The 56764-nt window shown below is 70.2% G+C and carries 46 protein-coding genes and 12 pseudogenes (2 of these 58 running past the window's edge); 30 read left to right on the forward strand and 28 right to left on the reverse strand.

The window, feature by feature from the left end:
- From H0I39_RS02055 to H0I39_RS02085, 7 genes and pseudogenes are all read left to right on the forward strand, one after another.
- A protein-coding gene (locus H0I39_RS02055) for a hypothetical protein (protein ID WP_180549407.1) crosses the window boundary here: on the forward strand, positions 1-2343 show its 3' portion. It extends 756 nt beyond the left edge of the window; 2343 of the gene's 3099 nt are visible here — the last part of the coding sequence; its start codon lies off the left edge, out of view; the stop codon is at positions 2341-2343.
- 86 nt (positions 2344-2429) lie between these two features.
- A complete protein-coding gene (locus H0I39_RS02060) occupies positions 2430-3965 on the forward strand; it encodes a carboxypeptidase-like regulatory domain-containing protein (protein ID WP_180549408.1) in 1536 nt (511 codons plus the stop codon).
- A gap of 384 nt (positions 3966-4349) precedes the next feature.
- Entirely contained in the window at positions 4350-4598 is a 249-nt protein-coding gene (locus tag H0I39_RS02065) for a hypothetical protein (protein WP_180549409.1), read from the forward strand.
- Positions 4599-4766: 168 nt separating this feature from the next.
- Positions 4767-5531 carry a DNA adenine methylase gene (locus tag H0I39_RS02070; RefSeq protein ID WP_180549410.1) on the forward strand — a complete coding sequence of 255 codons (765 nt, stop codon included), beginning with the start codon at positions 4767-4769 and terminating at the stop codon, positions 5529-5531.
- A 94-nt stretch (positions 5532-5625) separates the two neighbouring features.
- Positions 5626-5981, forward strand: a pseudogene (locus H0I39_RS02075) (hypothetical protein).
- Positions 5982-6136: 155 nt separating this feature from the next.
- Positions 6137-6778 (forward strand): response regulator transcription factor, encoded by a 642-nt coding sequence (locus tag H0I39_RS02080; protein WP_180549411.1) that lies wholly within the window; start codon positions 6137-6139, stop codon positions 6776-6778.
- A gap of 37 nt (positions 6779-6815) precedes the next feature.
- Entirely contained in the window at positions 6816-8528 is a 1713-nt protein-coding gene (locus H0I39_RS02085) for an ATP-binding response regulator (protein WP_180549412.1), read from the forward strand.
- A gap of 40 nt (positions 8529-8568) precedes the next feature.
- Here H0I39_RS02085 and H0I39_RS02090 read toward each other — a convergent pair whose 3' ends face one another.
- Entirely contained in the window at positions 8569-9294 is a 726-nt protein-coding gene (locus tag H0I39_RS02090; RefSeq protein WP_180551650.1) for an IS1595 family transposase, read from the reverse strand.
- Between the two features lie 74 nt (positions 9295-9368).
- Positions 9369-10010: a leucine-rich repeat domain-containing protein gene (locus H0I39_RS02095; protein WP_180549413.1), complete on the reverse strand. Its 642-nt coding sequence runs from the start codon at positions 10008-10010 to the stop codon at positions 9369-9371.
- A 355-nt stretch (positions 10011-10365) separates the two neighbouring features.
- Between H0I39_RS02095 and H0I39_RS02100 the strand changes: the two genes are divergently transcribed.
- On the forward strand, positions 10366-11304 hold the full coding sequence (locus tag H0I39_RS02100; protein WP_180549414.1) for an alpha/beta hydrolase: 939 nt from the start codon (positions 10366-10368) through the stop codon (positions 11302-11304).
- Between the two features lie 33 nt (positions 11305-11337).
- A complete protein-coding gene (locus tag H0I39_RS02105; RefSeq protein WP_180549415.1) occupies positions 11338-11487 on the forward strand; it encodes a hypothetical protein in 150 nt (49 codons plus the stop codon).
- 10 nt (positions 11488-11497) lie between these two features.
- Here H0I39_RS02105 and H0I39_RS23855 read toward each other — a convergent pair.
- The 9 genes and pseudogenes from H0I39_RS23855 to H0I39_RS02150 all read right to left on the reverse strand — a co-directional run bounded on the left by H0I39_RS23855 (position 11498) and on the right by H0I39_RS02150 (position 22976).
- Positions 11498-13179, reverse strand: a pseudogene (locus tag H0I39_RS23855) (formate--tetrahydrofolate ligase).
- A gap of 91 nt (positions 13180-13270) precedes the next feature.
- Positions 13271-15684, reverse strand: a pseudogene (locus tag H0I39_RS02115) (YgiQ family radical SAM protein).
- A 111-nt stretch (positions 15685-15795) separates the two neighbouring features.
- Positions 15796-16266, reverse strand: coding sequence for a CHRD domain-containing protein (locus tag H0I39_RS02120; RefSeq protein WP_180549416.1), 471 nt, complete (start codon positions 16264-16266; stop codon positions 15796-15798).
- Between the two features lie 144 nt (positions 16267-16410).
- Positions 16411-16917, reverse strand: a complete 507-nt coding sequence (locus H0I39_RS02125) for a CHRD domain-containing protein (RefSeq protein ID WP_180549417.1) — start codon at positions 16915-16917, stop codon at positions 16411-16413.
- Between the two features lie 365 nt (positions 16918-17282).
- Positions 17283-17744, reverse strand: a complete 462-nt coding sequence (locus H0I39_RS02130) for a SixA phosphatase family protein (RefSeq protein WP_180549418.1) — start codon at positions 17742-17744, stop codon at positions 17283-17285.
- A gap of 23 nt (positions 17745-17767) precedes the next feature.
- Positions 17768-19825 carry a polyphosphate kinase 1 gene (gene ppk1, locus H0I39_RS02135; RefSeq protein WP_180549419.1) on the reverse strand — a complete coding sequence of 686 codons (2058 nt, stop codon included), beginning with the start codon at positions 19823-19825 and terminating at the stop codon, positions 17768-17770.
- Positions 19826-19863: 38 nt separating this feature from the next.
- A pseudogene (locus tag H0I39_RS02140) lies at positions 19864-20918 on the reverse strand (glycosyltransferase family 4 protein).
- 197 nt (positions 20919-21115) lie between these two features.
- Entirely contained in the window at positions 21116-22000 is an 885-nt protein-coding gene (locus tag H0I39_RS02145) for a UDP-2,3-diacylglucosamine diphosphatase (RefSeq protein ID WP_180549420.1), read from the reverse strand.
- A 129-nt stretch (positions 22001-22129) separates the two neighbouring features.
- A pseudogene (locus tag H0I39_RS02150) lies at positions 22130-22976 on the reverse strand (GNAT family N-acetyltransferase).
- Between the two features lie 341 nt (positions 22977-23317).
- Here H0I39_RS02150 and H0I39_RS02155 point away from each other — a divergent pair.
- The 5 genes and pseudogenes from H0I39_RS02155 to H0I39_RS02175 all read left to right on the forward strand — a co-directional run bounded on the left by H0I39_RS02155 (position 23318) and on the right by H0I39_RS02175 (position 27623).
- On the forward strand, positions 23318-23941 hold the full coding sequence (locus tag H0I39_RS02155) for a TetR/AcrR family transcriptional regulator (RefSeq protein WP_180549421.1): 624 nt from the start codon (positions 23318-23320) through the stop codon (positions 23939-23941).
- A pseudogene (locus tag H0I39_RS02160) lies at positions 23938-25085 on the forward strand (efflux RND transporter periplasmic adaptor subunit). The gene H0I39_RS02155 and the pseudogene H0I39_RS02160 overlap by 4 nt, the downstream one beginning before the upstream one ends.
- Positions 25082-26284, forward strand: a complete 1203-nt coding sequence (locus tag H0I39_RS02165) for an ABC transporter permease (protein WP_180549422.1) — start codon at positions 25082-25084, stop codon at positions 26282-26284. Before H0I39_RS02160 ends, H0I39_RS02165 begins: the two are co-directional and overlap by 4 nt.
- A 2-nt stretch (positions 26285-26286) precedes the next feature.
- Positions 26287-26994, forward strand: a complete 708-nt coding sequence (locus tag H0I39_RS02170; RefSeq protein WP_180549423.1) for an ABC transporter ATP-binding protein — start codon at positions 26287-26289, stop codon at positions 26992-26994.
- Positions 26991-27623: a DOMON-like domain-containing protein gene (locus tag H0I39_RS02175; RefSeq protein WP_257645565.1), complete on the forward strand. Its 633-nt coding sequence runs from the start codon at positions 26991-26993 to the stop codon at positions 27621-27623. Before H0I39_RS02170 ends, H0I39_RS02175 begins: the two co-directional genes overlap by 4 nt.
- Here the strand turns inward: H0I39_RS02175 and H0I39_RS02180 are convergent.
- Positions 27611-28357: a class I SAM-dependent methyltransferase gene (locus H0I39_RS02180; protein ID WP_257645566.1), complete on the reverse strand. Its 747-nt coding sequence runs from the start codon at positions 28355-28357 to the stop codon at positions 27611-27613. The genes H0I39_RS02175 and H0I39_RS02180 overlap by 13 nt on opposite strands.
- Positions 28358-28570: 213 nt before the next feature.
- Between H0I39_RS02180 and H0I39_RS02185 the strand changes: the two genes are divergently transcribed.
- The 4 genes and pseudogenes from H0I39_RS02185 to H0I39_RS02200 all read left to right on the forward strand — a co-directional run bounded on the left by H0I39_RS02185 (position 28571) and on the right by H0I39_RS02200 (position 31417).
- Positions 28571-29650, forward strand: coding sequence for an exo-beta-N-acetylmuramidase NamZ family protein (locus H0I39_RS02185; protein ID WP_257645940.1), 1080 nt, complete (start codon positions 28571-28573; stop codon positions 29648-29650).
- 77 nt (positions 29651-29727) lie between these two features.
- Positions 29728-30078, forward strand: a complete 351-nt coding sequence (gene arsC, locus H0I39_RS02190) for an arsenate reductase (glutaredoxin) (protein WP_180549424.1) — start codon at positions 29728-29730, stop codon at positions 30076-30078.
- Between the two features lie 114 nt (positions 30079-30192).
- A complete protein-coding gene (locus tag H0I39_RS02195; RefSeq protein WP_180551652.1) occupies positions 30193-30825 on the forward strand; it encodes a chromate transporter in 633 nt (210 codons plus the stop codon).
- A pseudogene (locus H0I39_RS02200) lies at positions 30822-31417 on the forward strand (chromate transporter). The gene H0I39_RS02195 and the pseudogene H0I39_RS02200 overlap by 4 nt, the downstream one beginning before the upstream one ends.
- Positions 31418-31579: 162 nt before the next feature.
- Here the strand turns inward: H0I39_RS02200 and H0I39_RS24685 are convergent.
- The 4 genes and pseudogenes from H0I39_RS24685 to H0I39_RS02215 all read right to left on the reverse strand — a co-directional run bounded on the left by H0I39_RS24685 (position 31580) and on the right by H0I39_RS02215 (position 34267).
- On the reverse strand, positions 31580-31834 hold the full coding sequence (locus H0I39_RS24685; RefSeq protein WP_506329673.1) for a Sir2 family NAD-dependent protein deacetylase: 255 nt from the start codon (positions 31832-31834) through the stop codon (positions 31580-31582).
- The gene (locus tag H0I39_RS02205) at positions 31759-32343 is read right to left on the reverse strand and encodes a Sir2 family NAD-dependent protein deacetylase (RefSeq protein WP_506329696.1); all 585 of its coding nucleotides are present in this window, start codon (positions 32341-32343) and stop codon (positions 31759-31761) included. The genes H0I39_RS24685 and H0I39_RS02205 overlap by 76 nt, the downstream gene beginning before the upstream one ends.
- Positions 32344-32371: 28 nt before the next feature.
- Positions 32372-33508 (reverse strand): DUF1615 family protein, encoded by a 1137-nt coding sequence (locus H0I39_RS02210; RefSeq protein ID WP_180549425.1) that lies wholly within the window; start codon positions 33506-33508, stop codon positions 32372-32374.
- 109 nt (positions 33509-33617) lie between these two features.
- Positions 33618-34267, reverse strand: a pseudogene (locus tag H0I39_RS02215) (TetR/AcrR family transcriptional regulator).
- A gap of 147 nt (positions 34268-34414) precedes the next feature.
- Between H0I39_RS02215 and H0I39_RS02220 the strand changes: the two are divergent.
- From H0I39_RS02220 to H0I39_RS02240, 5 genes and pseudogenes are all read left to right on the forward strand, one after another.
- The gene (locus tag H0I39_RS02220; protein WP_180549426.1) at positions 34415-34768 is read left to right on the forward strand and encodes a DUF1428 domain-containing protein; all 354 of its coding nucleotides are present in this window, start codon (positions 34415-34417) and stop codon (positions 34766-34768) included.
- 28 nt (positions 34769-34796) lie between these two features.
- The gene (locus tag H0I39_RS02225) at positions 34797-35285 is read left to right on the forward strand and encodes a VOC family protein (RefSeq protein WP_180549427.1); all 489 of its coding nucleotides are present in this window, start codon (positions 34797-34799) and stop codon (positions 35283-35285) included.
- Between the two features lie 36 nt (positions 35286-35321).
- Positions 35322-35759 carry a VOC family protein gene (locus H0I39_RS02230; protein WP_180549428.1) on the forward strand — a complete coding sequence of 146 codons (438 nt, stop codon included), beginning with the start codon at positions 35322-35324 and terminating at the stop codon, positions 35757-35759.
- A gap of 13 nt (positions 35760-35772) precedes the next feature.
- The gene (locus H0I39_RS02235) at positions 35773-36138 is read left to right on the forward strand and encodes an SRPBCC domain-containing protein (RefSeq protein WP_180549429.1); all 366 of its coding nucleotides are present in this window, start codon (positions 35773-35775) and stop codon (positions 36136-36138) included.
- 80 nt (positions 36139-36218) lie between these two features.
- Positions 36219-36604 (forward strand): annotated as a pseudogene (locus H0I39_RS02240) (VOC family protein).
- 221 nt (positions 36605-36825) lie between these two features.
- Here H0I39_RS02240 and H0I39_RS02245 read toward each other — a convergent pair.
- Complete coding sequence (locus tag H0I39_RS02245; RefSeq protein WP_180549430.1) at positions 36826-36966, reverse strand: hypothetical protein; 141 nt, start codon at positions 36964-36966, stop codon at positions 36826-36828.
- Between the two features lie 40 nt (positions 36967-37006).
- On the opposite strand from H0I39_RS02245, the gene H0I39_RS02250 reads away from it, so the two are divergent.
- A complete protein-coding gene (locus H0I39_RS02250) occupies positions 37007-38539 on the forward strand; it encodes a GGDEF domain-containing protein (RefSeq protein WP_180549431.1) in 1533 nt (510 codons plus the stop codon).
- Between the two features lie 156 nt (positions 38540-38695).
- Here H0I39_RS02250 and H0I39_RS02255 read toward each other — a convergent pair whose 3' ends face one another.
- Both H0I39_RS02255 and rlmB read right to left on the reverse strand, forming a co-directional pair.
- Positions 38696-38965: a hypothetical protein gene (locus H0I39_RS02255; protein ID WP_180549432.1), complete on the reverse strand. Its 270-nt coding sequence runs from the start codon at positions 38963-38965 to the stop codon at positions 38696-38698.
- A 27-nt stretch (positions 38966-38992) separates the two neighbouring features.
- Complete coding sequence (gene rlmB, locus H0I39_RS02260) at positions 38993-39751, reverse strand: 23S rRNA (guanosine(2251)-2'-O)-methyltransferase RlmB (RefSeq protein ID WP_180549433.1); 759 nt, start codon at positions 39749-39751, stop codon at positions 38993-38995.
- A gap of 232 nt (positions 39752-39983) precedes the next feature.
- Here rlmB and H0I39_RS02265 point away from each other — a divergent pair, with 232 nt between their 5' ends.
- The gene (locus H0I39_RS02265) at positions 39984-41432 is read left to right on the forward strand and encodes a phospholipase D-like domain-containing protein (protein ID WP_257645567.1); all 1449 of its coding nucleotides are present in this window, start codon (positions 39984-39986) and stop codon (positions 41430-41432) included.
- A 406-nt stretch (positions 41433-41838) separates the two neighbouring features.
- Here H0I39_RS02265 and H0I39_RS02270 read toward each other — a convergent pair whose 3' ends face one another.
- Positions 41839-43062: a glycine zipper domain-containing protein gene (locus H0I39_RS02270; protein ID WP_180549434.1), complete on the reverse strand. Its 1224-nt coding sequence runs from the start codon at positions 43060-43062 to the stop codon at positions 41839-41841.
- A 421-nt stretch (positions 43063-43483) separates the two neighbouring features.
- A pseudogene (locus H0I39_RS02275) lies at positions 43484-44211 on the reverse strand (ABC transporter ATP-binding protein).
- 44 nt (positions 44212-44255) lie between these two features.
- Between H0I39_RS02275 and H0I39_RS02280 the strand changes: the two are divergent.
- Both H0I39_RS02280 and mnmH read left to right on the forward strand, forming a co-directional pair.
- Positions 44256-44861: pseudogene (locus tag H0I39_RS02280) on the forward strand (arylesterase).
- A 126-nt stretch (positions 44862-44987) separates the two neighbouring features.
- The gene (gene mnmH, locus H0I39_RS02285; RefSeq protein ID WP_180549435.1) at positions 44988-46076 is read left to right on the forward strand and encodes a tRNA 2-selenouridine(34) synthase MnmH; all 1089 of its coding nucleotides are present in this window, start codon (positions 44988-44990) and stop codon (positions 46074-46076) included.
- A 264-nt stretch (positions 46077-46340) separates the two neighbouring features.
- Here the strand turns inward: mnmH and H0I39_RS02290 are convergent, their stop codons facing one another.
- On the reverse strand, positions 46341-46481 hold the full coding sequence (locus H0I39_RS02290; RefSeq protein ID WP_180549436.1) for a hypothetical protein: 141 nt from the start codon (positions 46479-46481) through the stop codon (positions 46341-46343).
- Here H0I39_RS02290 and H0I39_RS21390 point away from each other — a divergent pair.
- Complete coding sequence (locus H0I39_RS21390) at positions 46480-47268, forward strand: PLP-dependent aminotransferase family protein (protein ID WP_257645568.1); 789 nt, start codon at positions 46480-46482, stop codon at positions 47266-47268. The genes H0I39_RS02290 and H0I39_RS21390 overlap by 2 nt on opposite strands.
- A 145-nt stretch (positions 47269-47413) precedes the next feature.
- Complete coding sequence (locus tag H0I39_RS21395) at positions 47414-47797, forward strand: PLP-dependent aminotransferase family protein (RefSeq protein ID WP_257645569.1); 384 nt, start codon at positions 47414-47416, stop codon at positions 47795-47797.
- Positions 47798-48202: 405 nt separating this feature from the next.
- Here H0I39_RS21395 and H0I39_RS02300 read toward each other — a convergent pair whose 3' ends face one another.
- The 6 genes from H0I39_RS02300 to H0I39_RS21400 form a co-directional block, all read right to left on the reverse strand.
- Positions 48203-48412 (reverse strand): hypothetical protein, encoded by a 210-nt coding sequence (locus H0I39_RS02300; protein WP_180549437.1) that lies wholly within the window; start codon positions 48410-48412, stop codon positions 48203-48205.
- Between the two features lie 20 nt (positions 48413-48432).
- Positions 48433-49140: a DUF2189 domain-containing protein gene (locus H0I39_RS02305; RefSeq protein WP_373368245.1), complete on the reverse strand. Its 708-nt coding sequence runs from the start codon at positions 49138-49140 to the stop codon at positions 48433-48435.
- 248 nt (positions 49141-49388) lie between these two features.
- Positions 49389-50417 (reverse strand): metal-dependent hydrolase, encoded by a 1029-nt coding sequence (locus tag H0I39_RS02310; RefSeq protein ID WP_180549438.1) that lies wholly within the window; start codon positions 50415-50417, stop codon positions 49389-49391.
- Positions 50418-50492: 75 nt separating this feature from the next.
- On the reverse strand, positions 50493-51707 hold the full coding sequence (locus tag H0I39_RS02315; protein WP_180549439.1) for a PLP-dependent transferase: 1215 nt from the start codon (positions 51705-51707) through the stop codon (positions 50493-50495).
- Positions 51708-51906: 199 nt separating this feature from the next.
- On the reverse strand, positions 51907-52875 hold the full coding sequence (locus tag H0I39_RS02320; protein WP_257645570.1) for a tetratricopeptide repeat protein: 969 nt from the start codon (positions 52873-52875) through the stop codon (positions 51907-51909).
- Entirely contained in the window at positions 52824-53228 is a 405-nt protein-coding gene (locus tag H0I39_RS21400; RefSeq protein WP_257645571.1) for a hypothetical protein, read from the reverse strand. Before H0I39_RS21400 ends, H0I39_RS02320 begins: the two co-directional genes overlap by 52 nt.
- A gap of 181 nt (positions 53229-53409) precedes the next feature.
- Between H0I39_RS21400 and H0I39_RS02325 the strand changes: the two are divergent.
- Positions 53410-56764 (forward strand): annotated as a pseudogene (locus tag H0I39_RS02325) (alpha-2-macroglobulin family protein) (it continues 2626 nt past the right edge of the window).

The raw sequence follows: 56764 nt of genomic DNA on the forward strand, positions 1-56764 counted from the left end.
GCCATCGAGAGTTTTCACGACCTGCTGCTGGCGCTGGCCGATTCCGCCCTGGTGGAAGTGGCCGGCGTGGTGGCGGCCGACCGCACGGTGGGCGGGCAGGCCGCCATCGACGTGCCGCTGCGCACCCAGGCCTGGCTGCTGGCGCTGGGCGGCAAGGTGGCGCTGGCCGGCGTGGCCGTGCCGCCCGGCGCGCCCACGCAGGCGGTGACGCTGCGCTGCATCAACGACGACGTGGTGGGCGCCGAGCGCTGGAGCGTGGCCGGTGATGTGTCGGGCACGCTGCCGGTGGCCACCACGGGCGTGCCCTATGCCAGCGCGGCGGCGCTGTTCACCGTGCCGCGCATCGACCCGGCGGCGGCGGGCAGCGGGCGCTGGTCGTTCAAGTTCCGCCCGGCCGCGCGCGAAGCGGGCGAAGGCGTGCCGTCCATCTGCCTGCGGCCGTTCCGGCTGGGGCGCAACGCGGTGCCGCGCACCGTGACGTTCACCTACACCAAGCGGCCGCCGGCCGATTGCAAATGCAGCGACATGCCCACGCCCCGGCTGTCGTTGGCGTGTTTGGGGCTAACAGAGGAGGCTGCATTGATTGACGCCGAATACCAATCCCGGCTGGAGGCGCTGTACAAGTGGCGCAGCGACTTCACCGAGGGCAACAGCGGGCTGCCCAGCGTCGACGACGACATTCATGGCGTTGACGTCACGCTCGCCAACCGCGTGACCGCCGTGCTCGCGCAGGGGTTGACCGACCTGTTTGCGGCCCCGCCGGCCGTGGCCGCCGCGCTGACCGAGTGGGATGCTGCGCTGGTCGCGCTGAAAGCCGACCTGGCCAGCCTGGAGACGGCGACCGGCGTCGATGACGATCTCTACGAGAAGGCGCTGGTTCTCCGGGAAAACGGCAACCTGGCCATCAGGTACGTGGATCAGTACGCGGCCCGCTACGAGGCCCGCATGGACTACGTGCGCACCCTGGCGGGCATCGTCCCAAAATCTGAATCCAGCAGCAGTGATGCGGGCAGCTGCTGGACCGACCACGGCGGCACCCACTGGTGGGTCGACGCCGAGGGTTATTACCTGCCCGCATTCACCAACCAGGCCTACGTCAGCGCGCGGCGCGATACCGATACGGGCCGGGCTTACTCGACGCAGGAGTTCGGTTTCGGCCTGGTGGTGGCCTGCCCCGAGCGCCTGCGCGAGGGCGACGAGATCACGCTGCGGATCGAGGCGGTGGACGGCGAGCGGCCCTACCGTGTGGGTGATGAGGCCATCATCCAGACGATAGGCGCCGGCCCGGCCTGGCTGGCGGGCGGCGTGGACGGCACCGACGTGCAGACCTGGCGCGTGCTGGGCGGCGCCAGCGGCGCGCTGCCCGACTACGTGGTGCCCACCGATGGCGCGCCCGTGCCCGACTATGCGGCCGCCGGCATCACGCTGCGCATGGCGCCGGGCGGCATCCCATTCAGCCTGGGCGACACCTTCACGCTGGCGGTGGAAGCCGGGCAGTATCAGTGGCGGCAGGACGGTGGCGCCTGGTCGGCCGAGGCCGACATTCCAGCCGATGGGCAGGCGCTGCTGGCCGATGGGTTGACGGTGCACTTCGACGCTGGCGCCGCGCCCTCGTTCGTGCCGGGCGACGATTACGTGTTCCGCGTGCACCAGCCCTGGGCGACCAGCCACGTGCGCGATGCGCAGGCCAGCGCCTGGGGTTGGGACGGCAGCAACGCCACGCTGGAGATCGACCTGGGTGCCGTGCAGCCGCTGGGCGCGCTGGCGCTGGCGCGCTACACGCTGCCGGCGGGCGCCGTGCTGGCGTTCGAGCTGTCGGACGACGGCGCTGGCTGGACCGCGCCCGTGGCGCTGGACACCAGCGGCCCGGCCTGCGTGCACCTGCTCGACGCCGCCGCGCGCCACCTGCGGCTGACGGTGGCGGGCGCCGAGGGCGGCCACATCGGCTGGCTGTGGGTGGGCGTGCCGCTGGCCACCGACCACCACGCCAGCAGCTGCCAGCGCCGCCGCCGCTGGGCCGCGCGCCGCGGCGACGGCCCCAACGCGGCCAGCCTGTACAGCGGTGTGGGCGACGGCTGGAGTCTGGCGTGGGAGCCGGGCGATGCGCAGAGCAGCCGCCTGCTGGCGGCCGATGTGGCGCAGTTGGTGGGCCTGTTGGACTGGGCGCAGGCCCATGACGAGCCGCTGCTGTTCGTGCCGCACCACCAGCACCCGCAGGACGCGGCGCTGGTGCGCTTTGCCGCCGATGCGCTGGAGGTGACCGACCTGCACGCCTGGCAGCCCGACAGCGCGGGCGACCGCATCCTGTCGGCCGCGCTGGAGCTGGACCCGGTGTATGCGTGACGCCTGGCTGCAGATCGACGGCGGCGCCGATGGCGTGACGCTGAACCTGCTGCCAGCGGGCCAGGGCGGCGCCGCCGGCCGAGGGTTTGAGCCTGGCCTGTCTGGCGGGCCTGCCGCCCATCGAGCGGCCGCTGTCGGTGCCGGGCATCGAGGCCGCGCCCACCAGCAACATGGAGGTCGAGTTGGACAACGCCGACGGCGCACTGACGCGCCTGTGGGCTGACCGCCCGCCGGTGCGCCGCGCTGCGCGTGTGCGGGCCGGCGGCGGCGTGCTGTTTGCCGGCGTGGTGACCGGCGTGCAGCTGGGCGCCCGCGTGCGACTGAGCCTGGAGGCCGGCATGGACCGCCCGCTGTCGGACAACCTGCCGCTGCGCACCAGCGCGGTGTGGGGCGGCTGGCGCGAGCTGCGCGTGCTGCCCTGGGGCTGGGGCCAGGTGACGGTGGCACCGATCCAGTACAGCAGCGACCAGCGCGTGTTCGCGCTGCTGGACCACCCGATCCAGGGCGTGGACGAGGTGCGCCGCGACGACGTGGCCACGCCGGCCTATGACTGGCGCAACGGTGTGGACAGCACGGGCCGCGCCGTGTCGTTCATCGAGCTGGCGCAGCCGCTGGCCGAGGGCGAGCGCCTGGCCGTGACGCTGCGCGGGCGCATGCACCCGGACACCGGCCGCCTGCTGCAGACGCCGGCCGAAATCCTGCACGACGTGCTGGCCCACCTGGCCGGCGCGCCGGTGCAGTGGGCCGACTTTGACGACTACCGCACCGAGACCGCCGAGTGGGTGCTGGGCGGCCTGCTGGACGACAACACCGTGAGCGTGCGCGCCGCGGTGGACCAGCTGATGCAGTCGGCCGGCGGTGCCTGGTCGGCCGCCATGCCCGGCATTGCCCTGACCTGGCCACCGCTGCCCGACGACGCCGCGCCGGCCTTGCGCGTGGACCGCCTGGCCGCGCCCGAGCTGCAGGCGGCCACCGCCGCCACGGGCATCGTCACGGTGCTGCGCGTGTTGTACGACTACGACCACGCGGCCGGCCGCTACCGCCGCGCGGTGCAGCTGCGCGCGCCCGACGCGGTGCGCGAATACGGCGCGCTGGAGCAGGAGTGGCCCGCGCCCTGGCTGCGCACGCCGCGCCAGGCCGAGGCGCTGGGCCGGCGCATGCTGGCCTGGCTGGCGCGCCCGCGCTGGCGCCTGGGCTGGCGCCAGGACTGGGCCGATGTGGCCACGGGCAGCTGGGTACACATCGAGCACCCGCTGGCGCCCATTGCCGGCCGCCACCGCCTGCTGGCGGCGCGGCTGGACCTGTCAGGGGCCGAGCTGGAGGGCAGCATCGAAGCGCCCGTGGGGCCGGTGCCGGCCATCGAGACCACGCGCCTGTCCACCGCGTTCGAGCCGGTGATTCAGGCCGGCATCACGGTGGAGGTGGCCGGCAGCGAGATCATCTTCACGGCGCGCGACGAGCAGGGCAAGGCGCTGCCGGGCGCGCGCATCACGCTGAACGGCGGCGCCACCCGCATCGCCGACGCGGCCGGGCGCGTGTCCTTCCCCGTCGCGCGCGGGCGGCATGTGCTGCTGATCGAGGCCGACGGCTACCCGGCGAGCGAGGCGGTGGTGGTGGTATGAGCGAGCGGCGTCGCTTCTTCCCGGCCACGCCGGTGCAGCGGGTGCCGGGGCGCACGGTGGAGCTGGAGATGCAGCTGCGGCCGGAGGCGCCGGTGCTGGCGCCGGCCGCGCCGCCGCCCCTGCCACCTGCAGTTGGTGTGCCGGCGGCCACCTGGCTGCCAGGGCGCTTCACGGCCATGTGGCAGAACGAGGACCCGCCCGAAATCAGCGCCGAGGCGGATGGCCGTACCCGCATCCACTTCTGGGGGTACCAGACCTGGTGGGTGGGTGAGCCCATGCTGGTAGATGGCGTGCCGGCACCGCTGCCAACCCCGGCGTGGCGCTGCGTGCAGGTGGACATGGAGCCCGGCTGGGGCGAGTCCGCGCTGTACGGCGTGCTGTGGGATGCCCCGCGGGGCGCAGTGGGTGCTGGCGTGGAACTCGCCCGCCGATCCCGCGCCCGACTTGCCGCTGCTGCAAGGCTGGCAGGTCAGCAGCCTGGGCGACCGTGCCCGCGTCGATCAGGCGCTGGTGACGGTGGCGTTCCTGGCGGACGGCGGCAACAGCGGCGAGGCGCAACTGGTGGCCCGCGCCATGCTGGGCGATACCGTGCTGGGGGAACTGGTGTTGAACGTCACCCGGCAAGGATGGTGAGCCCATAGAAAAAGACGGGCGACCGCCGATGGTGCTGAGAACACCGCCGACGGCCCCTTCCTGCAGAGCAAGCTGCAAGTCAGGCGAAGACCCGCCACCTGTGCACAGGCGGAGCGAGCCTATCAGAGATCGGCCGGCCATTGCGGCTGGCGCAAAGGACTTGCACCCATGACAAAACCCATCATCCCCTGGATCGGCGGCAAACGTCGCCTGGCGCGGCACATCCTGCCGTTGTTCCCCGCGCACACCTGCTACGTCGAGCCGTTCTGCGGCGCGGCCGCCCTTTTCTTCAGCAAGCCGCCGGCCAAGGCCGAGGTGCTGAACGACATCAACGGCGAGCTGGTGAATCTGTACCGCGTGGTGCAGCACCACCTGGAGGAGTTCCTGCGCCAGTTCAAATGGGCGCTGACCAGCCGGCAAATCTTCAAGTGGCTGCAGGCCACCCCACCCGAGCCGCTGACCGACATCCAGCGCGCCGCGCGCTTCTTCTACCTGCAGAAGAACGCCTTCGGCGGCAAGGTGGCTGGCCAGACCTTCGGCGCCAGCGCCACCGCGCCGCCGCGGCTGAACCTGCTGCGGCTGGAGGAAGACCTGTCGGACGCCCACCTGCGGCTGGCTGGCGCCACCATCGAGCACCTCGACTGGGCCGAGTGCATCCGCCGCTACGACCGGCCCGCAACGCTGTTCTACTGCGATCCGCCGTACTGGGGCACGACGGGCTATGGCGTCGGGTTCGAGCTGGCCCAGTACGACCGCCTGGCCGAGCTGGCCAGGAGCATCCAGGGCAAGATGGTCATCAGCGTCAACGACATCCCCGAGATGCGCCAGGCCTTCGGCGGCCTGGCCATGGAGCGCGTCGAGATCACCTACGCCGTAGGCGGCAAGGGCCGGCCGGCCGGGCGATCGGGCGAGCTGGTCATCCGCAGCTGGTGAGTCGCGGAAAGCCGACAGACCGGCCGAAAGGGCTTGCTGGCGGGGCCGTTCAGAGCGTCAATCAGCTCATCCCGCCCCGCACCAAGGACCCCCGATGACCGCCACCCAGACCCCCGCCACCCAGAACGAAGCCTGGGGCTTCTGGGGCACCATGGAGGAGCACGCCCCCGCCGCCTGGCCGCTGGCATTGCAGGCCATCTGCGCCGCCACCGCCCAGCCCCTGGACGACGCCCGCGCCTTCCTCGACAGCCGCCACGGCCGCCACTTCGCCGACAGCGTGCGCGACGCCCTGGCGCGGGGCCAGGCCCTGCCCAAGGCCATCGACACCGCCACCGCCCAATGGATGACCTGGGGCATCGGCCGCACCACCAGCCGCCAACACGGCATCCCCGCGGCCTGCCCTACCTAACCGGCTTCGTGGCCCACTGCGGCATCGCCCAAGCAGCCTGATTCGCCCCCAAAAACAGCCAAGCCACCCCAGCGGTGGCTTTTTTGTCGTCCTATCATTGCTGCCTGTGCAATTCCTTTGCCGCAGGCACAACGCTTTTGAGCAGCCAATATCGCGCTTCTCACCGCTCAAATATCGCGGCGCGCTTCATGCGGTGATGAACACCGAGCCGGCACCATCCCCCATCCTGTCGCCTGTCACACCGCTGCTGATCGCCGATGACCATCACCTGGTACGGGATGGATTGAAGTTGATGGTCATGGCCATGTTTCCCGATGCCTGCGTGCTGGAAGCCGCCAACGCAGAACAGATGATTCGACAGGTGCGGCGTTGCAACGGCGTCGCCCTGGCGATGGTCGACCTGAACATGCCGGGCATGGACAAGGGTGCCGCGCTGGGCTTGCTGGGCCACGAATTCCCGCGGCTGCGCCTCGTCGTGGTGTCGGCGCTGACCTCGCCGGACGTCATCCGCCGCGCGCTGGCATTGCCCGCGGTGCATGCGTTCGTGCCAAAGAGCGCGGGCGCATCGCATATGCGGGAAGCGATCGAAGCCGCGCTGCACAACCGCAAGCTGCCGTTTTCGCCTGCTCCCGATGCGGAGCCGCCACTGGATGCGGCGCTGACGCCGCGCATGCAGGAAATCCGGAGCCTGCTGCGTCAGGGCCTGTCGAACAAGAGCATTGCGCGGCAGCTCAATCTGTCCGAGGGCACGGTGAAGAACTACATGTCGGAGATCTTCCGCGCGCTGTCGGTCTCCAACCGCACCCAGGCCGCGCAATACGACACCGAGACAGCCTGAAAAGACGCTGCCCTGCGGGGCCGCGCCGCCCCACGCCATGAGCGCCATCGGCCTGCCGGAAATCCCCACTGGTCAGACGCAGCCGGTCAAGCTGTACCTGCTGATCCGCGCCTGCGAACTGCTGCTGGCACTGGTCTTCGTGCCAGTGCTGCCGTGGTGGCAACCCGCCTTGTGGTTCGCACTGGTGGCCAGCACCGGGACATGGGGCTTTCTGCGCGTGCGGCGCGCCGACTTCAAGCTGCTGGCGACGCGTGCGCGGCGCAACATCTACCGGCGTTATGTCTGGCAATCGGCGCTCGCGGTGGGCAGCGCCTGCTGGCTGCTCTATGTGCCGCGCAGCCACGGGCTGCAGGCGCTGCTGGGCATGTTTCTGGCACTGACGGCCTGCCTGGTGGCCATGTGGGGCGTGCGGGACATGCCGCGCACGGCCGTGGCGGTGAGCCTGATCCTGGGCCCGACGGTGCTGCGATGGATGGTCGACGGCGCGCTGGAGCGCCGTCCCATGGTCTTTCTGGTCGGGGTCTGCGGCGTGGTGCTGGGCGCCATGATCGTCTACACCGCCACGCTGCATGCCGAACGCATCGCCCGCGAATCGGTATTGCGTGAGCGGGCCGAGCGCGCCAGCGATGCGATGGCCGAGATGGGCCTGGCCAAGTCAAGATTCTTTGCTGCCGTCAGCCACGACCTGCGCCAGCCGGTGCACGCGATCGGCCTCTACCTCGAGCCGCTGTCGCGCGCGCTGGGCCCGGATACCCACTCGGAGATGCGCCGTGCGCTCAACGGCATCCGCCAGTCCTGGCATGCGCTAGACGATCTGCTGGCCCAGGTGCTTGACCTCACGCGCATGGACGCGGGCACGCTGCAAGCCAGCATTCATCCGGTTGGACTGGGGCCGCTGGTGCGCGCCGCGGTGCTGCAGCACAGCGCCATGGCAGAGCGCGCCGGCGTTCGCCTGGTGGCCGCGCTGCCTGACGATAAAGCGCCGTGCGTGTATGCCGACGAGATCATGCTGCGCCGGGTCTTGTCGAACCTGGTCGATAACGCGATCAAGTTCTCGCCCCGCGGCCGCTGCGTGCTGCTGGCTGTACGACCGGCATCCCAGGCGTGGCACCTCCAGGTGCGCGATGCGGGCCCCGGCATCCCGATCGAGCAGCAGGAAAGCGTGTTCCAGGAATTCATGCAACTGGACAATCAGGCGCGCGACCGCCAGCAGGGCCACGGCCTGGGCCTGGCGATCTCGCGCCGCTTCGCGCACCTCATGCTCGGCAGCCTGACGCTGCGTTCGGCGCCGGGGCGTGGCAGTTGCTTCACGCTGACGCTGCCGCTTGCAGCCCCGCCACGGCTGCAAGCGCACGAGCCCGATACAGGACCAAGCAGCGAACTGCCTGCCGACGGCCCATGGGCGCCTGCCCCACGCGACATCCTGCTGGTGGAAGACGACCCGCTGGTGGCCGACGCGATGTCGCAACTGCTGGGCAGCTGGGGACAAACCGTGCGCCACGTCGATACGGTGGCTGCGGCCTGGCGCGCACGCGCCTTCGGCCAGCTCGCGATCTGCGATGTGCGCCTGCCACATGGCGGCAACGGCTTGGAACTGGCGCTGGGTCTGCGCGCGCTGGGCAAGCAGGTGTTTCTCATCACGGGAGAAACCGACGCTGGCCTGCGCGCCGACGCACAGGCGGCCGGGCTGCCCTTGCTGACCAAGCCTGTCTCGGCCGCACAGATGATGGCCGCGCTGCAGGATACCTGACCAGTGGCTATATATTAAGGGTCTTAGGAAGCAAACGCTATCAAAGCGGATTGTTTCTGAGCAAGGATAGCAATGCTTGGTAGAGGTTCTGATTTCGATGATTGAAGCGAAACTCGGTCTCCTTCAAGTGCAGATAGAACGTCTTGCGCGGCACGCCATTGAACTGCGCCAGTCGCCGCTTGGCGAAGCTCCAGAAGCTCTCGATGCCATTGACATGCACCGAGCCACGTGCGAGCTCATTGGCCCCGTGGCTGACCCGAAAGTGCTTGTCAAAGCCCACGTCCACCAGCCCGTCGTAGCCTCTCCAGCCATCAGTGTGAATGATGCTGGCAATGTCGGCCTTGCCCCGGATGATGGCCTGCAAGGTGCGTTTGGAGGCATCGGGCACGATCTCGGTGTAGACACAGTCGCCTCGCTTGAACAAACCAAAGACCACCGTCTTGCGGCCCGCGCCGCGGCCGCGCAAGCCGCGTACGCGACGGGGACCGAAGTAGGACTCATCGGCTTCGAGCTCTCCGACAAAGGGCGAGCGCGCTTCACAGTGCTCGGCCATGCGAGCACGCATGCGCAGATAGATGCTGTTGACCGAACGCAGCGACAGCCCGCACAGTTGGGCGCAGTCGGTGGCCGTCAAATCCATGGCGAAGTAGCGCACGAGCTGGCGAAACTTCGCTTCACTGATCTTGGAACGCCTGAAGTACCTGTTTTCTGAATCACGATAGGAAGTTAGCTCACTTGGTAGAGAGGTTTGCTTCCTAAGACCCATATTAAATAGCGCCAAAACCAGTCTGAATCGGCGGCTGGGTTTCGTAGCTTGTTCCGGTGCCGTCGCCTTCCTTTTCAGATGGCATCCGATGGCGGATGCGTGCGCGCCACTGCGCCTTCCGGGCGGAGCACCCGCGCCTCGTAGACGGCATCGGACGTGGTGCCTTGCCAACGATTGAACGAAGCATCGAACCGCCTGATCTGCGGCAGCCCCACCAGCACCGGCAGCGGCCCGTGCAGCAGGTTGTTGGAGATGTCCACTTCGCGCAGCGCGAGATGGCTTCGAGACGCCGTCATCACACCGCTCAACCGGTTGTTGGCAAGCATCAGGCGCTCCAGCCTCGGGGTGGCGTGCAGTGCGGGCACCGGGCCGTCGAGCAGGTTGTTGTTGGCCTTCAGGACGCGCAGTTGCGTCAGCCCGCGCAGCGAAGGGAGGGGACCGTGCAGGTAGTTGAGCGACACCGTCAGTTCGCGCAACTGTGTTAGCGCGCCGAGGTAAGGTAAGCGGCCGCGCAGCTGGTTGTTGGACAGGCGCAGCCCGATGACGTGACGCTGCTGGTCATCGCAGCGCACGCCCGTCCATTGGCATTCGCTTCCAGCCGGTCCGCGCCAGCCGGCGCGCTCGGTCCACTGCGACCCTGCGGTGGCCTCGAACAGCGCAAGCAGCGCCTGCCGCTCGCTGGCCGGCACGGCAGCCTGTGCGCTGCCGGCCGCCATGGCGGCTGCCAACAGCAGGGCATAACGACCAGGCCGGATCGCCGACGTGCGCAGGTCGCGACGCCACGGGCGTGAGATAGGGTGTTCATCGGTATCTTCTCCTCAAACATAGGTGATGGGCAACGGCCCTGCCGCGCTCAGCGACCAGCGGCCGTGCGCCAGCGTAGGCAGCAGGGGGCGCCACGCCCACCTGAAGAAAGTCACCTTTCGCGCCACTCGACTTGTTTCGTCCCCTTTCGGAGGGACGCTAGGCGGCACGCATGACGAAGTTCACCTGTGCCCGGATCGAAGCGGTTCCTACAGTACCTCGCATCCCGCGCGGCATGTTGCTGCGCCGTCACCCCGAGAGCCGCCCATGCCACACTTCGCCTCACCCTTCGTCACCGCAAGCGATGCGCACCCGATCCGGTCGCGGCCCCCACCGCGAGAGATCGGCCGCTTCGCCGAGACCTCCTCCGTCCGCTGGCTGCGCCGCGTGTTCGCCGTGCTCAACCGCACCGCTCCATCCGCTTCGGCGCGCCTGGCCTACGCGCTGCTCACGCGCCCGCCACGCGTGCCGGAGCGCGCATGGGAGGCGGCGATCCGCGCGCAGGCGCACACCAGCGCGCTGCCCTTTGGCACAGGCCGTCTGGCCGTCTACGAATGGGGCACCGGGCCCGCAGTGCTGCTGGTACACGGTTGGGGCGCCCGTGCCACACATTTCGGCAAGCTGGTTCCTGCCCTGGTCGCTTCGGGGCGGCGCGTCGTGGCCTTCGACGCGCCTGCGCATGGCCGCTCCAGCGGGCGCCACACCACGCTGCCCGACTTTGCTGAGGCGGTGGCCGCGGTGGCTGGACATGCGGGAGAAATCCAGAGCTTGATCGCGCATTCCTTCGGCGTCGCCATGGCCCTGTGGGCGCAAGCCGAATGGGGCCTGCGCGTTCAGAGGCAGGTGCTGTTCAGTTCCCTCGACCACTGCCAGTGGGTGACCGAGGAATTCGCCCGTCTGGTAGACCTGCCCTCAGCGGTGATCGAACGCGGCCGGCAGCTGATGGTCGAGCGCACCAACGGACGCATGACCTGGGACGCCCTGTCCGTGGCCGACTGGCTGCGGCAAAGCACGGCGCCGACCCTGCTGCTGCACGACGCCGACGATGCCGAGGTCCCAATTCACCACTTCTTCAACCTCATGAAGGCGTGCGCCCAGCGTCCGCTCGATCTGCACGTGACCGAGGGGCTCGGACATCACCGCCTGCTGGGCGATGCCGGCGTGATTGCCCGCGTCATGGACTTCCTGCACGCGCCAGGGCACTGACCTTTTCTTATCCTTCAACCCACAGGTGACACCATGCATATCGCCTTCTCACACCCGTTGTGGCTGCTTGCGCTGCTGGCCGGGCCAGCCGCGCTGACCGGTCTGGCCTGGCTGGCCGCGCTGATCGCCCGCATCGCCCACGGCATGCCCAAGCGCAACGAGGACATGGTGCTGACGGAGTAGCACGGCGGCGTCAGAACAGCCCCGTCACCTGCCCCGTGTCGTCCAGGTCGATGGTTTCGGCCGCCAGGCGCGCGGGCAGCCCGGGCATGGTCATGATGTCGCCGCACACCAGCACCACGAAGCCGGCGCCGGCCGACAGGCGCACTTCGCGGATGTGCACGGTGTGGCCGGTGGGCGCGCCCAGTCGCTTGGGGTCGGTCGAGAAGCTGTACTGGGTCTTGGCGATGCACACCGCCAGGTGGCCCCAGCCGTCGGCCTGCAGCTGCTTCAGGCGCGCCTCGGCCTCGGGGCTGGCGGTGATCTGCGCGGCGCCGTACACCTTCTGCGCCACCTGCAGCGCCTTGTCCCACAGGCTGTGCGCGTCGTCGTAGGCGAAGCGCGGCGCGCGCGGGGCGTGCTGATCGCACAGCGCCACCACTTCGCGCGCCAGCTCGGTCGCGCCCGCGCCGCCATCGGCCCAGTGGCGCGACAAGGCGTAGGGCACGCCGCGCGCGGCCATGCGGCTTTGCAGCAGCGCGTGCTCGGCCGTGGTGTCGGCCACGAAGTGGTTGGCCGCCACCACGCAGGGCAGGCCGAACACCTCGCGCACGATGTGCAGGTGGCGCTCCAGGTTGGCCAGGCCGGCCTCCAGCGCCGCCAGGTTCTCCTGCGCCAGCGCGTCCTGGGCACGCCGCCCTGCATCTTCAGCGCGCGCACCGTGGTCACCAGCACGGCGGCCGTGGGTTGCAGGCCGGCGATGCGGCACTTGATGTCGAAGAACTTCTCGGCCCCCAGGTCGGCGCCAAAGCCGGCCTCGGTGATGGCGTAGTCGCCCAGCTTCAGCGCCGCGCGCGTGGCGATGACGGAATTGCAGCCGTGCGCGATGTTGCCGAACGGCCCGCCGTGCAGCAGCGCGGGGTTGTTCTCCAGCGTCTGCACCAGGTTGGGCGCCAGCGCGTCCTTCAGCAGCACGGCCATGGCGCCATGCGCTCTCAAATCCGCAGCGGTCACGGGCTTGCGGTCGCGCGTTTCGGCCACCACGATGCGGCCGAGGCGCTCCTTCAGGTCGCTCATCGAGCGCGACAGGCACAGCACCGCCATCACCTCCGACGCGGCGACGATGTCGAAGCCGCCCTCGCGCGGGTAGCCGTTGGCCGGGCCGCCCAGGCCCACGGCGATGTGGCGCAGCGCGCGGTCGTTCATGTCCATCACGCGGCGCCAGAACACGCGCCGCACGTCGATGCCCATCGCGTTGCCCTGATGCACGTGGTTGTCGAGCACGGCGGCCAGCAGGTTGTGCGCCAGCGCGATGGCGTGGAAGTCGCCGGTGAAGTGCAGGTTGATGTCTTCCATCGGCACCACCTGCGCGTGGCCGCCGCCGGCCGCGCCGCCCTTCATGCCGAACACCGGGCCGATGGACGGCTCGCGCAACGCCAGCACGGCCTTGTGGCCCAGCCGGTTCATGCCGTCGGCCAGGCCGACCGAGGTGGTCGTCTTGCCCTCGCCCGCCGGCGTGGGGCTGGTGGCGGTGACCAGGATCAGCTTGCCATCGGGCCGCTCATCCAGCGACTGCAGCCAAGGCAACGCGATCTTGGCCTTGTAGTGGCCATAGGGCACCAGGTGTTCGTCGGCGATGCCGAGGCGCTCGCGCGCGATGTCGGTGATGCGGCGCAGCGTGGCGCGGCGGGCGATGTCGAGGTCGTGAAGGGCCATGGGCAGGGTTCGGCGTTGAGCGTGCGGCGTTGAGCGTATCAGCGCGGCCGGGCGTGGCCCGAGCGGATTTTCACCCTGAGGCGGGCGCCACTCAGCGCTTGCCGCGGCCGACCGGGCTGCCACGCTTGGCGGCCTTGCGCGCTGACGGCGAGCGCGCGGCGGTGGCGCGCGGCGGCAGGCCAGTGTGCTGCGTCAGAACCGCTCCGCGCGCAGGCTGGACGGGCGCGGAGCGCTTCTTTGCACTTCCGGCGTGGGCGCCGGCGCGCTGGCGGTGGAGTTGTTGCGCCGCGCGCTCTGGTAACTGCCATCGATCACCGGCTGCCAGGCGGGTATGAGGTGCTGCTTGCCGCTGCCGATCAGGTCGTGGCGGCCCATGCGCTTCAAGGCTTCGCGCAGCAACGGCCAGTTGTTGGGGTCGTGGTAGCGCAGGAAAGCCTTGTGCAGGCGGCGGCGGCGCTCGCCCTTGACGGTGTCCACTGCTTCGCCGCGCTCGTCGCGGTGCACGCCGACCAGCGGATTGAGGCCGGTGTGGTACATCGCCGTCGCCGTGGCCATGGGCGAGGGTAGAAGGCCTGCACCTGGTCGGCGCGAAAGCCGTTTTGCTTGAGCCACAGCGCCAGGTTGAGCATGTCTTCATCGGTCGTGCCGGGGTGTGCGGCGATGAAGTATGGGATCAAAAACTGCTGCTTGCCCGCCTGGGCACTGAACTTCTCGAACAGCTGCTTGAACTTGTCGTAGCTGCCGATGCCGGGCTTCATCATCTTCGACAGCGGGCCTTCCTCGGTGTGCTCGGGCGCGATCTTCAGGTAGCCGCCGACGTGGTGTTGCACCAGTTCCTTCACGTAGGACGGCGAGCGAATCGCCAGGTCGTAGCGCAGGCCGGAGCCGACCAGCACCTTTTTCACGCCGGGCAGTGCGCGCGTGCGCTGGTAGATGCGCGTGAGCGGGGCGTGGTCGGTGGTCAGGTTCTGGCAGATGCCGGGATACACGCAACTCGGCTTGCGGCAGGCGGCTTCGATCTCGGGCGACTTGCAGCCCAGGCGGTACATGTTGGCGGTGGGGCCGCCCAGGTCGCTGACGACGCCGGTGAAGCCTTGCACCTTGTCGCGCATCTCTTCCACTTCGCGCAGGATGGATTTCTCGCTGCGGCTTTGGATGATGCGGCCTTCGTGCTCGGTGATGGAGCAGAAGGTGCAGCCACCGAAGCAGCCGCGCATGATGTTGACGCTGAAGCGGATCATCTCCCACGCGGGGATCTTGGTGTCGCCATCGTGGCGACCGCGCGCGTCGGCGTAGCGCGGGTGCGGGTTGCGCGCGTAGGGCAGGTCGAAGATGTGGTCCATCTCGGCCGTGGTCAGCGGGATGGGCGGCGGGTTGAGCCACACGTCGCGCGCGGTGGCGCCCTCGCCGTGCGCCTGCACCAGGGCGCGGGCGTTGCCGGGGTTGGTCTCCAGGTGCAGCACGCGGTTGGCGTGGGCGTAGAGCACGGGGTCGCGCTTGACCTGCTCGTAGCTGGGCAGGCGGATGACGGTGCGATCACGCGGCGGGCGCGTGCTGCGCAGCGCCGGGTTGGGCACGAACACCAGCGGTTGCGCCGCAGGCTGAGGTTCTAAATAAAATTCGCCCTGAGTCGCCGTGAAATCTGATGTTTCAGCTATATTTTTGCAGTATTCGATGCTTCCATCGAACACGAAGCCCCTGCGCCGCGGCCTGTTCGCCGGTGGTCTGGTAGGGGTTGATGTGCGCTTCGACGCGGCCAGGCTGATCGACCTCGGTCGAGTCGATCTCGAACCAGCCCGGCTCGCTCACACGGCGCACGAAGGCGGTGCCACGCACGTCGGTGATCTGCCCGATGGGCTCGCGCCGCGCCAGCCGGTGTGCCACCTCGACCAGCGCGCGCTCGGCGTTGCCGTACAGGAGCAGGTCGCACTTGCTGTCGACCACGATGGAGCGGCGCACCTTGTCGCTCCAGTAGTCGTAGTGGGCGATGCGGCGCAGGCTGCCCTCGATGCCGCCCAGCACGATGGGCACGTCCTTGTAGGCCTCGCGGCAGCGCTGGCTGTAGACGATGGCGGCGCGGTCGGGCCGCTTGCCGCCCACGTCGCCGGGGGTGTAGGCATCGTCGCTGCGGATTTTGCGATCGGCCGTGTAGCGGTTGATCATCGAATCCATGTTGCCCGCCGTCACGCCCCAGAACAGGTTGGGCCGGCCCAGCGCCTTGAAGGGCTCGGCGCTGTGCCAGTCGGGCTGCGCGATGATGCCGACGCGAAAGCCCTGCGCCTCCAGCACGCGGCCGATCACGGCCATGCCGAAGCTCGGGTGGTCGACATAGGCATCGCCCGTCACCAGCACCACGTCGCACGAATCCCAGCCGAGCGCCTCCATCTCGGCCCGGCTCATGGGCAGATAGGGCGCGGTGCCGAAGCGCTTGGCCCAGAAGGGCTTGTAGCTGGTGATCGGCTTGGCCGCGCGCGGGAAGAAGGAGACGTCGATGGGGGCGTTCATGGGGTCACGGCGGCGCAAGGGGCCTGGGCGGCCGGCCGTGTGCAGGGCAGATGGGGGCTGATTCTAGGTTTTCAGCCCATTCCGCGCTGCCGCAGGCTCTTCGGGCGCGGCTCAGTGCCGCTCGATCAGCTGGCCGCGCAGCTCGCCATCGGGATAGCGGGCGGTGCGGATGTTCACGTACCACTGGCCGGCCAGCAGGTCGGCGCGCTGCCGGGGCGTGAGCATGGCGCGGCCTTCGGCAGGGTTGGCGAGCGTGCGGCCGAGCATCATCACGCGCGGCGCGACTTCGCCGCTCATGCCGGGGCTGTGGAAGTGCGCGCCGGTCACCGGGCCGCTCAGGCCGCTGAAGTTGAGCTTCCACTGCAGCAGGCCGGTATTGCGGTTGAGCACGGCCACCAGCTCACCCTGCGCGGCGCTGTCGCTGGGCGGCACCACGTTGCTGCCGTTCAGCCGGGCGCTGAAGGCCGCCAGCTCGGGCTGGCGCGCGGGCTCGGCGCGCGGCATGGGGCGGATCGGCGGCGCCGGCTGCGTGACGGGCGGGCTGGCGCAGGCGGCCAGCAGGGCGGTGGTGATGGCGGCCACGGCCCAGCGCCCGCTGCGGGCGACACCAAGGGGAACGGCGAAGGAAAAAATGCGCGGACGACATGCCGCGCACCTTATCACCCGCCCCGCCTCAGCCGGGCGGGGCTTACAGGCGGATACCTTCGTGTCGTCTGGCTTGCGACTTCAGTTCACCACGCGCAACTGGCCGCGCAGCTCGCCCGACGGGTAGCTGGTGGTGTGCACGTTGACGTACCAGCGCCCGTCCATCAGGTCGACCGCCTGGTTGGGCGTGAGCGTGGCGCGGCCCTCGTAGGTGGGGCCGAAGGGACCGGGCCACACCATCACCGCGGGGGCGGTCTGCCCCTCGGCCGCCGGGCCGTGGAACTGCACGCCGGTGATCGCGCCGCTGAGGCCGGACCAGGTGGTCTTCCAGCGCAGCACGCGGGAGTTGCTGTCGTACACGGCGTCGAGTTGCGCCGTGCCATTGCTGCGCGTGGGCGGCATGGCGCTGCTGCCGTCGAGGCGCGTGATCAGCGCCACCAGGTGGGCGTTGGGGTCGATCGGTGCGGGCACGGCGACCGGCGGCGGCATGGTCTGCCCCACCGGCGGCAGCGGTTGCGGCACGGGCTGCGACGGCGGGATGGCCTGCGGCTGCGCGATGGGCGGCGGCGGCACCTGCGGCCCGGGCAAGGGCTGGGCGCGCGCACGGGCGGCGGGTCGTAGCGCGGCCCCAGATCGACCGTGGCGCAGGCGCTGGCCAGCAGGGCGGCCGCCAGCACGGCAACCGAATGGCGCGGAGGAACCAGGTGGATCGAAGACATGCGGGCAACTCCTTTGCTTGTGACGTGGAACTGGGGCGATGTTAAGCGCGGCGGGGGCGTGCCTCTGTAGGTCGGTGCCCGCACGCGCCCACGCAAAGCGCCCCGGGGCACCCCTCGAACGCGGGGTGACGCGGCACTGCCACACCTGCAATAGCTACCATTAAAATAGCGCCTGGCGCTTGCTGCATGGGCGCTCAAGGCCAATTTGGCTTGAAATTCAGCGCGCGGCGCGGTTCACAGCAGCTCGGCCGTCTGCACCGTGACCACCACGGTCTGCAACTGGCCGTCGCGCTCGCGGCTGCGCAGCCACCAGATGGCGCCCTTCTTGACCGAGCATTCGTGCTCGGCCATGCCCAGCAGGCGCGAGATGGTCTCGCCCAGCGTAGGCTGGTGGCCGACGATCAGCACCGGCGCCTTGCCATTCGGCCAGCCGGCCAGTTGCAGCAGCTGCTCGGGGCTGGCACCGGGCTGCAGCTCGTCGTGCAGCTTGTACTTGCGGCCCAGCGCCAGCACCGTCTGCTCGGTGCGGATGGCCGGGCTGCACAGGATGCGCGTGCCCTCGGGCAGCTGGCGATCCAGCCAGGCGGCCATGCGCGTGGCCTGCTTGTCGCCGCGGCGCGTCAGCGGGCGGTCCAGGTCGGTCATCATGCCTTCGGGGTCTTGCGCCTCGGCGTGGCGCCACAGAATCAGGTCCATCGTTCACTCTCCTCCAGATTGCTTCAGGATCGGTAGCGCTCCATCAAGGCCGCCTGGGCGCTGGGGCCGGGTGGCGCACCGGGCGGGACGACGCTGCGGTAGTGCCCGCCGTCTTCCATCACCCAGGCGTCGCGCGCGTCGTGCAAGTAGGCCAGCAGGCATTCGTCGATGATGCGCTGGCGCAGCAGCGGGTCGGTCACCTGCCAGGCGGTTTCGACGCGGCGCAGCATGTTGCGGTTCATCCAGTCGGCCGACGACAGCCACAGCTGCTCATCGGCCCCGGCGCGGAAATAGAACACGCGCGAATGCTCCAGAAAGCGGCCGATGATGCTGCGCACGCGGATGTTTTTGGTCAGCGCCGCCGGCAGCATGCAGGCGCCGCGCACGATCAGGTCGATCTTCGCCCCCGCATCGCCGGCGCGCAGCAGCGCCACGATCAGCGCCTCGTCGGTCAGCGCGTTCATCTTGGCGACGATGCGCCCGCCCCGCCCCTTCATCGCTGCCTGCGCCACGGCGTCGATCTTGGCCAGCATCTGCCGGTGCAGCGTGAACGGCGCCAGCAGCATGCGCTGCATGCGCGGCAGGCGGCTGTGGCTGGCCAGGTGCACGAACAGCTGGTCCATGTCGGACGTGAGGCGCGCGTCGGCCGTCAGGTAGCTCAGGTCGGTGTACAGCGCCGCCGTGCGCGGGTTGTAGTTGCCGGTCGACAAATGGCCGTAGCGGCGCAGCTGGCGGCCTTCGCGCCGCGTCACCAGCAGCATCTTGGCGTGGGTTTTGAGGCCCACCACGCCGTACACCACCTGCGCGCCAGCGCGCTCCAGGTGTTCGGCCCAGTTGATGTTGGCCTCCTCGTCGAAGCGCGCCTTCAGCTCGACCACGGCCGTCACTTCCTTGCCGCGGCGCTGCGCGTCGATCAGCAGGTCCATCATGCGGCTGTCGTTGCCGGTGCGGTAGATGGTCTGCTTGATGGCCAGCACGGCCGGGTCGTGCACGGCCTCGCGCAGGAAGTCGATCACGCCGTCGAAGCTCTCGAACGGCAGGTGCGTCAGCACGTCGCCGCGCTTGAGGCGCTCGAACACCGATTCGCCGCGCTTGAGTTGCACCGGATAGCTGGCGCTGTAGGGCGCGAACAGCAACTCCGGGGCGTCGACCAGCGAGATCAGCTGCTGCAGGCGCACCAGGTTCACCGGCCCTTGCACCTTGAACAGCGCCTCGGCCGGCAGCCTGAACTGGCGCAGCAAAAAGTCGGACAGCTCGGGCGAGCAGGCCGACGACACCTCCAGCCGCATGGCCAGGCCGTAGTGGCGCTGGTGCAGTTCCTGCCGCAGCGCAGTGCGCAGGTTCTTCACTTCCTGCTCGTCCACCGACAGATCGGAATCGCGCGTGACACGGAAGTGCGAGAAGTCGCCCACCTCGCGCCCCGGGAACAGATCGGGCAAGTGCGCGCGCACCACGCTGGAGAGCATGACGAACAGCGTTTCGCCGCCGCTCACGCGCTCGGGCAGGCGCAGCACGCGCGGCAGCACGCGCGGCACCTTGACGATGGCGATCTCGTTGCGGCGGCCGAAGGCGTCCTTGCCCTTGAGCTGCACGATGAAGTTGAGCGACTTGTTGGCCACCTGCGGAAACGGGTGCGCCGGGTCCAGCGCCACCGGCACCAAGAGCGGCTTGACCTCGCGCAGGAAATGCTCGCGCACCCACTTGCGCTGCGCCTCGTTGCGGTCGAGGTGCGACACGATGCGCAGGCGCTTGGCGGCCATGGCCGGCAGCAGCACGTCGTTGTAGATGGCGTACTGCCGGTTCACCAGCCCGTGCGCGGCCGCCATCAGGCGGCGCATGCCGCCACCGGCGTCGGTGCCGGCGCGCCAGGCCGTCAGGTGCGGCTCGGCGCGCACCTCGAAGAACTCGTCCAGGTTTGACGACACGATGCACAGGTAGCGCAGGCGCTCGAGCAGCGGCACGTCGGGCCGCTCGGCCCAGTGCAGCACGCGGTGGTTGAAGTCGAGGATGCTGGCATCGCGGTCGAGCAGCGGGTAGCGCGCGAGGATGGCGGCGGTATCAGCGGCGGCGGCGGCAGGCATGGCGGCACTTCAAAAATGGAGCATCGCCGCAGGATACATCAGCCCGCCGCCGGTTGTGCCAGCGTGGCCGGGCGTGCCGGCACGAGGTATTCGCGGAACAGCCGGGCCGCCGCGTCCCAGCCGAAGCGCTGCGCGTGCGCCCGCGCATCGGCACGCGGAATGCGCAGCGCCTGCTGCACCGCATGGCGCAGGTCGGTGTGCATCACGCCGCCCACCGGCTGGCCGGGCGCGGCGGCCAGCACCTCGGTGGGGCCATCCACCGGGTACGCCGCCACGGGCGTGCCCGCAGCCATGGCCTCGAGCATCACCAGGCCAAAGGTATCGGCCCGGCTGGGAAACACGAACACGTCGGCCGCCGCGTACACGCGCGCCAGTTCTTCGCGGGGCAGTACGCCCAGCCAGCGCACCTGCGGGTAGCGGGCGCGCAGCTTGTCCTCCACCGGGCCGACGCCGCACACCACCTGGGTGCCGGGCAGATCCAGCTCCAGAAAGGCCTGGATGTTCTTCTCGTACGACACACGGCCGACGAACAGGTGCAGGGGCCGTGCGATGCGCCCCAGCGGCGCGTAGTCGATGGCCTTGGGCTCAAAGGCGAACAGGCGCGTGTCCACGCCGTGCGTCCATTCGCGCAGGTGGGTGAAGCCGCGCTGCGCCAGTCCCGCCGCCACGCCGCGCGTGGGCACCATCACGCCCGACGAGGGCCGGTGGAAGTGGCGGAAGAAGGCATAGCCCCACGGCAGCGGCAGCCTGACGGCGGCGTGCAGGATCTCGGGAACTTCGTGTGGAAGGCCGTGGTGAAGGCCCAGCCGCGGCGCAGGCAATGGCGCCGCGCGGCCCAGCCCAGCGGGCCTTCGGTGGCGATGTGCACGGCGTCGGGCTGCGCGCGGTCCAGCAGGCCGCGCACTTGCGAGCCGGGTCGCACGGCCAGGTCGATGCCGGGATAGCCCGGGCAGGGGCGGGTCTTGAACTGGCCGGGCTCGATGACGATGACCTCGTCGCCGCTGGCGCGCAGCGACTGCACCAGCTCGACCAGCGTGGTCACCACGCCGTTGACCTGCGGCTGCCAGGCGTCGGTCACCAGAGCGATTTTCATGGAATTACTTCTAAAATAATAGCTGCTTGCGCTTGATGGGCAAGGGCTAGAGGCTTATTTGATTTAAGAAAACAAACAGCCGGACGCAGAGGACGCCAAGGTTTCGCAGAGGGCGCAGAAGAAAACATTGGTTTGGCTGTTTCTTTTGCGCCCTCTGCGGAGCTTCTGCGTCCTCTGCGTCCGGCTGTCCGGCTGTTTCACACGGTTTCCACCGCCCGCGACGGCGGCACCTCGGCCGCGTGGCCGGGCTGCCAGAAGATCAGCTCCAGCCGCCCGTCGTGGTGCTCCACCAGCGCGCTGCGGCTTTCCACCCAGTCGCCGTCGTTGCAGTACAGCATGCCGTCGATGCTGCGGATCTCGGCATGGTGGATGTGGCCGCACACCACGCCGTCGTAGCCGCGGCGACGTGCCTCGTTGGCCACCGCCACCTCGAAGTCGCTGACGTAGTTCACCGCCTTCTTCACCTTGAGCTTCAGGTAGGCCGACAGCGACCAGTACGGCAGCCCCAGGCGCGCGCGCAGGCTGTTGAAGTGGCGGTTGAGCTTGAGCACCGCCTCGTAGGCGTGGTCGCCCACATAGGCCAGCCACTTGGCGTGCTGAATCACGCCGTCGAAATAGTCGCCGTGCGTGATCCACAGGCGGAAGCCCTCGGCGGTGACGTGCACCGTCTCCTCCACCACGTCGATGCCGCCGAAGTTGTGGTTGAGGAAATGGCGCGCGAACTCGTCGTGGTTGCCCGGCACATAGACCACGTGGCAGCCCTTGCGCGCGCGGCGCAGGAGCTTCTGCACCACGTCGTTGTGCGACTGCGGCCAGAACCAGCGCCGGCGCAGCTGCCAACCGTCGATGATGTCGCCGATCAGGTAGAGCGACTCGCTGTCGTGTTCCTTCAGGAAGTCGAGCAGCGGCCCGGCCTGGCAGCCCGGCGTGCCGAGGTGGATGTCGGATATGAAAATGGCGCGGTACCGGGGTCGGTCGCGCGCCATGTCGGGCTCGTCGGCATCGCCGCCGCCACGCTCGGGCGGCGGACCCTGCCACGGCAGATCGGGGCCGCCAAAACGCGCAGTGACATCGCGGAACATGGCCGGTCGAACCGCCGCGGAGCAGGCGAAGTCAGCGGCCGCCGCGGCCGGACCTGCGCCGGCCGCCAGCGGCGTCCCCCTCGCGCAGCAGAGGGGGAAGGCCCGACGGAGACTCAGGGGGTGCTCACCTCAAGCCCCCAGGAAATGCTTGCGATAGCGCGGATGCAGGTCGGCGAAGCGCATCATCAGCGGCAGGTCGGCGCTGTTGAAGTCCGGGTCCCACGCGGGCGGGCCCAGCACCTTGGTGCCCAGGCGCAGGTAGCCCTTGATCAGCGCCGGCGCCTCGACGTCGAGCCGGTCGTTCAGGTTCTCCAGCGGCAGGGCCAGGCGCGGGCGCACCTGGAACTCGATGGGCGCGAGGTGCTTGGCGCGCACCTGGCGCCAGATGCTGGCCGCCACGTCGCCATTGAACACGCCGCCCTGCATCAGCGGGATGCTGGCGCAGCCGATCATGGTGTCGAGCTGGTTGCGCACCATGAACTCGCCCAGCGCCGTCCACAGCGCCATGATCACGCCGCCATGGCGGTGGTCGGGGTGCACGCAGCTGCGGCCCAGCTCCACCATGCGGTTGCGCAGGCCGCGCAGGCGCGTCAGGTCGAACTCGGTGTCGCTGTAGGTGCTCCCCACGCGCCTGGCCTGCACGGGCGTGAGCACGCGGTAGGTGCCGATCACTTCCTGCGTGGCTTCGTCGCGCACCAGCAGGTGCTCGCAGTAATCGTCGAACAGATCGATGTCGTGGCCGGGCACGGGCGTGTTCAGGCGCGCACCCATCTCACCGGCAAAATCTGATAGCGCAGGCGCTGCGCGGCCCTCACTTCGTCGTGGTGCCGCGCCCACGCCACGCTGATCCCGCCGCCGACGCTTTTTGCCAGCGACCCCAGAATCGCGCCGTCGCCGCCCGGATGAAGCGACCCCGGGGAAGATGCGCGGGCGAAGCCGGCGAAAACGCGATCGTGGGGGTGGGCAGTTCTTTCACGATGGAGGCTCCTTTCCTCTTTCTCGTGGGCTTCATGTTCATGGCGGTGCGTGACTTGCACATGGCAATCAAATGAAAGATTGATGACGGTACACCGCATCGGCGCCCTGCCCCCGAATCAGGCGTTTGAAGTTGCGTGCAGATGCAACCAAGCCCGCCGCCGGCAGGGGCGGGCTCGGGCAGCCGTCTGATCCCCGAATCGCGCCACGCCCCGAGGGCGACCCCGGCCAAGAAACGCATCTCGCCCAACGCATCAGAGCCCTTACCCCCGATGCGGGCAAACACGCCGCCGCGGCATCCCGTTAAGATAGTAATCAGTTACTATCTTTATCGTCCCCCGCATGGAACCCGCGCTCCCCAAACACCTCCCCGCCGACGCGCGGCGTGCCCACACGGTGGAGGCCGTGATGGCATTGGCCGCCACGCAGAACCCGAGCGAGATCACCACCGCCGCCATCGCGCAGCACATGCAGCTGACGCAGGGCGCGTTGTTCCGGCATTTCCCCAACAAGGAGGCGATCTGGCAGGCCGTCATGCAATGGGTGGCCGAGCAGTTGCTGGGCCGGCTCATTCGCGCGGCCGAAGGCAAAGAGGCCAAGGCATCGTCCGTCGCCGCGCTGCGCGCCATGTTCCTGGCCCACATCGGCTTCGTGGCCGAGCACCCCGGTGTGCCGCGCATGATGTTCGGCGAACTGCAGCGCGCCGAGACCACGCCGGCCAAGCAGCTGGTGCAGGCCTTGGTGACGCACTACGGCCAGCGCCTGCACACCCTGCTGGAAGAGGGCAAGGCGCGCGGCGAGCTGGCGCCCACGCTGGACAGCCAGGCCGCCGCCACGCTGTTCATCGGCACCGTGCAGGGCCTGGTGATGCAGGCCATGCTGGCCGGCGACATGGGGCGCATGCGCAGCGATGCGCCCCGCGTGTTCGAGATCTACCTGCGCGGCATTCGGAGCGACGCGACATGAAACTTCCCATCCGGGGCCGCACCCTCGGCCTGCTGGCCATCCTCGTGCCGCTGCTGGCACTGTTCGTCTGGGTGGTGCTGCGCGCCGGCCCGCTGGCGCCGGTGCCGGTCACGGTGGCCCAGGTGCAAAGCCGTGCCATCCAGCCGGCGCTGTTCGGCATCGGCACCGTGCAGGCGCGCTACACCTACAAGATCGGCCCCACCCTGCCGGCGCGCGTGCGCACGCTGAACGTGCACGTGGGCGATGCCGTAAAGGCTGGCCAGTTGCTGGGCGAGATGGACCCGGTGGACCTGGACAGCCGGATGCAGGCCCAGCAGGCGGTGCTGGGCCGCGCCGAGGCCAGCGTGCGCGAGGCGCAGGCGCGCCAGGCCTTCGCCCGCTCGCAGGCCGAGCGCTACCGCGTGCTGGAGCAGGCCCAGGCCGTGAGCCGCGAAAGCCTGGACACGCGCCGGCAAGAGCTGCAGATCGCCGACGCCGCGCTGACCGTGTCGCAGCAGGAGCTGGCCCGCGCCCGCGCCGACCAGCAGGCGCTGCGCGCGCAGCGCGACAACCTGCGCCTGCTGGCGCCGGTGGACGGCGTGGTGGTGCTGCGCGATGCCGACCCCGGCACCACCATCGTGGCCGGGCAGACGGTGATCGAGCTGCTCGACCCGAAGACGCTGTGGATCAACACCCGCTTCGACCAGGTGCGCGCCGCCGGGCTGGCGGCCGAACTGCCGGCGCAGATCGTGCTGCGCTCAGGTGCCGGCGAGCCGCTGGCCGGCCTGGTCAGCCGCATCGAACCCAAGGCCGACGCCGTGACCGAGGAAACGCTGGCCAAGGTCGACTTCGCGCAGATGCCCACGCCGCTGCCGCCCATCGGCGAGCTGGCCGAGGTCACCGTCACCCTGCCCGCGCGCCGGCGGCGCCCACCATCCCCAACGCCGCCGTGCACCGGCAGAACGGGCAGACCGGCGTCTGGCGCATCCAGGGTAACAACCCCGTCTTCACGCCCGTGCAGCTGGGTGCTGCCGATCTGGACGGCCACGTGCAGGTGCACGATGGCCTGAAGGAAGGCGATCAACTGGTGGTCTACAGCGAAAAACCGCTGAACCCGCGCCACCGGCTGCAGGTGGTCGAGCAGATCGCCAAGGGGGCGAAATGATCAGCCTGGCCGGCCGCGACATCCTGCACGGCTGGGGCAAGTTCGTCTTCACCGGCATCGGGCTGGGCCTGCTGATCGGCGTGACGCTGATCATGGCCGGCGTGTACCGCGGCATGATCGACGATGCCCAGGCCCTGCTGGACAACAGCGGCGCCGACCTGTGGGTGGTGCAGCAGGACACGCTGGGGCCCTACGCCGAGCCCTCCAGCCTGCCCGACGACGCCTACCGCAGCGTGCGGCTGACGCGCGGTGTTGAACAGGCCGTCAACATCACCTACCTGACGATGCAGGCGCGGCGCGGCAGCCAGGACGTGCGCACCATGGTAGTGGGCGTGGCGCCCGGCGCCAGCACCCAGCCCGGCTGGCCGCGCCATCTGGTGGCGGGCCGCCACCTCACGCACAGCCATTACGAGGCGGTGGCCGACATCGCCTCCGGCTTCGCGCTGGGCGACCGCATCCAGATCCGGCGCAAGCAGTACACCGTGGTGGGGCTGACGCGGCGCATGGTGTCCTCGGGCGGCGATCCGATGATCTTCATCCCGCTGAAGGATGCCCAGGAAGCGCAGTTCCTCAAGGACAACGACGCCATCTGGCAAAGCCGCCGCCGCACCCAGGCCAACCCCGCCTTCAACCGGCCCGGCGCCCCCGGCGTGCTGGATGCCGTGATCGCCTCGCAGAGCAGCAACACCTCGGTCAACGCCGTCTTGGTCACGCTGCAGCCGGGCCATTCGGCCGACGAGGTGGCGCAGTCCATCGAGCGCTGGAAGCGCCTGACCGCCTACACGCGCGCCGACATGCAGGAAATCCTGGTCGGCAAGCTGATCTCCACCTCGGCCCGGCAGATCGGCATGTTCCTGGCCATCCTGGCGGTGGTCAGCGCGGCCATCGTGGCCTTCATCATCTACACGCTGACCATGGACAAGATCCGCGAGATCGCCGTGCTCAAGCTCATCGGCACGCGCAACCGCACCATCGCCTGGATGATCGCGCAGCAGGCGCTGGCGCTGGGCCTGATCGGCTTCATGGTGGGCAAGATCGCCGCCACGCTGGCCGGGCCGGCGTTTCCACGCTACGTGCTGCTGCTGCCGCAGGACACCATCACCGGCTTCTTTGTCGTGATGGGCATCTGCCTGCTGGCCAGCCTGGTGTCGATCCGGCTGGCGCTGAAAGTGGATCCCGCCGAGGCGGTCGGAGGCTGAGCATGACCACGGGCATCCTCATCGAAGGCCTGCGCAAGCGCTACGGCCAGGGCGACACGGCGGTGGACGCACTCAAGCACGTCGACATGCAGGTCGCGCCGGGCGAGGTGGTGGGCCTGATCGGCCCCTCCGGCTCGGGCAAGAGCACGCTGCTCAAGTGCCTGGGCGCCATCATCGACCCCAGCGCGGGCCGCATGACGCTGGGCGACGAGGTGATCTACGACGACGGCTGGAAAGTACGCGATCTGCGCGCCCTGCGGCGCGACAAGATCGGCTTCGTGTTCCAGGCGCCGTACCTCATCCCCTTTCTCGACGTCACCGACAACGTGGCCCTGCTGCCCATGCTGGCCGGCGTGCCCAACGCAGAAGCGCGCCAGCGTGCGCTGGAGCTGCTCACGGCGCTCGACGTGCAGCACCGCGCCAAGGCCATGCCGTCGCAGCTGTCGGGCGGCGAGCAGCAGCGCGTGGCCATCGCACGCGGTCTGGTCAACCGCCCGCCCGTCATCCTGGCCGACGAGCCGACGGCACCGCTCGATTCGGAGCGCGCGCTGGCCGTGATCCGCATCCTCAACGACATGGCGCGCCAGTTCCAGACCGCCGTGATCGTGGTCACACACGACGAGAAGATCATCCCCACCTTCAAGCGCATCTACCACATCCGCGACGGCGTGACGACCGAGGAGGTGGGCGAAGGCCGGGCCATCGGTTGACGCTGCCGCACGGGCAGAATGCGGCGCGTGAGCCCCCGACGACCTCGCCCAGCCGCGCCGAACATGCCCTGGCCTGTCACCCCGCCATGCCCTGTGCGGCGGTGCGCAGCCTGCGCGCTGCCTGGCACTGGCGCACCCAGGGCGGCACCCCGCGACTGCACCTGCGCTACACGCTGCACGCCGATGTGCAGGCGCTGCGGCTGCCTGACAGACGACCGCCACGTTTTGCCGACGGCCTGTGGCGCCACACCTGCTTCGAGGCCTTCGTCGGCGCGCCCGGCGGCAGTGCGTACCACGAGTTCAACTTCGCACCCTCGGGCGAATGGGCGGCCTACGGCTTCAGCGCCGAGCGACAGCGCGATGCGGCGGCCGACCAACCCCTGGCGTCGCTCGCGCTGGCGCCCTTGGTGCTGCAAGATGGCTCGGTGCTGACGCTGGACGTGGGCCTGCCGCTGGCCGCGCTGCCCGCCGGTGCGCCCGATGCACCGTTGCCGCTGGGCCTGACGGCCGTCATCGAAGCACAGGACGGCCACCTGAGTTACTGGGCGCTGCACCACCCCGCCGCGCAGCCCGACTTCCACCATCGTGGCGGCTGGACGGCGCGCGTGCCGGCACCTCACGCTGCCTGAGTCTGCGCGCCGTCGTCCGGCTTGCGCGCCACGATGAAGGCGCGCACATCGCGGCCGCTGCCCGTGCCGTGGCGTTCGCTGGCCTGCACCTGCAGGCCGGCGCGCTGCATGGCGGCGCGCAGGCGCGGTTCGTCCAGGAACTGCAGGTACGGCGCCCGGCCCATGGCACGCAGCACGGGCATCAGCAGCCGCAGCCCGCCCACGGCGAACGGGTTCAGCTCGGCGATGCACGGCGTCTTGGAGATCAGCAGCCCGCCGGGCCGCAGCGCGCGCACGATGCCGGCCAGCGCGGTGTCCAGGTCGGCGGTCAGGTGCAGCAGGTTGAAGGCCAGCACGCGGTCGTAGCGCGCCTGCCCCAGTTCGGGTGCGTCGGCGTCGGCCAGTTCGAACACCAGTTGCGGCACCGGCTGCGCCGCCAGGCGCTCGCGCGCGATGGCCAGCATCTCGGGCGAAAAGTCGGTGGCCAGCAGGCGCCCCGTGTGCGGCGCCAGGCGCAGCGCGGTGCTGCCGGTGCCGCAGCCCAGCTCCAGCACCTCGTGCGTGGGCGCCAGCAGGCCGATGACGCGCGCCAGGCTCTTTCGTAGCCCGCCGGGTCGCTCATGGTGTGGCCGGCATAGCGGCGGGCGATCCAGTTCCAGAAGCGGGCCCGGCGCGCCTGCGCGGCGGCCTGGGTGCCCGGGGGCGAAGTCGTGTTCATGTTGTCTTTCAGACCGCTTGGGCGGCGATGCACGCATCGTAGCCCGGCGCGCACGGCCTGACGCACAATCACGCCCAAGCCCCGAGCGGACCCGCGCCGCCAGCTATCAAAACACAAGTCATGCCCATGCAATTCGGCCTCGAACGTTTTCTGCAAGACCCTGCGCTGCGCGCCCCTGAAAGGCCGCCGCGTCGCGCTGCTGGCGCACCCGGCCTCGGTCACGCGCGATCTGACGCATTCGCTCGATGCACTGGCCGCCCTGCCCGATGTGCGGCTCACCGCCGCCTTCGGCCCGCAGCACGGCCTGCGCGGCGACAAGCAGGACAACATGATGGAGTCGCCCGACTTCACCGACCCGCGCCTCGGCATCCCCGTGTTCAGCTTGTACGGCGAGGTGCGCCGCCCCACCGACGCGATGCTGGCATCGTGGGACGTGGTGCTGGTCGACCTGCAGGACCTGGGTTGCCGCATATACACCTTCATCACCACGCTGCGCTACGTGCTGGAGGCCGCGGCGGCGCACGGCAAGGCCGTATGGGTGCTCGACCGCCCCAACCCCGCCGGCCGCCCGGTGGAAGGGCTGACGCTGCGCGACGGCTGGGAGAGCTTCGTCGGCGCCGGCCCTATGCCCATGCGCCATGGCATGACGATGGGTGAGCTGGGGCACTGGTTCATCGATTTGCTCAAGCTCGATGTCGAATACCGCGTCATCACCATGCAAGGCTGGCAGCCCGACGCCGCGCCCGGCTTCGGCTGGCCGACTGAACGGACGTGGGTCAATCCCAGCCCCAACGCCCCCAACTTGAGCATGGCGCGCGCCTATGCCGGCACCGTGATGCTGGAAGGCACCACTTTGAGCGAAGGCCGCGGCACCACGCGCCCGCTGGAGCTGTTCGGTGCGCCCGACATCGACACGCGCCGCCTGCTGGCCGACATGCGTGCGCTGGCCCCCGACTGGCTGCGCGGCTGCGTGCTGCGCGAATGCTGGTTCGAGCCGACCTTTCACAAGCACGTGCACCAGCTGTGCGCCGGCGTGCAGATCCACGTGGAAGACCCGACGCATTACGACCACGCCGCCTTCCAGCCCTGGCGGCTGCAGGCGCTGGCCTTCAAGGCGATCCGCCGCCAGCAGCCCGGCTACCCGCTGTGGCGCGACTTCCCCTACGAATACGCCTTCGGCAAGCTGCCCATCGACGTGATCAACGGCAGCCCGCTGCTGCGCGAATGGGTGGACGATGCGCAGGCCACCCCGGCCGATCTGGACGCGCTGGCCCAGGCCGACGAAGCGGCTTGGCGGCAGGCACGCCAGCCGTTTCTGCTTTATGAGTGAAATCGGCCTCCAGCGCCCATCCAGAAAGTGCCAGCTATCGTTTGTGAAGTAAAACGCATCCAGAGAAGGAAACCGCCATGAGCGCCGTCACGATCTACCACAACCCCCGGTGCAGCACCTCGCGCAACGCGCTGGCGCTGCTGCGCGAGCGCGGCATCGAGCCGCAGGTTGTCGAATACCTCAAGACCCCGCCCAGCCGCGATGAGCTGCAGCGCATCGCCGCCGCCACCGGCGAGCCGCTGCGCGCCCTGCTGCGCACCAAGCAGCCCGAATACCTGGAGCAGGGTCTGGACGATCCGCAGCTGTCCGACGACCAGCTGCTCGACGCCATGCTGACCACGCCGGTGCTCATCAACCGCCCGATCGTCGTCAGTGCGAAAGGCGCGCGCCTGGGTCGGCCGCTGGAGCGCGTGCTGGAGGTGCTGTGAGCACCTGGCCGCACCCCATGACCGCGCCCTGAAAACGCCACGCCGGCCGCCACGTCAGGCCGCCCCGCCCACCGCACGCACCGCCATGCCCCTGCCCCGCCGCCCGCCGAGCCGCTGAACGCCCCGCGCTCGCGCGCCGACCTGTTCTGGTCGTTCACCTGGCTGGCGCTGCAGGGCTTTGGCGGCGTGCTGGCGGTGGTGCAGCGCGAGCTGGTCGAGAAAAAGCGCTGGCTCTCGCGCGAGCAGTTCATCGAGGACTGGGCCGTGGCGCAGATCATGCCCGGCCCCAACGTGGTCAACCTGTCGATGATGATCGGCGACCGCCACTTCGGCCTGAGCGGCGCGCTGGCGGCGCTGGCCGGCATGCTGGTGCTGCCGCTGGGCGTGGTGCTGGTGCTGGCGGCGCTGTTCGCCACCGTGGCCGACCATGAGCTGGCGCAGCGCGCGCTGCGCGGCATGGGCGCGGTGGCCGCGGGCCTGATCATCGCCACCGGCATCAAGCTGATCGCCGCGCTGCGCAGCAACGTGATGGGGCCGGCCGCCTGCGCGCTGCTGGCGCTGGCCAGCTTCGTCGCCATCGCGCTGCTGCGCTGGCCGCTGGGCGCGGTGCTGCTGGTCATCGGCGGCGCCGGCTGCGCCTGGGCCTGGCACCGGCTGGGCGCCACGCCGACGCCACCGGGGCCGCTGGCGCACGGCGCGCCCCACCCCGCCGCGCTGACCGATGCCGACTCGGGGCAGAAGCCATGACCATCACCCTCACCCCCGCCGACTGGCTGGCGCTGTTCACGCACTTCCTGTCGCTGTCGCTGCTGGCCGTGGGCGGTGCCATTGCCACGGCGCCCGACATGCACCGCTACCTGGTCGGCGCGCGCGGCTGGCTGAGCGACGGGCAGTTCAGCGCCTCCATCGCGCTGGCGCAGGCGGCGCCGGGGCCCAACGTGCTGTTCGTCGGCCTGGTGGGCTGGAACGTGGGGCTGAACGCCGGCGGCGGCCCGGCCGGCGGGCCACGCGCCTATGCGCTGGCGCTGGGGGCGTGGCCGTGGCCATGCTGGGCATGCTGATCCCTTCGGGCATCCTGACCTACACCGCCACGCGCTGGCTGTACCGGCACCGCGGGCTGCGCGCGGTGCGCGCCTTCAAGGCCGGCATGGCGCCCATCGTGGTGGCGCTGCTGATCGCCACCGGCTGGCTGCTGACCGCCGCGCACGACCAGCCCGCGCGCGACGCGCCGCTGTGGCTGCTCACGGCCGCGGCCACCTTGATCGTGTGGCGCACCCGGCTGCACCTGCTGTGGCTGATCGGCGCCGGCGCGGTGCTGGGGATGCTGGGGCTGGTCTAGCGCCGCGCTGGCGGCCCGCGCATCGGCGGGCGGGCACGGGTCAGCGCAAGCATTAAGGGGAGTATGCCTCTCCAGCGCCTGCCCATCGGGCGCTGGCGGCCTGCATGGCAGGGAGTATGTGCCTTCACTGTGCGGCGGCCACGCCGGCCGCTCACCCTTCCCTCAGAAGTCGAGCAACTGCGGCAGCACCTGCGCCGAGGTTCCGGCCAGCACCCGGTGGGCAATGTCGTCCAGCTCGCTCGGGTGCGGGTTGACGATGACCACGCGCGCACCGGCCGCCCGCGCCTGGTGCGCGAGGCCGGCGGCCGGGTACACCGCGCCGGCGGTGCCCACCACCAGCATCACGTCGCAGCGCTCGGCCGCCTGCTCGGCCGCGGCCAGCGCGTCCATCGGCAGCATCTCGCCGAACCACACCACCGCCGGGCGCAGCAGGTTGCCGCACTGCGCGCAGCGCGGCGGGTGGCCGGGCTCGGCCTGCGCCACGCCACAGCCGTCCTGCGGGCGGCGCGCCAGCGCGCAGGGTCGAGCCACTGGTCGTCGAAGATGTTGCCGTGCAGCGCCAGCACCTCGGGGCTGCCGGCCTTCTGGTGCAGGCCGTCCACGTTCTGCGTCGCCAGCGTCAGCCGGCCGGGGTGCCGCTGCTGAAACGCCGCCACGGCGTGGTGGCCGGCGTTGGGCTGCACGTGAACCATGTTGGCGCGCCGCTCGGCGTACCAGTCCCACACGCGCTGCGGGTCGCGCCGGAAGGCGGCTTCGGTGGCCAGGTCTTCGGCGCGGAAGTTGGCCCACAGGCCGGTCTGCGCGTCGCGAAACGTGGGCACGCCCGATTCGGCGCTGACGCCGGCGCCCGTCAGCATGGCGATGTGGGCTGCGTCCTGCAGCCATTGGCGCACCTCGTCCTGCGCCGGGAAGAAAGCAGCGGTCATGGCGCGCGAGCTTACCAAGCCGGCGGCGTCAGACCGGCGCACGCAGGCACTGCTGGTAGCGCGTGTCGACACGGCCGGCGAACCATTCGGTGGTCAGGCGGCGCTGGATCTTGTCGCTCTGCAGGCGGATCTGCGGCATGGCCTCGGTGATGGCGTAGCCGGTGCGCTGGCGGTGCAGCGCGGCGATCTGGCGGTAGGTGGCGGTGTCGAACAGCGCGGCGCGCTTTTCCTGCCGCAGGTCGCGCAGCACGGCCTGCGGATCGGCCGCCACGCCGTGGCGCGCCAGCGCCGCCAGCACCGCCCGGTAGGTGGCCGAAGGGGCGGCGGCGCCCTCGGCATACGACAGCAAATCGCCGTCGGGCGCCAGCCGCTGGCCCGACAGCGCCGACACCATGCGCTGGAAACCCGCGTTGCGGCTGGCGTGGTGGCCGGCGTTGTAGTCGGCGAACAGGTGCCGCCAGTCGGCGTAGTGGAACTCGTACTTCAGCAGGTGCGCGATGCCGTAGAACAGGCCGCCGGCGCGGCTGTAGAGCCGGGCGCGGATGTCGGGCTCGGGGATGTCGTGCTCGCGCGCAAAGTCGCGTGCAAACGCCACCGACACCTGCATCGAACCCAGCGTGGAGATCAGCGTGTCGACATCCTTGCCGGCCAGCCGCAGCAGCGGGCCGGTGAGGTGCGCAGCCGTGAAGGCCTGGTACCAGTGCTCCAGGTCGCGCTCGGTGCGGATGGCGCGCAGGTTGTCGTGGAAGCTGCGCCCGTTGGCCGCCTGCTGCCGCAGGCGCACGTTGATCGCCGCCCACGCGGCCGGGTTCTGCGAGATCTGCTGCAGCTTGCCGAGCGTGATGTCGGCCAGGCCGGGCACCTCGGGGTCGGCCACAAAGCCGCTTTCCTGCGCCACCACGGCGATGGCTGCGCACACGTTCTGGCGCGTGGCGCGCAGGTCCAGCCCCGCGAAGGCGACGCGCATGTCGCGCGCCCAGCCGGCGTCGATGGTGCGGTGCGGCGTGGCGTGGCGCATCAGGCGGTGCATCTGTGCCACGCTCAGCTCGGGCGGTGGCGCTGCGGGCTGCGGCCCGCAGGCCGCCAGCGCCAGGGCCAGCAGCCCCGCGCCCGCTGCACGATGCAGCGCGCGCCAGCAAACCGGGGCGGAGCGAAACGGGGTCATGCAGAGCAACAGGGCTGTTCAGAAAGGAGGCCCGCCTTCAACGTGCCAACCCGCCCTTCAGGCGACCGGCCGCCGCTTCAGCTGTGACAGGCTGCAACCTGCGGCAGCCTCACAAGCCGTTCTCGACCATTTGCAGCAAGCGCTCGCCCAGCGCACGACGCGCGGTGGCAGGGTGCCGCGCAGCGGCCCGTCGATGATGAGCAGCGCCATGCCATGCACCGCCGACCAGGCCAGGTATTCGGCCTGCGGGCGCCGCTCGGCCGGCAGCACGCCGGTGGCGACCATGGCATCCAGCGCGGCGCCCAGCAGCTCGAACGGGTTCAGGCCCAGGGCGGCGGTGCGCGCCGGGTCGGGCGGCACCTGCACCTCGTGCTGGCCGAACACGAAGGCGGTGCGGAACAGCCCGGTTTCGGCCTGCGCAAACCCCAGGTAGCCGGTGCCCACCGCGCGCAGCAGCGCACGCGCCTGCGCCGCCGGCTCGCGCACGCGCAGCGCCTTGCGCCATTCGCGCTCGATGGCCTGCGCCAGCGCGCCCAGCGCGTGCGCGCGCACGGCGTCGAACAGCGCCTGGTGGTTGGCGAAATGCCGGTATGCGGCATTGGGCGCCACGCCCGCCTGGCGCGTGGCCTCGCGCAGCACCACGGCGGCGGGCCCGCCCTCGCGCGCCAGCGCAATGCCGGCGTCGAGCAGCGCACGGCGCAGGTCGCCGTGGCGGTAGGTCTCGCGCGGCGGCGCGGCATGGGGCGGGCGTTTGCGAATGGTCACAGGCGTGTCGTCGGGCCGAGCTTAAGGTGGAATCCCTGATGGGCACAGGGTTAAATGTGAACGCTATCCATTTTAGTGCAGAATAAAAGTGAACGGCGTACACAATGGCCGCTGGGTTTTCGGCAAGACAAGGAGACAGACATGAACCCCGAGCACTACATCGACGGCTTTCTGGCCGCCGTGCCCACCGCGCAGCGCGCGGCCTACCACCAGCACGCCGCCGAGGCCGCACGTGTCTTCAGAAAGCACGGCGCGCTGGAAATCATCGAAGCCTGGGCCGACGACGTGCCCGAGGGCAAGCTGACCTCGATGCCCATGGCGGTGAAGCTGAAACAGGACGAATCCGTGGTGTTCTCGTGGATCGTGTGGCCGTCGAAGACCGTGCGCCAGCGCGCCATGCAGGCCGTGATGAACGACCCCGACATGCCGCAGAACATGCCCTTCGACGGGCAACGGCTGATCTACGGCGGCTTCACGCCGTTGCTGATCGCGTGATGCTTCATTCGCCTGAACGGAGCCCACCATGACCGCACCCGCCCGCAACACCATCTGCCTGTGGTTCGACCGCGATGCCGAAGCAGCCGCGCGCTTCTACGCCGCCACCTTCCCCGATTCCGCCGTCGGCGCCATCCACCGCGCGCCGGGCGACTACCCCGATGGCCAGCAGGGAGACGTGCTGGTGGTCGAGTTCACCGTGCTCGGCCTGCCCTGCATGGGGCTCAACGGCGGGCCCGCCTTCAGGCACAGCGAGGCCTTCTCGTTCCAGGTCGCCACCACCACGCAGGAAGAAACCGACCGCTACTGGAACGCCATCGTCGGCCACGGCGGCCAGGAAAGCGCCTGCGGCTGGTGCAAGGACCGCTGGGGCATCTCGTGGCAGATCACGCCGGTGCAGCTCACCCGCGCCACCACCCACCCCGACCGCGCCGCCGCCAAGCGCGCCTTCGACGCCATGATGACCATGAAGAAGATCGACATCGCGGCCATCGAGGCGGCGGTGGCCGGACGATGACCAATCCCCCTATCCCACCCGCAACGGAGCAAGACCATGCAATTCAACCCCTACCTCAACTTCGACGGCGACTGCGCCGAGGCCTTTGCGTTCTACAAGGACGTTTTCAACGGCACCGTGGTGCACCAGAGCACCTTCGGCGAGATGCCGCCCGACCCCGACATGCCGCCCTTGCCAGCCGAGGCAAAGCACCGCGTCATGCACGTGCACCTGCAGGTCGGCCAGCAGGCGCTGATGGGCTCCGACACCCTGCCCGGCGCGTGCAGCGGCGAACCCGGCGGCTACAGCAAGCCGCAGGGCCTGTGGGTGTCGATCGGGGTGGACAGCATGGCCGAAGGCCAGCGCGTGTTCGACGCGCTGGCGGTTGGCGGCCAGGTGACGATGCCCTTCGCCGCGACGTTCTGGTCGCCCGGCTTCGGCATGGTCACCGACCGCTTCGGCACGCCGTGGATGGTGAGCACGCCGCACGAGTGAGGACCGCAGCACCATGCCCATCATCACCATCGAAACCACCGTCCGCGCCCCTCTTGACCGCGTCTGGGCCGCCTGGAACGACCCGCACGCCATCGAGCAATGGAACGCCGCCACGCCCGAATGGCACACGCCGCGCGCCAGCGTGGATCTGCGCGAGGGCGGCCGGTTCTGCGCGCGCATGGAGGCGAAGGACGGCAGCGCCGGCTTCGACTTCGAGGGCACCTACACGCGCATCGCGCCGCAGCGCCTGATCGAGTACGTGATGAGCGACGGGCGCGCCGTGCGCGTCGAGTTCATCGACGGCGCCGATGGCGTCACGGTGCGCGAGCGCTTCGACGCCGAGGACGCGCACAGCGCCGGGCAGCAGCGCCAGGGCTAGCAGGCCATCCTGGACAACTTCGCGCGGCACGTCGAAGCGCGCGGCTGAGCGCTTTCCCTCAACCACCAAGGAGCATCCCCATGAAACCCAACCCCGTCGTCTGGTTCGAGATCTACGTGCAGGACATGGCCCGCGCGCAGGCGTTCTACGAGGCCGTGTTCCAGTGCCGGCTGGCGCCGCTGGGCGCGCCCGAAGGCGAAGCCAGCGACTACCAGATGCTGGCTTTTCCGGGTGAAATGACGACCATGGGCGCCGCCGGCACGCTGTGCAAGATGGAAGGCGCGCCCTCCGGGGTGGCGGCACCCTCGTCTACTTCGGCTGCGACGACTGTGCCGTGGAGCAGGGCCGCGTCGCGGCCGCCGGCGGCCAGGTGTTCAAGCCCAAGTTCGCCATCGGCGAATACGGCTTCGCCGCCCTGGTGACCGACACCGAGGGCAACATGATCGGCCTGCATTCGATGGCCTGAATGGCCCCGCACCCCCGCGATCGCGGGGTGTTGCCCGGGTGCCAGGCGCCCGGCCCATGTCGGCGGCCCGGTTTTTCGTGAAGCAGTTGCGTTTCGCCGGCGCTCGCACGCAGGGCAGCGGCGCAGGCTGGTGACAATGCGGCGGCTGCCCTGCCAGGGGCAGTATGTCCGCCCCTTGCCACGCCAAGCCCCGTCACCGTGCTGCCCCTGCTGCGTTCCTGTCACTGCGCCAGCTGCTCACCCTGCCCTACGTGCTGGTGGTGCTGGCGGTGACGCTGGTGATCGGCGGCCTGTCGTACAACGCCGGCCGCCACGCGGTGGACGAACTCGGGCCAGCTGCTGCGCGAGACCACGGCGCGCATCGCGGCCGCCACCAAGACGCACATCGCCGGCGCCAAGGGTGTGCTGGAGGCGGCCTTCCCCGCCGGCGTGCAGCCGCCAGCCGACTGGGACGCCGACGACATCGCCGCCCTGCGCGAGCGCTTCTGGATCGCCACCAGCATCCACCGCAACCCGCACAACTACGCCTACTACGGCGACCAGCAGGGCCGCTTCTTCGGCTTGATGCGCCATGCCGACGACTCGGCCGAACTGCGCCTGCGCCCCAGCGGCCAGGGCGTGCGCGAACTTCACGCCTTCAACGGCATCCACGGCGCGCTGGGCCCGGCGCAGCCCGAAACGCGCGTATTCGAGCCGCGCGAGCGCCCTTGGTACCAGCTCGGCCTGCAGGCCGCCAGCAACACCTGGTCGCCGATCTACATCGACTTCCGCTCGCAGGAGCTGGTGACCACCTTCGTGCGCCGCGTGTCCGTGGGCGACGCGCCGGCCACCGGCGTGGTGGCCACCGACCTGCCGCTGCAGCGCATCAGCGAATTCCTGCAGCAGCTCGAGCTGACCCCGAACGCGCTGGCCATGGTGGTCGAGCCCGACGGGCAGATCATCGGCATGTCGGCCGGCGAGCCGGTGCAGCGCGACGCCAGCGGCCAGTACACCCGCGTGCACGCCGAGCGCGCCGGCAACGCCCTGGCGGCCGACGCCTTTCGTTCCGTGCGCGCCTTCATCGGCAAGGACAGCGAGCCGCGCACCGCCGCCTTCCGCAACGAACAGGGCCAGACCATCCAGGTCGGCTACACCCACCTGCGCGACGAGGCCGGCCTGAACTGGTGGGTGGTGGTGGCCGTGCCGCGCGCCGACTTCATGGGCGACATCGAGCGCAGCGCCTGGCGCTCGCTGGTGCTGTCGCTGCTGGCGGCGCTGGCGGCCATCGGCGTGGGCTGGGTGGTGCTGCGCGTGGTGGGGCGCATGCTGGGCCAGTTCATCGAATCGGCGCAGCTGGTGGGCGAAGGCCGGCCCTCGCCGCCGCTGCCGGTGAGCCGCCAGGACGAGCTGGGCGTGCTGGCGCGCAGCCTGTCGGACATGCAGGTCAAGCTGCAGACCGACACGCTCACCGGCCTGCTCAACCGCGACACCTTCATGCGCGGGCTGAAGGACCGCTTCCAGCGCCACGCCAGCGGCAGCCATCCGCAGCCCTTTGCCGTGCTGTTCATCGACATCAACCGCTTCAAGGCCATCAACGACACGCTGGGCCACGCGGTGGGCGATGCCGTGATCCGCGAGATGGCCGAGCGCCTGCGCACCCACGTGCGCATGCAGGACCGCGTGGGCCGCTACGCCGGCGACGAGTTCGTGGTGCTGCTCGACCAGATCCGCGACCCGGCCGACGCCGAGACGGTGCGCCACAACCTGGAGCAGCTGCTGCGCCAGCCGCTGCAGAGCGTGCTCCTGCTCGACCCGGCACTGGCCGCCATGGGCGCCACCGTGGGCGCGGGCGTGTGCCCCACCGACGCCACCGAGATCGGCGACCTGCTCACCTTCGCCGATGGCGACATGTACCGGCGCAAGCCGGGCGCGGCGGCGGGCGACTCCAGCGGCTGACGGCCGCCACGCTGATGACGTCAACCTATTTGACGTTTTCCAAAGCATGTCGGCGCATGCCGCGCCAGGAAAGCCCCTCTCCCTCTGGGAGAGGGTTGGGGTGAGGGCCGGCAGCGTGTCATGCAGGACGGAATCGTCGATAAAGAGGAATCTGCGTCACCACGGCGGTAGCACATGCTCTGCCGCATGAACGCTCTTCAGAAGCGCATGGCCCAGAAAGCCGTTGAGCGCAACGACCGCCACAAACCCCAACCAAGTGGTGAACAAGTCTGGCATCACCAGCCCGGCCAACGCCCCCATGAACAGGCCAAGGGCCGAACCTGCCACGGAACACCCCAACCGATAGCTCCTGGGCACATCACGCAAACCCGGTGACCGCCAGGCCAGCGCCCATGCGACCAGGCAGCCCAAGGCAAACGACGACACCCACCAAGGCCAGGCAGGCATGCAGCGTCACACCCCGCGCAGCACGCCGCGCTGGCGCCGCGCCTCGTACAGGCACACGCCGCTGGCCACGCTGACGTTCAGGCTTTCCACCGCGCCCATCATGGGGATGCGCACCAGCGCGTCGCAGGTCTTGCGCGTCAGTTGGCGCATGCCCGGTCCCTCGGCACCCAGCACCAGGGCGGTGGCCATGGCCAGGTCGACGTCGTACAGCGTCTGCTCGGCGTCGTCCGACGCACCGACGACCCAGATGCCGCGCTCCTTCAGCTCGCCCAGCGTACGCGCCAGGTTGGTGACCATGAAGTAGGGCACCGTCTCGGCCGCGCCGCTGGCCACCTTGGCCACGGTGGCGTTGATGCCGGCGGCGTGGTCCTTGGGCGCGATCACGGCGTGCGCGCCGGCGCCGTCGGCCACGCGCAGGCAGGCGCCCAGGTTGTGCGGGTCGGTCACGCCGTCCAGCACCAGCAGCAGCGGCACGGCGCCCTGCTCCTGCAGGTCGTCCAGCAGTTCGTCCAGCGTGCGCACGCCTTCCAGCGCCTGCACGCGCGCCACCACGCCCTGGTGGCCGGCGCTGCCGCACAGCTTCATCAGGCGCTGCGCGTCGGCCTCTATCACGCGCGCGCCGGCCTCGGCGGCGCGGTTCAGAAACTGCTTCATGCGCGCGTCGCGCCGCGTGGGATCGACGTAGATCTCGACGATGGACGCGGGCGCCGTCTTCAGGCGCACGCCGACGGCGTGGAAGCCGAACAGGACTTTGGGGGCAGACATGGCGCGATTATCCGCGCTTGCGTTTTGATAGTGGCTGGCGCTTGTCACACATGGTTTTCAAGAGGAATCGATCTGAAATCCTTGAATTGCGAGCGCAGGCAGCTATCAAACCCATAGTACTTCGCCTCGTGTGCTTAGACCTTGCGAGCCGTTTGCAACGCCGAGGGCGGGCCGGCCAAGCCTCACGCGGGGGCATTGGTTTGAGGCCACGCCCTAAACTCTGCACCGCATGATGAGCCTGCCCGCCCTCACCCCGCTGGAGCACGCCGCCTTCGTGGCCGCGGGGCTGCTCACCTACATCGTCATCACGCGCGTGCGGCGCCAGCGGCGCCACCCCTATGCGGCGCTGGCCTGGGTGATGGGCATCGCGGCCTTTCCGTACCTGGGCCTGCCGCTGTTCCTGGTCTTCGGCACGCGCAAGGTGGTGCGCCCGGCCACGCAGCGCCAGCCCATGCCCGCTGGCCCATGGGCTGCAATGGCGCCCGACTGGGCCACGCGGCTGCTGGCGGCGCTGGGCGCGGCCGGCGCGCGGCCGCAGGCGGCGGTGCGCTTTCAGGCCGAGGGCGAGCACGCGCTGCAGGCGGTGCAGGCCGTCATCGGCTCGGCACGGCACACGCTGGACCTGTGCACCTACGTGCTGGGCGACGACGAGGTGGGCGCCCTGATCGCCGCCGCGCTGGCCGAGCGCGCCCGCGCCGGCGTGCGCGTGCGCCTGCTGGTCGACAGCATCGGCAGCCTGAAGAGCGCGCACAGCCACGACGAGCTGCTGAAGCGCGCCGGCGTGCACACGCGCCTGTTCATGCCCGCGCTGGGCAGCCCCGGGCGCGGCCGCGTGAACCTGCGCAACCACCGCAAGCTGCTGATCGCCGACGGCGCGCGTGTGGTCGGGCGGGCGCAACCTGGCCAACGAATACTTCATTGGCCGCGTGGGCGAGCCGCCCTGGCTGGACCTGAGCTTCACCGCCGAGGGCGCGCTGGCCGCGCAGGCGCAGGCACTGTTCGACGGCGACTGGCGCATCGCCCGCGGCGCGCGCCAGGCGCTGCGCCTGGGCTATGCCGAGCGGCTGGCGCGGCTGGACGCGGAGCTGGACGCCGACACCCCTGCCACGCCGACACGCTGCCGGCCGAGCTGCTGCCCGCCGACGTGGCGCTGGCGCAATGGGTGCCCAGCGGGCCGGACTTTCACGAGGACATCCTGCACGCGCTGCTGGTGTCGGCCGCCTTCCACGCCGAGCAGCGCCTGCTGCTGGCCACGCCCTACTTCGTGCCCGACGAAGGCCTGCAGGAGGCGCTGGTGCTGGCCGCCAAGCGCGGGCTGCAGATCACACTGCTGCTGCCCAGGCAATCCAACCACCGGCTGGCCGACTGGGCACGCGGGCGCGCCGTGCGCGAGCTGGTCGAGGCCGGCGTGAACGTGCGCCTGCTGCCCGCCATGCTGCACGCCAAGGCCGTGGTGGTCGACGACGTGCTGGCCCTGTGCGGCTCGGCCAACCTGGACAGCCGCAGCCTGTTCATCAACTACGAGGCCATGGCCGCCTTCTACGGCCGGGCCCAGATCGACTGGCTGGCCGACTGGATCACGCGCACCGCGGCCGATGGCGAGCCGGCATCCAGCAAGCCGCCAAGCTGGCTGCGCGACATCGGCGAAGGCATCGTGGCGACGGTGGCGTTCCAGCTGTGAGCGGCGCTGCGCTCGAACGCGGGCGGCCAGGGGCAGAATTAGGGGAGACTTGGTATATTTTCACGGGCATGAAAAACGGATCCAGCGCCTGTATATCAGGCGCTGGCAGCTATGAATTCATGACCGACATACCGTGCCAAATCGTTATCGCTTGATTTACCTTTTTATTCCAATTCCAGATCTAAGCTGCAATAGCTCGTCATTCCGGCCCAAGCCGGAATCCAGACGGCGTGTGCGGAGAAACATGGATCCCGGCCTTCGCCGGGATGACGGTGATGGACGCATTGAATTGGAAATGGAATGACACGCCCTGAGTGCGCGCACCGCCCGCCCCAACAACGAAAACGGCGCCCTAGGGCGCCGTTTTTCGCTGCGTTGGCCGCGCTACCCGCGCGGCAACTGGGTTTTAGCGGCCGTCGCCGTCGAAGTCGCCCGGCAGCGCGTGCTCCACGCGGTGCCATGCGGCACGGGTCGAGGCCTTGGCTTCTTCCCAGGTCAGGCGCGATTGGCCTTTGACGCGCTCCCAGTCGGCCTGCAGCGCCGACTCGATGTCGTCGTAGCGGCGGCCGGCGTGGCGGCCGTAGCCGTCGTAGCCCAGGCGGTAGGCGGGGCCGTAGTCGTCGTACGTGTAGCCCGCGCGGTAGCCCGGCGCCAGCGTGTAGCTGTCGCGCCAGTAGGCTTCCTCGGCGGCCGGGTTCACCACCCGGGCCACGCCGTGCCCCGCGGCGCCGCCGGCCAGGCCACCCACGGCCGCGCCCACGGCCATGCCCACCGGGCCACCCACGGCGCCCACCAGGGCACCCGTGGCCGCACCGGCGCCGGCACCCGTGCCGGTGGCCAGGTTGTGCTTGCCCACTTCGTCACCCGCCTTGGGGTTCACGGCTTCGCCCAGGCCCTTGCCGGCCTTGCTGCCCAGGCCAGCGCCCACGGCGGCACCCACCGCGGCGCCCACCGGGCCGCCCACGGCGCCCACGGCCGCGCCGGTCAGCGCACCGGCGCCGGCACCGGTGCCGCTGGCCAGTTGATGCTCTTCCAGCTGGTCGGTGGCCTTGGGGTTGACCACTTCGCCCACGCCCTCGCCCACCTTGGCGCCGGCCACGCTGCCGATGGCCGCGCCCACGACGGCACCCACCGGGCCGCCGGCCAGGCCGACGGTGGCCCCGGCCAGCGCGCCGGTGCCGGCACCGGCACCCGAGGCCAGGTTGTGCTCATGCAGTTCATCGTCGGCCTTGGGGTTGATCACCTCGCCCACGCCCTTGCCGGCCATGCCGCCGGCCGCGGCGCCGATGGCGGCACCGGCCACGGTGCCGAGGGGCCCGGCCACCGAGCCCATGGCCGCGCCGGTCAGCGCACCGCCGGTGGCGCCCACGCCGGTGGCCACCTTGTGCTCCGACGGCTCGCCGCCCAGCGTGGGGTCGAGGTTCTCGGCCACGTCCTTGCCGGCCAGGCCGCCGGTGACGGCGCCGATGATGCCGCCGACGACGGTGCCCACCGGGCCGCCCACGGCGGTGCCGATGGCGGCACCTGCGGCAGCGCCGCCCGCGGCGCCCACGCCGGTGCCCACCGGGTGCGCACCGGGTTCACCGGTGATGGGGTCCTGGTTCAGATCCTTGGCGATTTCCTTGGCCATGATGTCGAGCTCCTTGAAAGTGTTGTGACTTGAAAGTTGGTTGTTGAACCGATCCGATGTGTTTCAGCGACTGCTGCATCGGTGAGCGCAAGTCTCCGGCGCGGCACGGGCGCGGCCTGTCAGCCGACACCGACGCAGCGTGTGAGCGCGGCGACGCGCCGCGGGTACTCAAGCGCCTTTCAGGACATCAGCGCGCGCACGAAAAACGCGCTCGGCACCGCGATGGATACTGGCGTTGTTGCTATCGAATCAGGAATGACCATGCGGCGTGATGAAGATGCCCGCATGGCGCCATGCAGGCCGACGCGCGCGTGACGTCGCCCGGCCGCGGGTTTGCGCCGAGCCCCACGGCAGCCCGGCACGCCCTGGAATAAACCGCCGCCTGCGCCGATTCGGAAGGCGCCGCAGCCTTGACCGACGCTCAGGCCGCGGCCGTGCGCTCGTCGGCGGCGATGCGCCCCGCCTCCACCGTCAGCCGGCGCTGGCACAGCGCGGCGATGGCGCGGTCGTGGGTCACCAGCACCAGCGTGGTGCCCTGCTCGCGGTTCAGGTCGAACATCAGTTCCATGATCTTCTCGCCGGTGGCGAAGTCCAGGCTGCCGGTGGGCTCGTCAGCCAGCAGCACGGCCGGGTGCACCACGAAGGCGCGCGCCAGCGCCACGCGCTGCTGCTCGCCGCCCGACAGCACCTTGGGGTAATGGCCCAGGCGCTCGGCCAGGCCCACGCGGTGCAGCATCTCGGTGGCGGCGGCGCGCGCGTCGCGCCGGCCGGCCAGCTCCAGCGGCAGCATCACGTTTTCCAGCGCCGTCAGGTTGCCCATGAGCTGGAAGCTCTGGAACACGAAGCCCACCTTGCGCGCGCGCAGCGCGCGCGCTCGTCCTCGCTGACGGCGAACAGGTCCTGCCCATCCAGCCGCACCGTGCCGCGCGTGGGCGTGTCGAGGCCCGCGATGATCGACAGCAGCGTGCTCTTGCCCGAGCCCGAGGCGCCAACGATGGCCACCGTCTCGCGCGGGGCCAGGCTGAAGTGGATATCGCGCAGAATATCGAGCGTGCCGGTGGAGTCGGTGACCGACTTGAAAACATGCTCCACCGCAATGATCTGGGAGCGAGGGGCGTCGGGCGGTGTGCCGGGCGTTGAATCCGTCATTGAAAAGGCCGTTTTTGTACCGACGACACTTTATCCGCTCCGTCCTGAGCGCCGCCGCACTGGCTGCAACCGCACAAGCCGCGCAGGCGGCCGAGCCCACCATCCTGGTGGTCGGCGACTCCTCAGCGCCGAATACGGCATCGCCCGCGGCACCGGCTGGGTGGCGCTGCTGGAAAAACTCGCCGCCGAGAAGATCGCCGCCAAGGTGGTCAACGCCAGCATCTCGGGCGACACCACGGCCGGTGGCCGCTCGCGCCTGCCGGCGCTGCTGAAGACGCACCAGCCCGCCATCGTGGTGATCGAACTGGGCAGCAACGACGCGCTGCGCGGCCTGTCGCTCGACATGACCGCCGCCAACCTGACGGCCATGACGCAGGCGGCGCAAAAGGCCGGCGCCCGGGTGCTGCTGGCCGGCATGCAGATGCCGCCCAACTACGGCGCCGACTACGGCAAGCGCTTCTTCGCGCTGTACCCGCAGGTGGCCAAGGCGCAGGGCGCGGCGCTGGTGCCCTTCTTCCTGAAAGGTGTGGCCGACCGCGACAACGCGCTGGAGCTGTTCCAGAAGGACCGCATCCACCCCACGGCCGCCGCGCACCCTCATCCTGGGCAACATGTGGCCCGAATTGCAGAAACTGCTGCAGAAAAAGTGATCGCGCGACTTGCCCTGCCCCCGTCATTCCGGCGCAAGCCGGAATCGACTGCGGCGTCTCCAGTGCCGCATGGATTCCGGCTTGCGCCGGAATGACGGTGGCGGCGTGGCCATCCTTGCACAACCCATGAGCGTTCACCCCATCGCCGCCGCCGACGCGCTGGCGCGGCTGCACGAATTCAGCGCCGTCATCGACGCGCGCAGCGAGAGCGAATACGCGCTCGACCGCCTGCCCGGCGCCATCAACTGGCCGAGCCTGAACGACGAAGAGCGCGCCCGCGTCGGCACGCTGTACAAGCAGGTCAACCCGTTCGAGGCGCGCAAGCTGGGCGCCGCGCTGGTGGCGCGCAACATCGCCAGCCACATCGAGCGCGAGGCCATGGACAAGCCCAAGAGCTGGCAGCCGCTGGTGTACTGCTGGCGCGGCGGCCAGCGCAGCGGCGCGCTGTCGCTGGTGCTGGGGCAGATCGGCTTTCGGGTGACGATCATCGAAGGCGGCTACAAGGCCTTTCGCAACGCCATGCTGGCCGACCTGCCGGCGCAGGCGCAGCGCCTGCACTACCGCGTGGTGTGCGGGCCCACCGGCTCGGGCAAGACGCGCCTGCTGCACGCGCTGCAGGGCGCCGGCGCCCAGGTGCTGGACCTGGAAGGGCTGGCGCACCACCGCGCCTCGGTGCTGGGCCTGATCCCCGGCCAGCCGCAGCCGTCGCAGAAGCAGTTCGAGATGCGCGTGTGGGATGCCCTGCGCCACTTCGACGCCGCGCGCCCCGTCTACGTGGAGGCCGAGAGCAAGAAGGTCGGCAACTGCACCGTGCCCGATGCGCTGATGCAGGCCATGCGCGCCAGCCCCTGCCTGCGCGTGGACTTGCCGGACGACGAGCGCGTGGCGCTGCTGCTGGAGGACTACCCCTTCTTCATCACCGACCCCGACTTCTTCTGCCGCCGGCTCGACACGCTGGTGGCGCTGCGCGGCCGCGCTGTGGTCGATGAATGGAAGCAGCTGGTGCACAGCGGCCAGACGCCCGCCGTGGTGCGCGAGCTGCTGGAAAAGCACTACGACCCCGGCTACGCCAGCTCCACGCGCCGCAACTTCGCGCAGTTCGACGGCGCCCTGCGCGTGGCGCTGCCCGATCGCTCGCACGCCAGCCTGGAGGCCGCCTGCACCGCGATCCTGCAGCAACAGGGCCTGGGATCGATGGCAGCGCTGTCGACTTGAAGATGCGCCGGATTTTTGAACGCAGAGAACGCCAGGACTTCGCGAAAGGCGCAGGACAAAGATGGTGAAAACCCTGCGTGACTTCAGCTTTCACAAGCGATGGTGGCCATCTTCTTGGCTTGATGATCAAGAAGTCTCGGATGACGCGCGGGCCGCATCCGCCGTGTGGGAGCGGGCTGGCCCGCGATGGGGCGGTCGCGCCGGGCGATGCGCTGAATCGCGGGCAAGCCCGCGCCTACAACGCTGCCCGATACTGGTTGCTGATCAAGCTTCGTTGATGACCGGCAGATGATGCTTCTGCGTCTTCAGCGCTGCTTCGGCGATTTCTGCGTTCAAGGGTTTTTCAAGCTGCTGTCTTTCGAGTCCATAACAGGCCCAGCCCTGTAAGCAAGGAGCCACCGCCATGCCGCAACTCGCCCGCCGACCCTGGGTGCCCGAGCCGTCCGAAACGCTGGTGCAGCAGCTGGCCGCGCGCACGCACGCGCAGGCGCCGGCCGAGCTGATCGCGCAGATCGACGCGCTCATCGCCGAGAACCACCGCCTACACGACCAGCGCGGCATCAACCTGAACCCCGCCAGCAACGTGATGAACCCGCGCGCCGAGGCGCTGCTGTCGCAGCACCTGGGCACGCGCGCTTCGCTGGGCTACCCCGGCGACAAGTACGAGGTGGGGCTGGACGCCATCGAGCAGATCGAGGTGATGGCCGCCGAGCTGGCGGCCGAGGTGTTCGGCGCCCGCCATGCCGAGGTGCGCGTCGCCTCGGGCGCCTTGAGCAACCTGTACGTCTTCATGGCCACCTGCCAGGCGGGCGACACCATCATCGCGCCGCCGGCCGACATCGGCGGCCATGTCACGCACCACCAACCCGGCGCGGCGGGCTGGTTCGGCCTGCGCACCGTGGCCGCGCCCATCGACGCCGCCGCCTACAGCATCGACATCGACGCGTTGCGCCGGCTGGCACACCAGGTGAAACCCAAACTCATCACCGCCGGCGGCAGCCTGAACCTGTTCGAGCACCCGGTGGCCGACGTGCGCGCCATTGCCGACGAGGTGGGCGCGCTGCTGATGTTCGACGCCGCCCACCTGTCGGGCATGTTCGCCGGCCACGCGTGGAAGAACCCGCTGGCCGAGGGCGCGCACGTGATGACGATGAGCACTTACAAGAGCTGGGCGGCCCGGCCGGCGGCCTGATCGTGACCAACGACGACGCGCTGGCGCAGAAGCTGGACGCCATCGCCTACCCCGGCCTCACCGCCAACTTCGACGCCGGCCGCGTAGCGCGCTGGCGCGCGGGCTGATCGACTGGAAGGTGCACGGCCGCGACTACGCGCAGGCCATGCAGGCCACCGCCCGCGCGCTGGCCGAGGCGCTGCACGCGCTGGGCCTGCCGGTGCATGCGATGGAACGCGGCGCCACGCAGTCGCACCAGCTGGCGCTGCAGGCGGCGCGCTGGGGCGGTGGGCAGACCGCGGCGCGGCACATGGCGCGCGCGGGGCTGCTGGCCTGCGGCATCGGCCTGCCCATCGCGCCGGTGCCGGGCGACATCAACGGCCTGCGCCTGGGCGTGCCCGAGATCGTGCGCCTGGGCATGGGGCCGTCGCACATGCCGGCGCTGGCGTCACTGATCGGGCGCGCGCTGGGCGCCGACGATGCGCTGGTGCTGGCCGATGAGGTGGCGGCGTTCCGCGCGCAGTTCAGCGGCGTGCATTACGTGACCTGAGGGACGGTTATCCAAGGGTGTATTCATATACTCCCACACCATATGGCTGCTAGCGCCCGATTGATGGGCGCTGAATACACATACTCCCTAGTCATGATGTAGGAGCGGCGGCAGCCGCGAAGGGACGCATCCGCCTGCACGAGACGCCCCTTCGCGGCTGCCGCCGCTCCTACCCAGAGAAATCGTGGTGTGCGCCAGGCCCGGTTCAAGCAAGGGGAGCGATTCATATACTCCCCATAATATACCCGTCAGCGCCCTATTGACAAACGCTGAAGACACATACTCCCCAGTCTTGATGTGGGAGCGGCGGCAGCCGCGAAGGGACGCATCCGCCTGCACGAGACACCCTTCGCGGCTGCCGCCGCTCCTACCAAAAGAGAAATCGTGGTGTGCGCCAGGCCCGGCTCAATCGCCGCCGCCCCCGCCGCCATCGCCACCACCGTCGCCCGTGCCCTCGGCCTCGGGCGCGTCGTTGTCCATCCAGGCGCCACCGCCGTCGCCCTCGCCGGCGGGGTTCGACTTGCGCTCGGCCTTCTGGCGCGCCTTCTCTTCCTTCTTGCGTTTCTTTTCCAGCTCGCGCTGGCGTTTTTCAAAGCCGTAGTTGGGGGTTGCCAATGCGGTGTTCTCCTTCAGGTTCAGGCCACTGTAGCAGGGGCGGGTGCGGCCGGCGGCTCCTGCCAGCGCACGGCGCCGCGGTAGGCGTGCCAGCTGGCATGGCCCAGCAGCGGGCCGATGACCACCAGCCCCAGCCCCCAGGTGGCCAGGCCGATGCCGATGAGCAGCGTGATCAGCAAGCCCCACCACAGCATGGTGACGGGGTTGGCGAACATCACGCGGATGCTGGTGAGGGCGGCGCTGATGGCGTCGGTGTCGCGGTCCAGGATCATCGGGATCGACACCACGGCGGTGGAATACACCAGCAGCGCGAAGATGCCGCCCACCATCAGGTAGACCAGCACGAACTCGATGTTCTCGGGGTTGAAGATGGCCTGCAGCACGCCCGTGGTGGACGGCATGCCGGTGTTGAAGAACACCGCGAACACCACCAGCGAGGCGCGGCCCCACAGCAGCTCCAGCACGATCAGCACCAGCACCAGCATGCCCATGCTGCGGATGTGCCTGTCCCACGCGGTGAGCGAGGTGCCCAGCGCCGGCTGCTCGCCCGCCTCGCGCCGGCGGCTCACGTCGTACAGGCCCATGGCCAGAAACGGGCCGACCAGCAGGCAGCCGGAGGCGATGGACATCACGTACTCGGGCTTGTTGCGGAACACCAGCGTCAGCACCACCGCCATCAGCCAGAAGCACACGCCGTAGAACAGTGCGATGCCCGGCGCCGCGCGCAAATCGGCCCAGCCCTGGCCAGCCAGCGCAGCGGATCGCGCAGGCCCAGCGGCACCATCACGGCCTGCGGCACGGTGGTGGGGGCGGTACGTAGGGTTGGTAGCCGGCGGCTTCCTGCACGGGTGGCGATGCGGCGGGCGGGGAATCGGTGGCGCGGTCGGTCATGCAGCGGGCGGGGCGATGAAGTTGTCGCGGCCAGCATAAGCCAGCGCCCGGCGGCGTGGCAAGCCGCTCGAACCCTACACCGGGCCTACCCCTGCGCCTGCCAGATGCGCTGCCACACCTGCCGCAGGGCCGCGCCGATGCCCTGGCGCGAGAACACCGCGCCCTCGCCCGCCGCGGCGCGCGCCGGCGGCATGGGCTGCCACGCGCCGCCCTGGCGCCGCGCCACGGCAAAGTTGAAGCTGTAGGCCGGCTCCAGTCCCATGCGCAGGTCGCTCAGCACCAGCGCATCGCCCTGCAGGCGCGCGCGCATGAAGCCGCCGTTGAACCACAGCAGCCGCTGCACCGCCGGCAGCTGCCCCGCCGTCTGCAGGGCCGCCGCATCGCTGGCGTGCGCGGTGAAGCGCATCGGCCCACGGTCGGCCACCACCGAGCGGTCGCCGATCAGGTAGCCATCGGGCGTCATCACCACCACGCGGTACAGCAGCGTGTTGAACGGCGTGGCGACCGAAAAGCGCGGCGCCTCGGCCAGGCCCATGGTGGCCAGCGTGGCCGATGCGGCGCGGTCCGCCATGCCCTTGGCCAGCACCGACCAGCCCAGGTAGGCCGACGACACCACCAGCCCCGCCACCAGCGCGCGCTGCGCCAGCACCCGGTGGCGCGCCAGCCAGGCCACGATGCAGGCCAGCAGCAGCCAGATGGTGTAGAGCGGGTCGATGATGAACACCGTGGACCACCAGGTGGGCTGCACCGGGATGGGCCAGAACAGCTGCGTGCCGTAGGAGGTGAAGGCATCCAGCAGCGGGTGCGTGATGAGCACCGCCAGGATAGCCCACAGCCAGCGCCGCGGCGCCTGCGCCACGCGCCCGCCGCGCTGGCGGAACGCCCACCAGATGAACCACGCCACGAAGGGCAGCACGAACAGCGAGTGCGAGGCGCCGCGGTGCAGCGTCATGAGCTGGATCGGGTCGCTGGTGAAGCGCGCGATCAGCAGCCCGTCCAGATCGGGCAGCGTGCCCAGCGCCGCGCCCGCCAGCAGCGCCGCGCGGCGGTGCGCCGGCGGCGCGATGGCGGCGGCCACGGCGCCGCCCAAGACGATTTGCGAAAGGGAATCCACGGCGATGAAATGCGAATGAAATCAGGCGCCAGCGCAATACCAGAGAGCGCCAGCAGCTACATCAACCATAGCAACTCAGATCGGCAACGCCACCGCCAGCGCCTGCGCCAGGTCGGCCTGCAGGTCGGCCACGGCCTCCAGCCCGAGCGAGAAGCGCACCAGCGTGCCACGCGCCAGGTGCGCCGGCCACTGCGTGCGCATGCTGGCCAGGTCGTAGGGCACGACCAGGCTCACCGGGCCGCCCCAGCTGTAGCCGAGCTTGAACAGGCGCAGCGCATCGCAGAAGGCATCGACCTGCGCCGCCGGGTAACGCGCGTCGACGATGACGCTGAACAGCCCCGCCGCCGCGCCCTGGCCGCGCGCGTCGGCCGCGCCGCACACCTGCTGCCAGGCGGCGTGGCCGGGCGCGTCGTCCAGCGCCGGGTGCAGCACCTGCGCGAAGGCGGCCTGCCCGCTGCACCAGCGCGCCAGCTCGCGCGCGGCGTGGTCCTGCGCGCGGTAGCGCAGGCCGATGCTGGGCAGCGCGCGCAGCACGGCCTCGGCGTCGTTGGCGCCCACGCCCAGGCCGAGGCGCATGTGGGTCAGCTTGAGCTTCAGGTGCAGCGCCTCGTCGCGCGTGGTCACGGCGCCCATCAGCACGTCGCCACCGCCGCTGGGGTATTTGGTGAGCGCGTGGGCCGATACGTCGACGCCCAGGCCCTGCCCGTCCAGGTCGAAGGGGTTGAAGGCGATGCCCGCGCCCCAGGTGTTGTCGAGCGCGCTGACCACGCCGCGCTGGCGGCACAGGCGCGCCTGCGCGATCAGGTCGGGGAACTCCATGGTCACCGAGCCGACGGCCTCCAGCCACACCAGCTTCGTCCGGTCGGTGATGCGTGCGGCCAGGTCGGCCACGCTCAGCGGGTCGTAATAGGCGTGGCTGATGCCGAACGCGGCCAGTTCGCCCTCGGCCAGCGCCTTGTTGGGGCCGTAGGCGTTGTCGGGGATCAGCACTTCGTCGCCCGTCTGCAGCAGCGCCAGCGCCACGTTGGCAATGGCCGCCAGGCCGCTGGGCACCAGCACAGTCTGCAGGCCGCCTTCGAGCGCGGCGATGCGCTCTTCCAGCACGAAGGTGGTGGGCGTGCCGTGCAGGCCGTAGGTGTAGCCGCTCTTGGTCTTCCAGTCGCGCGTGCGCATGGCGGCGACGCTGGGGAAGATGACGGTGGAGGCCTTGAACACGCCGGGCTGCGGCGCGGCAAAGCCTGCGGGCGGCTGGTAGGGGTGGTGGATGAGCTGGGTCAGCGGGTCGGTCATGCGGCAATGGTATTGCAGCGGCCCCGGCCGGCGCGCGGCGCGGGGCTTGGCGCGGCGGGCGGCCCGTGGCGCGGTGGCGGGTCTCGCTCGGCCACTACGTTATCAATAGCTTCTTGCGCCCGTCATTGAATGATTTCAGAGGCAAATCAATCTGAAATGCCCGGATAACGGGCGCAAGCAGCTATCGAAAAAAGCACCCTCAACCCGGCGCGCGCAGCAGCCACTCGGCCTCGCGCGTCTGCGGGCTATCGGGGTAGCGCTGCTGCAGCGCCGTCAGCACGGCGCGCGCCGGCTCGGGCTTGCCCAGGCCCTGCACCAGCACGCGCACGATCAGCTCGTAGGCATCGGGCACGCTGGCGTGGCCGCGGTAGCGCTTGTCGAAGCCCTTGAGCAGCTCCAGCGCGGTGCGCGCGTCGCCGCCCTTCCACGCCGCCTGCGCCAGCGCCAGCGTGTGGCCGGCCTCCTCCAGCGCGAAGTCGGGCGCCCTGGCGCGGCAGGCGCTCCAGGCGCGCAGAGCCTCGGCGCGGTCGCCGCGCGCCAGCAGCAGCGCGATCATGCGGCGGCCGTGGTCGGCCAGCGTGGCCGTCTGGTCGGACAGCAGCAGCGCCTTGTGGTAGCGGCGGTGCACGGCCACGGCCTCGGGCTGGGTGCGCACGGCCTCGCGCGCGGTGGCCAGCGCGCCTTGCAGGTCGCCGTCGGCAATCATCTGGCCCACCTCGGCGTCCAGCTGGCGCTCGGCCAGCTTCTCGGGCGACAGCGCGGCGGGGCCGGTGGCGGGGGCGTCCTCGCCGCCGCCGGGCAGCAGGTCGATGCCCAGCGCGGCGTGGTTCTGGTACATCACGTAGCCCATCAGCGCCGCCATCACCCAGCTGAAGTAGGCCAGCACCAGCAGCAGCACCGGCAGCGCCAGCCACACGCCCAGCGCCGGCAGCAGCATGCCCAGCACCATGGGCGCGCCCATGCTGAGCAGGAACAGGAACAGGCACAGCAGCAGGTACGGCGCGCCGATGGCGGTGATGGTGGTCAGCTGCATCAGCGGGTTGATGGCCTGGCGGAAGCTGTGCGACTGCACCAGCACCATGATGGCCGCCGGCAGCGCCAGCGACACCAGCACGTTCAGCAGCAGGTACAGCCCGGGGCTGCGCCGCCCCACGAAGCCCAGCACCATGCCCTGCACCAGCAGCAGGGCGAACAGCTTCCAGGGCAGCGGCTTCCAGTCCGGGTCGTCGTGGCGCGGGTAATCGGCGGTGCGCAGCAGCCCTGCGAGGCCAGCGCCATCACCTTGAAGGCGTAGCGGCTGACGGCCAGCATGAAGCCGATGACGACCACCAGAATCGCCAGCCACAGCTCCAGCTTCATGAACAGGCCGATAAGCAGGCCGCTGAGCGACAGCAGCAGCCCGTAGGTGAGCGGCTCGCGCTGGAACGGAAAGGCGAAGAAGCTGTTGAGCCGCAGCCAGAACGGCGTCGGCCCGCTGGGCGCGCCGCGGCGCGCCTGGCCTGGGGGCGCGGTGGTGCTCATGGGGTTCCCTCCTGTGCTGCGGCGCTGGCTGCGGCCGGGGCCGCGGCGCGCCAATTTCGCGAAATTGTAACGATAAGTCTTACAGCCAGCTGCCACGACGCGCGTCAAGCGGCCTGACGCAGCGGGCTGCTACGCTATCCACCCACTTTGGCGCCACACGGCGCCGCCGACCGGATCGCCCATGCCTTTCACCGTTTCCGCACCGCGCCGCCTGCGGCGGGTTCTCCGCTCCCTCGTCTGGCTGGCCGGCGCCGCCGCCGCCAGCGCCCAGGCCCTCACCATCACCGCGCTCAGCCCGCAGGGCGAGGTGGCGCAGGTGCGGCAGATCACGGCCCGCTTCAGCGCCAACGCCATCCACTTCGGCGACCCGCGGGCGCCGGCGCCGCTCACTGTGTCGTGCGACGATGCCGCCGCCTCGCGCGGTGAGGGCCGCTGGACCAGCGCGCGCGAGTGGGTGTACGACTTCGCCGCCGACCTGCCGCCCGGCGTACGCTGCCGCATCGACCCGGTTTCGGGATTCAAATCGGCCACTGGCGAGCTGCTGACGGGCGCCAGCAGCTATCAATTTCATACCGGCGGCCCGTTCGTGCAGCACATCCGGCCCGACACGTCGCAGCCCATCGAGGAGGAACAGGCCTTCGTGCTGCAGCTCAACGGCGCGGCCACGCCCCAGAGCCTGCAGGCCAGCGTGTGGTGCGCCGTCGACGGCCTGGGCGAGCGCGTGCCGATCCAGCCGCTCGACGGCGAGGCGCGGGCGGCGCTGCTCAAGGCCCTGCATCTGGACCGGGAGGCCGCGCAGGCGCCGCAGCGCTTTGCCACCTTCAGCTGCAACCGGCGCCTGACGCCCGCCAGCCGCGTGCAGGTGGTGTTCGGCAAGGGTGTGGCCACGCCCAGCGGCGTGCTGAACAACGTGGAGCGGCGCTTTGCCTTCACCGTGCGCGAGCCCTTCACCGCCAGCATGGGCTGCGAGCGCGAGAACGCCCAGGCCGCCTGCATGCCGATCCGCCCGATCACGCTCCAGTTCAGCGCCCCGGTGCCGCGCCGACTGGCGGAGCAGATGCGCCTGCGCTCGGACCGCGCCGAGCATGCGCCGGTGATCGAGGACGGCCTGGAGGCCGACGCGCTGCTGGAGCACGTGGCGTTCCCGGCGCCCCTGCCCGAGCGCAGCGGCTTCACGCTCAGCCTGCCGCCCGATTTGAAGGACGCCAGCGGCCGCCCGCTGGCCAACGCCGCCAGCTTTCCGCTGAAGGTGGCCACCGGGCCGATGCCGCCGCTGGCCAAGTTCGCCGCCGCGCCCTTCGGCATCGTCGAGCGCTTTGCCGAGGGCCCGGACGGGCCGGCGCTGCTGCCCGTCACGCTGCGCTATGTCGAGCCGAACCTGAAGGCGCAGATCAGCCAGCTGCAGCCGCAGAGCGACGCCGAGATCATTGCCTGGTTCCACCGCGTGCAGCGCTATGACGAGTGGATGGTGCCGCGCACGCAGGCCGCCAAGGACGTGCGCCAGAAGCTGCTGCCGCCGGTGAACGAGCAGACGAAGGACATGGTCGAGTCGCGCACCATCTCGCTGCTGGGCGGCCAGCAAGGCGTGAAGACCATCGACCTGCCGCCCCCGCCCAACCAGGGCGGCGGCGCGGCCGAGCGGCCGTTCGAGGTGGTCGGCATTCCGCTCACGCCCGGCTTTCATGTGCTGGAACTGGCGTCACCACGGCTCGGCCAGTCGCTGCTCGACGCCCAGTACGGCGCCAGCCGCAGCATGGTGGTGCGCACCTCGGCGCTGGTCACCAACCTGGGTGTGCACTTCAAGCTGGGGCGCGAGAACGCCCTGGCCTGGGTCACCACGCTCGACAAGGGCCAGCCGGTGGCCGGCGCCACGGTGCGCGTGTCGGACTGCCGCGGCAAGGAAGTGGCCCACGCCACCACCGACGCGCAGGGCATCGCCCGCTTCAAGGGCGTTTCGCCGCAGGCGCCGCGCTGCGAGGACGACAGCTTCTACAGCGACACGCAGCAGGCCTACTTCGTCAGCGCGCGGGCGCAGAACAACGGCGTGGCCGACCTGGCCTTCACCTGGACGTCGTGGCAGAAGGGCATCGAGCCCTGGCGCTTCAACGTGCCCACCAACCTGGAGTCGCAGCCCGACACGCGCGCCCACACCGTGTTCGACCGCACGCTGCTGCGCGCCGGCGAAACGGTGTCGATGAAGCACCTGCTGCGCACCGAGACCGGCAGCGGCTTCGGCCTGCCCCAGGCCAACCCGGACACGCTGGTCATCACCCACGTGGGCAGCGGGCAGGAATACACCCAGCCCTTGCACTGGCGCAACACCGCCACCGGCGGACGCAGCGCCGAATCCAGCTTTGCCATTCCACCCTCGGCGCGGCTGGGCGTGTACCAGGTGGCGCTGCACGGGGCCGAGCCGTCGGGCGATGAAGGCCAACGCTTCTACGAATCGGGCCAGTTCCGCGTGGAGGAATTCCGCCTGCCGGTGCTGCAGGGCCAGGTCGGCCCTGAAGGCAAGGAGGCCCTGATAGGCGCCACCAGCGTGCCAGTGCAGGTGCAGGTGAACTACGTGTCGGGCGGGCCGGCCAGTGGCCTGCCGGTGCGCGTGTCGGCGCTCACGCGCGAGAAGTGGCTGCGCTTTGCCGACTACGAGGACTTCAGCTTTGCCGCGCCGCGCGGTGCGCGCCAGGGCGGCGACAGCGGCGAGGAAGAAGCCACGTCCACCCAGGACCAGCGCGTGGTGGCCGACAAGCTGGCCGCCACGCTGGACAAGAACGGCACCGCCAAGCTGACGATTGCCGACCTGAAGCCGTCGCCGCGCCCGCAGGACCTGCTGATCGAGACCAGCTTTGCCGACCCGAACGGCGAAATCCAGACCCTGCGCGGCACCACCACGCTGTGGCCGGCGGGCGTCATCCCCGGCATCAAGACCGAGGGCTGGGTCTCGGCCAGCCAGTCCGTGAAGCTGCAGGCCCTGGCGCTGAACCTGACCGGCCAGCCGCAGGCCGGCGTGCCGCTGGACGTGAAGGCCGTCGCCCGCATCACCACCACCAGCCGCAAGCGCATGGTGGGCGGCTTCTACACCTACGACAACCGCACCGAAACGCGCGACCTGGGCACCGTGTGCACCGGCACCAGCGACGCGCGCGGCATGGTCAGCTGCGACGTGAAGCTGACGCAGCCCGGCGAGATCGAACTGATCGTGACCGCGCGCGATGCGCAGGCCCGCCAGGTGCAGGCCGCCGGCTCGGTGTGGGTGACCAGGCAGGGCGAGCTGTGGTTTGGCGGCGAGAACCATGACCGCATGGACGTGCTGGCCGAAAAGAAGCTCTACCAGCCCGGCGAGACGGCGAAGTTCCAGGTGCGCATGCCCTTCCGCTACGCCACGGCGCTGGTGGCGGTGGAGCGCGAGGGCATCGTGCACACGCAGGTGGTGGAACTGCGCGGCGACGATCCGACGATTGCGCTCAAAGTGGACGAAGCCTGGGGCCCCAACGCCTACGTCAGCGTGCTGGCCCTGCGCGGGCGCCTGCGCGAGG

The organism is Ottowia beijingensis (assembly GCF_013423955.1).
In the GTDB taxonomy this organism is placed as follows: domain Bacteria; phylum Pseudomonadota; class Gammaproteobacteria; order Burkholderiales; family Burkholderiaceae_C; genus Ottowia; species Ottowia beijingensis.

What these genes read in the sequence shown, in the direction of transcription:
- H0I39_RS02235 (WP_180549429.1), top strand. Translation starts at nt 35,773, where the DNA reads ATGCCCATCATCACCATCGAAACCACCGTCCGCGCCCCTCTTGACCGC.
- H0I39_RS02270 (WP_180549434.1), bottom strand. Translation starts at nt 43,062, where the DNA reads ATGGCCAAGGAAATCGCCAAGGATCTGAACCAGGACCCCATCACCGGT.
- H0I39_RS02145 (WP_180549420.1), bottom strand. Translation starts at nt 22,000, where the DNA reads ATGTTCCGCGATGTCACTGCGCGTTTTGGCGGCCCCGATCTGCCGTGG.
- H0I39_RS21390 (WP_257645568.1), top strand. Translation starts at nt 46,480, where the DNA reads ATGCCGCAACTCGCCCGCCGACCCTGGGTGCCCGAGCCGTCCGAAACG.
- H0I39_RS02315 (WP_180549439.1), bottom strand. Translation starts at nt 51,707, where the DNA reads ATGACCGACCCGCTGACCCAGCTCATCCACCACCCCTACCAGCCGCCC.
- H0I39_RS02130 (WP_180549418.1), bottom strand. Translation starts at nt 17,744, where the DNA reads ATGGACCTGATTCTGTGGCGCCACGCCGAGGCGCAAGACCCCGAAGGC.
- H0I39_RS02085 (WP_180549412.1), top strand. Translation starts at nt 6,816, where the DNA reads ATGAGCGCCATCGGCCTGCCGGAAATCCCCACTGGTCAGACGCAGCCG.
- H0I39_RS02220 (WP_180549426.1), top strand. Translation starts at nt 34,415, where the DNA reads ATGAACCCCGAGCACTACATCGACGGCTTTCTGGCCGCCGTGCCCACC.
- H0I39_RS21395 (WP_257645569.1), top strand. Translation starts at nt 47,414, where the DNA reads ATGCAGGCCACCGCCCGCGCGCTGGCCGAGGCGCTGCACGCGCTGGGC.
- H0I39_RS02180 (WP_257645566.1), bottom strand. Translation starts at nt 28,357, where the DNA reads ATGCGTGCATCGCCGCCCAAGCGGTCTGAAAGACAACATGAACACGAC.
- rlmB (WP_180549433.1), bottom strand. Translation starts at nt 39,751, where the DNA reads ATGTCTGCCCCCAAAGTCCTGTTCGGCTTCCACGCCGTCGGCGTGCGC.
- H0I39_RS02065 (WP_180549409.1), top strand. Translation starts at nt 4,350, where the DNA reads ATGCCCCGCGGGGCGCAGTGGGTGCTGGCGTGGAACTCGCCCGCCGAT.
- H0I39_RS02095 (WP_180549413.1), bottom strand. Translation starts at nt 10,010, where the DNA reads ATGGCGGCCGGCAGCGCACAGGCTGCCGTGCCGGCCAGCGAGCGGCAG.
- H0I39_RS02170 (WP_180549423.1), top strand. Translation starts at nt 26,287, where the DNA reads ATGACCACGGGCATCCTCATCGAAGGCCTGCGCAAGCGCTACGGCCAG.
- H0I39_RS02100 (WP_180549414.1), top strand. Translation starts at nt 10,366, where the DNA reads ATGCCACACTTCGCCTCACCCTTCGTCACCGCAAGCGATGCGCACCCG.
- H0I39_RS02105 (WP_180549415.1), top strand. Translation starts at nt 11,338, where the DNA reads ATGCATATCGCCTTCTCACACCCGTTGTGGCTGCTTGCGCTGCTGGCC.
- arsC (WP_180549424.1), top strand. Translation starts at nt 29,728, where the DNA reads ATGAGCGCCGTCACGATCTACCACAACCCCCGGTGCAGCACCTCGCGC.
- H0I39_RS02155 (WP_180549421.1), top strand. Translation starts at nt 23,318, where the DNA reads ATGGAACCCGCGCTCCCCAAACACCTCCCCGCCGACGCGCGGCGTGCC.
- ppk1 (WP_180549419.1), bottom strand. Translation starts at nt 19,825, where the DNA reads ATGCCTGCCGCCGCCGCCGCTGATACCGCCGCCATCCTCGCGCGCTAC.
- H0I39_RS02230 (WP_180549428.1), top strand. Translation starts at nt 35,322, where the DNA reads ATGCAATTCAACCCCTACCTCAACTTCGACGGCGACTGCGCCGAGGCC.
- H0I39_RS02090 (WP_180551650.1), bottom strand. Translation starts at nt 9,294, where the DNA reads ATGGGTCTTAGGAAGCAAACCTCTCTACCAAGTGAGCTAACTTCCTAT.
- H0I39_RS02165 (WP_180549422.1), top strand. Translation starts at nt 25,082, where the DNA reads ATGATCAGCCTGGCCGGCCGCGACATCCTGCACGGCTGGGGCAAGTTC.
- H0I39_RS02290 (WP_180549436.1), bottom strand. Translation starts at nt 46,481, where the DNA reads ATGGCGGTGGCTCCTTGCTTACAGGGCTGGGCCTGTTATGGACTCGAA.
- H0I39_RS02225 (WP_180549427.1), top strand. Translation starts at nt 34,797, where the DNA reads ATGACCGCACCCGCCCGCAACACCATCTGCCTGTGGTTCGACCGCGAT.
- H0I39_RS02080 (WP_180549411.1), top strand. Translation starts at nt 6,137, where the DNA reads ATGAACACCGAGCCGGCACCATCCCCCATCCTGTCGCCTGTCACACCG.
- H0I39_RS02245 (WP_180549430.1), bottom strand. Translation starts at nt 36,966, where the DNA reads ATGCGCGCCGTGGTCTCGCGCAGCAGCTGGCCCGAGTTCGTCCACCGC.
- H0I39_RS02265 (WP_257645567.1), top strand. Translation starts at nt 39,984, where the DNA reads ATGAGCCTGCCCGCCCTCACCCCGCTGGAGCACGCCGCCTTCGTGGCC.
- H0I39_RS02205 (WP_506329696.1), bottom strand. Translation starts at nt 32,343, where the DNA reads ATGACCGCTGCTTTCTTCCCGGCGCAGGACGAGGTGCGCCAATGGCTG.
- mnmH (WP_180549435.1), top strand. Translation starts at nt 44,988, where the DNA reads ATGAGCGTTCACCCCATCGCCGCCGCCGACGCGCTGGCGCGGCTGCAC.
- H0I39_RS21400 (WP_257645571.1), bottom strand. Translation starts at nt 53,228, where the DNA reads ATGAGCACCACCGCGCCCCCAGGCCAGGCGCGCCGCGGCGCGCCCAGC.
- H0I39_RS02320 (WP_257645570.1), bottom strand. Translation starts at nt 52,875, where the DNA reads ATGGTGCTGGGCTTCGTGGGGCGGCGCAGCCCCGGGCTGTACCTGCTG.
- H0I39_RS02210 (WP_180549425.1), bottom strand. Translation starts at nt 33,508, where the DNA reads ATGACCCCGTTTCGCTCCGCCCCGGTTTGCTGGCGCGCGCTGCATCGT.
- H0I39_RS02070 (WP_180549410.1), top strand. Translation starts at nt 4,767, where the DNA reads ATGACAAAACCCATCATCCCCTGGATCGGCGGCAAACGTCGCCTGGCG.